Below are 57,671 nucleotides of genomic sequence, written 5' to 3'. Positions count from 1 at the left end.
CCGTGCTCACCGGCAGCGGCGCCGGACTCGTCCGGCGCCTGGAGCTGCGTCCCGGTGACCTGCAGCTTTTCCAGGGAAGGTTCTCACTGCACCGGGTGTCACCGGTGCAGGGCGCGACCCCTCGGCATACGGCGATCTTCGCCTACAGTGACCGTCCCGGTGTCATCGGCACCGTGGAACGTACCCGCCAGCTCTTCGGGCGGGTACTGCCGGATCATCACGCGGCGGCCGACGCCGTCCGTGGTGATCGGCTGCTGGATTGATCAGGGACCCGATCGAGTGGGTACCGCCCTACCGAGAGGAACACAACGTGCCAGTGCCGTTGCACACCACCGGGAAAGCATCCTTCGACGATATCTACTCGAGGCCCGACCCCCGCGACTACTACGCACGCATGTCCGAACTGGGCTATCGGATACCGGAACTGGCGAAACCGTATCTGCGTGAGCAGATAACGGAGTGTCAGGAAGTGGCGGGCACTGCCCCTACGGTGCTGGACATCGGATGTTCCTACGGTGTGAACGCCGCACTGCTCCGTCTGGATCTGAGCCTCGCCGAGCTGGCCGGATCCTACACCGAGTCCGTGCTCGGCACCGGTGATCTGATCGCCCGCGATCGTGACCGGGTCCGCGATGCCACCGCCCTGCCCGGTGTCCGGTTCATCGGAATGGATGCTTCCGCACCGGCCCTGGACTACGCCCGGGCGGCCGGGCTGCTGGACGGCGTCGTGCACGCCGACCTCGAGGCCGCCGACCCCACCGACGAACAACGCGCGATCCTCGCCACGGCCGATCTGGTGGTCTCCACCGGCTGTATCGGCTATGTCACCGAGAAGACACTCGTCCGGATAGCGACCGCCGACCCGGATCGCCGCCCCTGGATGGCACACTTCGTCTTGCGCATGTACGGTTTCGGTCCGATCGAGGCGGAACTGGACGCCCTCGGATATCGCACCCGGCGGATGCCGGGCGAGTTCGCCCAGCGCCGATTCGCCTCCGATACCGAACGCGAGCAGGTACTGGACACGCTCACCACCAACGGCATCGATCCCACCGGCCTGGAGTCCGAAGGTCGGCTGTATGCCAATCTCTATGTGTCCCGGCCGGTTTCGTAGTACACCGAAGCCGTGTGACCCGGGATCAGCCCGACCGTCGAGCAGCACCGAACCGAACCGGAGAGACGACTTGACCGAACGCACCTTTGCCGCCGAAGACCAACTGCCCAGGGTCCCGCTGCCCACCCTGGAGGACAGCTGCGCCCGCTTCGTGCAGTGGTGTACACCCCTGCTGACCGCCGAGGAACTGGCAGCGACCGAGGAAGCCGTCGCCGATCTGCTGCGGCCGGACGGCGCCGGCCGGACCCTGCACGCGGCCCTGTGTGAGTACGACCAGACCCCCGGCGTCGGCAGCTGGCTGGACCGGTTCTGGCCGTCCCGCTACCTGGGGCGGCGCGACCGGATCGCGCTCAACGCCAACTTCTTCTTCCTGTTCCGCGACGATACCGCGCTGGCCGCTTCCACCGCGGCGGGCCAGGCCGACCGCGCCGCGGCCCTGGTCGCGGCGGCTGTCGACTACAAACTGGCCCTGGACCGGGAAGAAATCCCGCCGGTCACCCAGCGCGGGCAGCGGTTGTCGATGTGGCAGAACAAATACCTGTTCTCCGAAACCCGGATCCCCGGCGCCGAACAGGACACCGTGCGCGTGCCCTACACCGCGGAGTGGCCGGGGCCGTCCGACGCCCGCCACATTCTGGTACTGCACCGCGGCAACATGTTCCGGATGGATGTGCTCGGCGCCGACGGTGACCCGTACGCCCACGAGGATCTGCTCGGCGGTCTGTGCGCCATCCTCAAATCCGCGACCGAACCCGCGCCCGCCGGAACCTCGGTGGGACATCTGACCACCGCGGCCCGGGCCGACTGGGCGCGCGCCCGCGCCGAACTGCTCACCGATCCGCACAACGCGGCCGCGCTCGATACGATCGAAACCGCCCTGTTCTGCGTCTGCCTCGAGGATTTCGCGCCCCGCGACGAACTGCACGCCAGTGACACCCTCCTGCACGGTGACAGCGCCAACCGCTGGTTCGACAAATCGGTGTCGTTCATCGTATTCGCCGACGGCCAGGCCGGGATCAATATCGAACACTGCGGGCTGGACGGTACAACGGTGCTGTCCTTCGTCGACGCCCTGCTGGAAACCCCGGTGACCGGGCATACCGAACGGTCCGGGGCGCGGAGCCAAGGGCTGCCGCCGGTCGAACAGATCGAATTCCGGCTGACCGACGAACAGCGCGCCGCGGTGACGGCCGCGGGTGCGGCCTTCGCCCGGTACGCCGCCGATAATGCCACCACCACGGTGTCCTTCGACGATTTCGGTACGACCCGCGCCAAACAGCTCGGCATCTCGCCCGACGCCTTCGCCCAGCTGAGCTACCAGCTCGCCCACCGTCGCAGCAAAGGTCTCACCGGAGCCACCTATGAGTCGATCGCGACCCGGCAGTACCGCAACGGCCGGACCGAGGCCATGCGGGTGATCACCCCGGAGATGATCGACTTCGTCGACACCATGCAGGATCCCGCCGCCGATACCGCCGCGAAACTCGCCGCGGCCCGCGCCGCGGCCGGCGCTCATGTGGCCCGGGCCAAACAGTGCCAGTCCGGTGAAGCACCGGAACAGCATCTGTGGGAACTCGAATGGATCCAACGGCGCAGCGGTGCCGAATTGGGCGTCACCGATCCGATCCCGCTGTACAGCAGCCCCGGCTGGACGATCATGCGCGACGATTACCTCAGCACCAGTTCGGCGCCGTCGGTGAACATCCGGTACTTCGGTTTCGGCTCCACCAGCCCGAAATGCATCGGTATAGCCTACGTCCTGCTGCCGGACCGGTGGAACCTCTACCTGGCCACACCGGCCGCGGTGGCCGGCGAAATGCACGCCTTCGCGGGCCACCTCCGCACCGCGGTCGCCGAACTGGAGGAGTTGCTCGCCGAGCAGTAGAGCGCCCACGCAGACCCCGGACGGTTCCTGCCGTCCGGGGTCTCCAGTCGCTACATCCGCACGTCGGATGCCGGCCGACTCGTCTCGGAGGGCTCCGGGCTCCTCGGCGCCTGCTGGATGCCGGACAGGCCGGTCCAGCACAGGCCCGCCGTCGTGGCGACGGCTTCGTGGCGGGGGAGCGGCTTCCCGGTGAGAACCCAGTGCCGCGCACACGACTGCGCGATCGCGACCACCTCCGCCGTGATCAGCCAGCCGCGTTCGGCCTGCGCCGGCGGATAGGGTGCCAGGGCCTTCAAGAGGGTATCGGTGCAGATCGTCGTGGCCCGGTGGGCCACGCGCTGCGCCGACGGTTCGTCGACCACCGCGGCACCCGCAAGCAAGGTGGCACTGCGTGGATGAGTGTCGGCGAAATCGAATATCGCGGCCACCGTCGCCGACACGATCGAGCGCATGCCCTGGGCCGGTGCGAGGGCCTCTGCGAGCGTTTCACCCAGCACCTGCAGGGCCTCGTGCAGAACCGCCAGGTAGAGCTCCAATTTGCTGGTGAAGGAGTTGTACAGGACCGGCTTGCTGACCCCCGCCCGGCAGGCGATCTCGTCCATACTCGCCGCTCGGTAGCCGCATGCGGCGAACAATCCGGACGCAGCGGTCACGATCAGGTGCCGGCGCTCTTGCCGGGCCTGTGCCATGTTCTCGTCCACGGTCGGTGACCACCTCCTCGGATCCTCACAGTACCGATGATGCGCATCCGGCCCGGCGGTGGCGGTCCGGTGCGGGTTGCGAGAGCTCCGGAGGCGGGCGGATGAGTGCTACGGCACAGCGGTGCGCGGTCGGGGACAACCGCGCGGGGGTGGTCTGAAACAATGACCTGCCGTGAAGACTTTCGAGGCCCTGTTCGCCGAGCTCCAGGATCGCGCAGCCACCCGTCCCGCCGGGTCGGGCACCGTCGCCGCACTGGACGCGGGCGTCCATACCCAGGGCAAGAAGGTGCTGGAGGAGGCCGGCGAGGTGTGGCTGGCCGCCGAACACGAGGGCGACGAGGCGCTCGCCGAGGAGATATCGCAGCTCCTGTACTGGGTGCAGGTCCTGATGGTGGGCCGCGGGCTGCGGCTGGAGGACGTCTACCGACATCTGTAGACGCCCCGACCGTTCCCCGAAACCGAAAGGACCTGCCATCATGCTGCGCGTCGCAGTACCCAACAAGGGTGCGCTCTCCGAATCCGCCGTCGCCATCCTCACCGAGGCCGGTTACCGCAAACGCACCGATTCGCGTGACCTCACCGTCCTCGACCCCGCCAACCAGGTGGAATTCTTCTTCCTGCGGCCCAAGGACATCGCCATCTACGTCGGATCCGGAGAACTGGATCTCGGCATCACCGGCCGCGATCTCGCCCTGGACTCCGGTGCGCCGGTATCCGAACGTCTCTCGCTCGGATTCGGCGGCTCCACCTTCCGCTATGCCGCCCCGCAGGGACGCGACTGGACGGTGCAGGATCTGCAGGACAAGCGCATCGCCACCTCCTATCCGAACCTGGTGCTGGCCGATCTGGCTCGCCGCGGGATCGAGGCGGAGGTGATCCGGCTCGATGGTGCGGTCGAGATCTCGATCCAGCTCGGCGTCGCCGATGCCATCGCGGATGTGGTGGGTTCCGGGCGGACCCTGCGCCAGCACAATCTGGTGGCATTCGGGGAGTCGCTGTGTGATTCCGAAGCGGTGCTCATCGAGCAGGCCGAAGCCGATCGGGACGACCGGGCGCGTAACCAGTTGATTGCCCGGGTCAAGGGTGTGGTGTTCGCCCAGCAGTATCTGATGCTGGACTACGACTGCCCGAAGGGGCTGCTCGAACGCGCCGCGCAGATCACTCCCGGCCTGGAATCGCCCACCGTGGCGCCCTTGGCCGACGAGGGCTGGGTGGCGGTCCGCGCCCTGGTACCCCGCAAACAGGGCAACGAACTGATGGACCGGCTGGCCGATCTCGGCGCCCGCGCCATCCTCGCCACCGATATCCGGTCCTGCCGCGCCTTCTGAGTTTTCGGCGCCGCCTCCGGCGGCGCGGGGTTTCGGCCCGCTGGGGTCCCTGCTGTCAGCACGAGACACTCGCGCCTGCGGCGCATCGCATCGAGCACTGACAGCAGGGACGGGCCGAAACCTTTTCCGGGCCTCGCTGAACTCGACGGCACCGCTGGGCGCGTAAGGCAGTGATGACGGGTGTGGCCACGCGACGCCGGTGTCGCGACCCGCCAGCGGCAGCCGTCGGCCATGTCGGTGTGGCATGTCTTCGGATGCCTCCCTGAACGCGGTGCCGACCGGCGTGGCGCTCTTCTCGGGACAGGCCGCGGCGGCACCGAAAGGACTCAGTCCGATACCGATTCGGCGAAGGTCTCGGCGGCGGATCCGCCGTCGGCGGACCTGCCGGGATACGGCGGCGGGGTTCCGTCGAAGGCGGGACAGAGTTTTTTGTAAGCGCAGTAATCACACAGCCAACCCGGATTCGGCGGAAAATCTCCGGTCTCGGCGGCCGTGGACACTGCTTCCCACAGGGCCATGAGGGTGCGTTCGAAGCGGAGGAGTTCGGCTTCCTCCGGCGCGTAGGTGAGCAACTGCGCGCCGGCGAGATACACCAGGCGCAACTGCGCCGGGACCACACCACGTAGACGGAGCAACATCAGGCCGTAGAACTTGAGCTGGAACAGGGCCCGTGTCTCCTGATTCGGACCCGGAACCCGGCCGGTCTTGTAATCCACCACCCGCAGCTCCCCGGTGGGCGCCACATCGATCCGGTCGACGAAGCCGCGTAACGGGGCACCGTCGGCGAGCTCGACCTCGAGCCGGGTCTCACAGGATTCGGGTTCGAAGCGACGCGGATCCTCCAGGCGGTAGTAGCCACGCACCAACGCGCGGACCTCGCCGAGGAATGTCTCGAGCTCCCTTTCGCCGGCGACGACCCGCGCCGCTTCCGGCTCCGCCGCGATCACACGCTCCCACGCGGGACCGGCCAGTGCCGCCGCCCGCTCGGGTTCGCGTTCGGCGGCCGGTAGGGCGTACAGATCCTCGAGTACCGCGTGCACCACGGTTCCGCGGACCGCCTGCCGGGTGGGAGGTTCGGGGATCCGGTCGATGGCCCGCAGACGATACTTGAGCGGGCATTGTTTGAAATCGGCTGCGCGCGAGGGCGACAGCGCGGGCCGGGCGGACCGGGGCGGTGCCTCGGGATCGGGACTCGCCGGGGGTGTGCTCGGAGGCGCTGACATACCTGGCAGGCTATCCGTCGGCACCGACACGGTGCCGCGCGCGAAAACGCGGACATCGCGGGAACGGAGATTCATGACGGCCAGACGGACCGGGCCATTCGTCGTCGGCGACCGGGTGCAGCTGACCGATGCCAAGGGCAGGCTGTACACGGTGCTGCTGGAGCCGGGAAAGCAGTTCCACACCCACCGTGGCGCCATCGACCACGACGAACTGATCGGCGCCGAGGAGGGCACGCTCGCGCACTCCAACAACGGCACCCCGTACCTGGCGCTGCGCCCGCTGCTGACCGATTATGTGATGTCCATGCCGCGCGGAGCGGCGGTGATCTACCCGAAGGACGCCGCCCAGATCGTGCACGAGGGCGATATCTTCCCGGGTGCCCGCGTCCTCGAGGCGGGTGCCGGCTCCGGTGCGCTGACCTGCTCGTTGCTGCGTGCGGTGGGGCCCGAGGGGGCTGTGGTGTCCTACGAGATCCGGGACGACCACGCCGAGCATGCCGTCCGGAACGTGGAACGGTTCTTCGGGGAGCGGCCCGCGAACTGGGAGCTGACCGTCGCCGATGTGGCCGACTACGCGGGGGAGCCGGTGGATCGGGTGATCCTGGACATGCTGGCCCCGTGGGACGCCCTACCGGCTGTATCACAGGCCTTGGTACCGGGCGGGGTGCTGATGATCTACGTCGCGACCGTGACGCAGCTGTCCAAGATCGTGGAAGCGCTGCGTGAACAGCAGTGCTGGACCGAACCGCGGTCGTGGGAGTCGATGGTGCGCGGCTGGCACGTGGTGGGTCTGGCGGTACGGCCCGAGCACCGGATGCAGGGGCATACGGCCTTCCTGGTGAGCGCTCGGCGGCTGGCCGAAGGTGTGGTCACTCCGAAGCCGCAGCGGCGCCCGTCCAAGGGCTAGCGGCACCGGGGCGGTGCGGAAACGGACGCGGGCCGCGGTGGAGTTCCACCGCGGCCCGCGTCGTTGCAGGGTTACGCCGGAGCGCAGGGAATCTGTGCGAAGCCGAGCAGCAGACAGGCCCCGGTGTCGGACAGCTTCCAGGCGCCGTCGTCCTCCTCCCAGGTGACCGGCGCCGGCGGCGCACTGCTGCCCCGCGGGCTGGTGATGGTGGTCTGGCCGGTGGCCGTATCGCCGTCCACGGTGATATCGGCGACCGTGTAGCTGAGCCCGCGGTAGTTCTGCAGGGCGGCGTTGAGCTGCTCCAGCTGGCCGCGCCTGTTCTCGCCGTCGACGATGAGGTCCACCTTCTCGTCCACGGTGACGTCCGGATTTGTGATCTGTTCGAGGATGGACTGTAGGCTCTGCGCGGTGGGTGCGTCCGCGGAATCGCCGTGCTCGGTGTCGTCGCCGTGGTCATGCGCCGACGCGCTGGTGGTGACCGCGACGCTGGAGGTTGCAGTGGTGCCGGTGTCGTCATCGGATCCACAAGCGGTCGATCCCAGCGCCAGTGCAACGGCCGCGGCCGTCGCCGCCGCGACGCGGGACAGCCTCGGTGTCCGTGCGGGAAGGTGCATAGCTGGCAACCTTTCGGCTAGTCGGTGGGGAACCCCACCGGTCGAGGGTTAGGGCAGGCTAACATGGTCTGACCAGCATGATGGTCGCGGGCCAGATGTGATCACCACGAAATCATGTCGGACAGCGCAAACGGGTCGCGCCCGGTAGCGTTGATAGACCGGGACTGGGAGGAGCAGCACATGAGCCCCATCGAGAATTCGGATTCGGCGGCCTGGAGAGAACTCGAGGCAGTACGCGCCGAAGCGGCTGCACTCCGGAGGCAACTCGCCGACTCACCGGATCGCTCACGGGAATTGGAAGCCCGTATCGATTCGCTGACCATTCGCAACACCAAACTGATGGATACCCTGAAGGAAGCGCGGCAGCAACTCGTCGCGTTGCGTGAGGAGGTCGACCGGCTCGGTCAGCCGCCCAGCGGTTACGGGATTCTGATCGGTGTCTACGAGGATCAGACCGTCGACGTGTTCACCTCCGGCCGCAAGATGCGCCTGACTTGCTCGCCGAACATCGATACGTCCACCCTCGCCTACGGCCAGACCGTCCGGCTGAACGAGGCGCTGACGGTCGTGGAGGCGGGCACGTTCGACTCCATCGGTGAGATCGGCACCTTGCGCGAAGTCCTCGACGGGGGCCGCCGCGCCCTGGTCGTCGGGCATGCCGACGAGGAGCGGGTGGTGTGGCTGTCCGGTCCGCTGTCCAAGCTCGCCGAGGCCGACGATCTGGAGGATCCGGATTCCCCGATCCGCAAGCTGCGGCCGGGCGATTCCCTGCTGGTCGATACCAAGGCCGGGTTCGCGTTCGAGCGCATCCCCAAGGCCGAGGTCGAAGATCTGGTCCTCGAAGAGGTGCCCGATGTCGGCTACAACGATATCGGCGGCCTGGGGCGGCAGATCGAGCAGATCCGCGATGCCGTGGAGCTGCCGTTCCTGCACAAGGATCTGTTCCGCGAGTACGCGCTGCGCCCGCCCAAGGGTGTCCTGCTCTACGGCCCGCCGGGCTGCGGTAAAACGCTGATCGCCAAGGCCGTGGCCAATTCGCTGGCCAAGAAGATCGCCGAGGCGCGAGGCGAGGATGCCAAGGAGGCGAAGTCCTACTTCCTGAACATCAAGGGCCCCGAACTGCTGAACAAGTTCGTCGGTGAAACCGAGCGCCATATCCGGATCATCTTCCAGCGGGCCCGGGAGAAGGCCTCCGAGGGCACGCCGGTGATCGTGTTCTTCGACGAGATGGACTCGATCTTCCGGACTCGCGGGTCGGGTGTCTCCTCCGATGTGGAGACCACCGTGGTGCCGCAGTTGCTCAGTGAGATCGACGGTGTGGAAGGGCTGGAGAACGTCATCGTCATCGGCGCCTCCAACCGCGAGGATATGATCGACCCCGCGATCCTGCGGCCCGGCCGCTTGGACGTGAAGATCAAGATCGAGCGCCCGGATGCCGAATCCGCACAGGATATCTTCTCGAAGTACCTCACCGAGTTCCTGCCGCTGCACGCCGACGATCTGGCCGAGTTCAACGGCGACAAGGTGGCCTGCATCCGCGCCATGATCGAGCGGGTGGTGGACCGGATGTACGCCGAGAGCGAGGACAACCGCTTCCTCGAGGTCACTTACGCCAACGGTGACAAGGAGGTCTTGTACTTCAAGGACTTCAACTCCGGCGCCATGATCCAGAACATTGTGGACCGGTCCAAGAAGTACGCCATCAAATCGGTTCTGGACACCGGAAATCCGGGTCTGCGGATCCAGCATCTCTACGATTCGATCGTGGACGAGTTCTCCGAGAACGAGGACCTGCCCAACACCACGAATCCCGATGACTGGGCCCGTATCTCGGGTAAGAAGGGCGAGCGGATCGTTTATATCCGCACGCTGGTCACTGGTAAGAACGCCAGCGCCAGCCGGGCGATCGATACCGAATCCAACACCGGCCAGTACCTGTAGAGGCACTGCTGTCAGGGTCGTGCTCCGCTGGGGGCGCGGCCCTGATTCGTTTGCGCCAAGGCCGGTCCGGTACCCCGGCCGATAGCCCTGTGGGTGGATCATAACGTGCCCCCCGATACCCGCCCCCGGTCGTTCCGAAGGTGGACGGCAGGGGCCTCGTGGTATGGATATATTCCGAGGGGCAGGCGCCCACCTCAGGAGAATCCGTGACCACGATCCGCATGGCAGATCCGTCGCCGGAGAGCGAAGCCGCGGCTGCGAGGCAGATCGGGCTCTACGGCGAGTCCGGCTGGCCGGAATTGGCCGGCGGCGTGGTCGCGGCCTATCACCGCGTGAACGTGAGCAGTCCGCCGTGATCACCGGCAGCTATTGGCAGGCGGGTGCGCTCGACCAGCCGGCGGGCGACCGGCTACCGCCCGTCTACAGTCCCGCCCGCGGTTTCGGGTACTTCGGCGCGTCGCCGGACACGGCGAAGACTCTGGTCTGCGTGGGCGGCGATCCCGATCGGCTGCGGGCACAGTTCGCTGTACTGGAGCCGCTGGGCCGGATCGATACGCGACTCGGTTTCCTCGACAACACCAGGGATGTCGTGGTGTGGAAATGCGCTGAGCCGCGGGTTACCTGGTCGCGCGTATGGCCGGAATTGACGCATATGTGAGCACCGGGCGCTGTTGCCGGCCCACGAGGGGTCCAGCAGTGTGCAGGTTGCGTCGTACGCGGCGGTTACGCTCCCGGTATGAGTACTCCGGAAACCGAGATCTGGCACAACCCCCGCTGCACCAAGAGCCGGGCGGCGCTGGCCCATCTGGATGCGACCGGCGCCGGTTATTCGGTCCGCCGGTATCTGGACGATCCGCCCACCACGGCGGAGCTGCGGACCGTCCTGGACCGGCTCGGCGCCGAACCCTGGGAGATCACCCGGACCGGCGAGGACATTGCCAAGGAACTCGGTATGTCCGACTGGGGGCGTACCGCCGCGGACCGGGAGCGCTGGATCGCCGCACTCGCCGAACATCCCCGGCTGATCCAGCGCCCGATCGTGTTCACGGCCGACGGGCGCGCGGTCGTGGCCCGCGACGAGGATGCCCTGCGGTTGCTGGACTGAGCGCTCGCCGATTGCCGAGATGTCACGCTGAATCTGCCGGAGGCCGCCTTCGGGCGGGGACGCTGCGGGACTGGTCCGCGACGGCCACCTCGGAGCCGATCCGTGTATGGGGCCTAAACTATATAAGGAGTAGTCTTCGGATCCGATCGGACCAGCGTGAATCGCGCGACCGCAGGCTCCCCGGGGAGGTAGTCATGTCGATCCTCGGGGAACCTCTCGTCTCCGGGCTCGGCGGCGATACCGCTCGGGCCGGTTCGCTGCTCGGCGTGGGAACGGCCGCGGCTCAGCCGGACACGTTCTGCTCGGCCGAGCCGGTGCCCGGGACCGCCGTTTATTCGCAACGCCGCGGGCCGGTCCGGTATCAGGTCGGGGGGTGCCCGCCGGGCCTGGTGGAACTGGTTCAGCAGCTACGAACGGTGGGTAACACGGCGTTCGTAGCGCAGCAGTCGTGGGATCTGCTGTTCTCCATGCAGCGCCGGGAAGTAATCGTCCACTGAGAGTCCGCTCGGATCCGGCGCAGACCTCGGTAAACGCGGTGCGTGGCCGCTCGGGGCGGTCGCGTACCGGATCTCGGCCGGTGTCGCACCCGGGCGGTACTGTCGGCTCATGAAAGTTGAACTGCGGCACAACCCCTCGTCCACCGTGGCGCGTTGTGTGCTGGCAGGCGGGGAACCGGTACGGGTGGAAAGCGGCGCCATGGTGGCGCATTCGGCCGGAGTGACGCTGGAAGCCAAGGCCGAAGGGGGCATCCTGGCCGGGATCAGACGGTCGGTGCTCTCGGGTGAATCGTTCTTCGTGTCCACCTTCACCGCGCCGGTGAACGGCGGCTGGGTCGATGTGGCGCCCTCGCTGCCCGGCGATATGCTCGCGCTGCCGATCGCTGTGGACCGCCCGTACTTCATCAGCAGGGGCGGCTGGATCGCGCATTCGGCCGGCGTGCGGGTGGAGAGCCAGTGGGGCGGTTTCGCGAACCTCTTCGGTGGCGAAGGGGGTTTCGGGCTCCGTGCCGAGGGACAGGGCGAGGTGGTGGTCGGCGTTTTCGGCGCCATCGACGTTTTCGATCTGGCCCCCGGCGAACAGGTGAGCATCGATACCGGGCATGTGGTGGCCTACGACCTCGCGATGCAGTTCACCATCCGCCGTGCGGTGTCCGGGCGCTCGCTGCAATCGCTGAAATCGGGGGAGGGGCTGGTCTTCGATTTCACCGGGCCCGGCCGGGTACTGCTGCAAACCCGCAACCCGCGGGCCTTCGCATCCTGGACGGCTTCCGTCTCCTCGGGCTAGGCATGTCCGACAATCGGCGCGTCACGTCACGCCATGCCGCATCGGTAGCGGTGCTTTCGACTATCGCCCGAGCGCCGGAGAATGGCCGGCCGTGCCGATCCATCCGCACCGGCAGCACGTCCGCGATCACCGCCCACTGATCATCGGATAACACCCGAGGCCCCGACGTCGGACGACCGTGCTGCAGGCGACAGCCTCCGGTGATTGCTCGTGGCCCCGATGGCTTCAGGGCATCGATGCGTCCATCGGCGGGCGTTGGTGGCCCGGTCGGCCTGCGGGCAGACGACACATCGTCGGACGCGCGCTGGTGCCGGAGCTTCGAGTAGCACGCCGTTGCTGCCCGTGCGACGGGTCCTCGGCCGCCGATCGAGTACAGCCGGTACGTGGGTGGCGAGCGGCTCCGCTGGATGTACCGGGTGGTGCGCTCGCCGTACCGCCGTATGTATACCAGAACCTCGGTCAGTGCTGTTGACGAACTACTTCGTATCGAACACAGGCGAATTCGCCGTTTCCTGCTACCTCGGTCACCCGCAGTTCCCGCTCGCGCGGCAGTAGTGGAGCGCCCGCGCCCAGCGTCACCGGGGCGATGGAGACGATGATCTCGTCCAGCAGGCCGTGGTCGGTGAAGGCGCCCGCGAGTTCGCCGCCGCCGACGACCCAGAGGTTCTTACCGGCCGCGACGGCGGTCATCGCCTTGTGCACCTCGGGGATATCCGCACGGGTGAAACGGATATCGGCGTCGGTGCGGGCCGGGAAGTCGCGATGGGTACACACCCAGCACGGCACCTCGTAGGGCCACGGCTCCGCGCCCTCGTTATCGAGTATCCACTGGTAGGTGTTGGCGCCCATGACGATCGCGCCGACCCCGGCGAGGAACTCGGTGAAATCCATGGGTCCGGCTTCGTCGGATTCGCGGGACAGCAGCCAGTCCAGCGAGTGATCTGTTGTGGCGATATAGCCGTCCAGGCTGGTCGCCGTGTTGTAGATGGTGCGCGGGGAGGTAGACGGGGTGGTCAACTCAGTCTCGCTTTCGTAGCCATTCGATGGGATCGCCCCAGCCGACCGCGTCGTCGGCCGCTGCGTCACCGCGAATCCAGTACCGCACCTGCTGGCGGCGATACGCGGAGTAGGTGAGTACATGGGCGATCACGCTGCCGAGCAGAAAACTCTCCGGGGGGTCGCACAGTGCGTCGATCAGCGTGTCGCCCCAGCCGCCCCGCCGATCGATCTCGCGGACTGTGTCCAGCCAGCGCGGGCCCACCTCGTCGAGCCGGGCCAGCAGCGCGGGGATATCGTCGCCGCCGTGCGCGGGAGTATCGGCGCCGTCGATCGAGGCCAGCCACGATTCCTTGGTCCGGATCAGATGGTCCAGTACCGCGGCGATCGACTCCTCCGGACCGTCCCACGGCAGTACGGTCGTCGCGCCGGCGCGGGAACACCGATACTGTTCCTCGCTCAAACCGGTCGCCGCCTTCAACAGCAGCCGCGTGTCGTCGAGATCGTGGTGTAGCAGCAACGCGGTCGGATCCATATCGGAACGTCCCTTCGGTTCTCCTTCGACCCATAGCGACATGGGGGGATGGAAGTGGATCCCGTTCGCCGCGGGCAGCCAGCGAGGTGCGCGGCCGGCCGGCGGTGGGGTCGCGCTCGGAGGATGGCCGAATGCGCGGGTGAATGCCCGGCTGAACCCCTCCACCGTGTCGTATCCGGCGGCGAAGGCCACCTCGGTCACGGTGGCACCCGTACCGAGCTGCCAGCAGGCCCGTTCCAGAAGTACGCGACGCCGCAGGCTCACCGGTGATTCGCCGGTGCCCCGGCTGAACTGCCGGGCGAAATGGAACGGCGACGAGTAAACTCCTGCGGCCATCCGGCCGAGGGTCGTGTTGTCCTCGTCGAGAACGGCATCCAGTAGTTCGCGCAGTCGGTCACGTCGGGTGGTCACGGATAGAGTCTGTCGGCTCGGCGCACCGATCCGCTTGACCGATATTGCGCAGTGTCGCGCGACGGCAGCTCAGCGCCGTGAAATTCGAGCCGCTCAGCGGCTGCGATATTCGAGCCGCTCAGCGGCTGCGCCGTTCCAGGCCCTTCCGGTCGTAGACGAAAGTGGAAACCGCGCCTAGGACGAGCCCTATCGCGAGGCCGGCCAGACTCATCCAGACTCCGCGCGCAAGTCCGTTGCCGAGGTCGAAGTACAGAATCGCCCGGACGCCGAGATAGATCTGGTGCATCGGCTCGAAGCCCGCCAGCCAGGCCATATATCGAGGGGTCGCCTCCAGTGGGATGGTGGCCCCGGCGGAGGGCAGGCCGAGAACGATGAACAGCACCAGATTGATCAGCAGACCGGCCGAGCCGAACGTCGCCAGGACAGAAAGCGCGGTCACCCCGACGGCCACGATGGCCAGCGTGCTGAACAGGAACAGCGCCGGGCCGTGGGTGATGGGCATATCCAGCAGATATCCGATTCCGAGGAAAACCCCGGACACAACGGGTGCGGTCACCGCGATCACCGCCCACTTCAACAGCAGCGTGCGGAGGCGCGAATGCGGCGCGGTGGGGTGGTGGACGAACCAGGGCCCGTACTCGGTGGGTATGAAACCGAGCGCCGAATCGACCATGGTGTGCACGATCATGGCACCGGTGAACCCGGCCAGGACCACCAGCAGCGTGTAGAAGAACGCGGACAGTCCCTGCCCGGTACCGTCCGGCAGCGGGCGGTAAGGCTCGGTGATCACGTCGATCGGGTCCGCCAGGACGAGGCGGGCGGCACCGCTGAGTTCGGGGCCACCGGCGGGTGCCGAACCCAGTTCGGATTCGACAGTCGCGGTGAGCTGCTTGCCGACCTCGGCGTCGACCTGTGTCAGCGCTCGATCGGTCACGGTGTGCAAGATCTGGGTGGCGTAAGTGCCGGTCCGGGGGTTGGTGATCACGATGATCGCCGGACGGTCGATATCGCCGGGGACCACCGAGCCGGCGCCGAGGATCGACAGTCGCTTCGACAGATCACTGGGCAGCACGATCGCGCCGTAGACCTCGCCGTTGCCGAGCAGCCGCTGGGCCTCCGCGATACCGGTCACCCGCAGGTCGATCTTGTCCGCCGGGACCTGTTCGGTGAGTGCGCCGGTGATCTGGTCACCGATATTGACGGGTGTGCCATCGCGTATTTCACCGTCGTCCTGATTCACCAGCGCGATCGGGAACTCGTGCAGGTTCTTCTCCGGGTCGATCACATAACCCAGGTACATGGTCGACAGCAGGCCCATCAGCGCGGTAATGACCAGAATCGGGCCCAGCCACGCCCGCACGGCGGTTCGGCGCCGGGTCGGTCCGGTCTCCGTCCGTGCCGCGACCGCGGTGCCGCTCTCCGACTCGCCGCTGGTGCCGTTCGGCTGCATCCCGTACTCCCTCCGGATCAGGGCGGCCGTCCGCGGGGCGCGCGCCGGCCGTTATCCGATCAGGATCATCGTGGCAGCCGGGCGGCAAGTACAGCCGGAACGCCGCAGTGTGTCGGACAACTCGACAGCGGGCCGGCGTGCGCGAATTCACCCTCGCGGGCCGGATGCGAGCCCGGCCACGCGGTGGCGGCGGGCCGCGGCCGAGGTAGCCACGACCGCCGTGTGCACCCGGTACGGTGCGCCGGTTGCCCATGATCGGACCGACCTCGTTGCCGATGCCTGTGGCCCGTGCACCCGCCGTCCGACGGGGTCGCTCACGCGCCGATCCCGTCCGGCGGCTCGCTGGGGCATCCGAGTCGCCCGCACCGCCGGCCGGTTGGTTCGCCTCCATACGCAGGAATCAGGCCGGCCGCGGCGTACTCGCCGGGCTGTGTGCGGCCTGCCTGCCGGGTGATCGACCGGGCCCGGCGTCGTCAGACGATATGCGGAGGTGCCGGCCGTGCCGGGCCGAGCCAGCGGTCGAGAGCCGTCTGCAGACCCGAGACGGAACCATCTGTGGCCCAGGCGATATAACCGTCGGGCCGGACGAGCAGGCCCGTCGCATCGGTATCGGAGCTGGTGGCGGTGACGGCCGCGAGATCGTCCCGGTTGCCGGCGGTCGCGGCGATCCCGGCTCCGAGATCCAGCAGCAGCGGGCGGGCATCGTGCAGCAGATCGGCGACGCGCCGCGTACCGTCCGCGGTCTCCAGGACGAGATCGGGGACCAGCCGCCCCGCGAGCGGGTGGCTGTCGCCTACGTCGTAGCGCATATCGGAGCCCGCGAGTAGATGCCCGATATGCCCGGCTACCTGCGGGATTCCGAGCAACTCGGTGAACAGTTCGCGCAGGGCGGTCACCTCCGGGCCGGGCGCCAGCAGCGCGCTCTGCGCGAGGCTGTGCATGATGACACGTTCGGCGACCGGACGTCGTTCGCTCTCGTAGGTGTCGAGTAGCCCGTGCGGTGCCGTTCCGCGGAGGTACGCGGCCAGTTTCCAGCCCAGATTGACGGCATCCTGCAAACCCAGGTTCAGGCCGGGGCCGCCGATGGCCGAATGGACATGGGCCGCATCGCCGAGCAGTAGAACGCGGCCTTTCCGGTAGTGATCGGCCAGGCGGGTGTTCTGGTCGACGATGCGCCGCAACGCATGTGGTCCCGGGCCTGCCGGCGGCCGCATCGGCAGATCCGCGCCGAGGACGCGGCGAACGCTGTCCCGTAGCTCGTCGAAGGTCATCGGGGCATCCGGCGCGACCGGCGCGCCATTGTGCTCATGCACGCTCACCAGCGGTTTACCGGGAATCAGTTCGGCGAATACGAACATCCCCCCGCTTTCGATCCTGTTGTGCCCGAAATGGAAGTGGCCGGCGCCGGGAACCTCGAGCCCGCCGTCGGGTGTGCGGAGTTCGGCGGGGATCTCGGCGTGGCCCAGCCGGCCGATGTGGTTGCCTGCGGTGATCCCGGAGAACATGATCCCGAGCTTCTTGCGGACCGGGCTGCGACCCCCGTCCGCTGCGACCAGGATCCGGGCAGTGGCCCGGTAACCACCACCGCCGGGGCGGGTTATCGTCGCGGTGATCGCGTCGTCGGTTTCGGTGAATTCGCCGAGGCTGTGTCCCCACCGGATATCGGCGCCGAGGTCGCGGGCGCGGTCGGCGAGCAGCCGCACCAGAACCGGCTGCGGGACGGGTAGGCCGTAGAGCGGGTTGTCCGGTACCTCCGTGAGTTCCAGTGACATTCCGGCGAAGATGTAGCGCGAGGCGGGCTCCGGAGTCCCGGGCTCGACGGGGAAGCCGAGACGCGCGAGTTCCGCGGCGAAACCCGGGTACAACCCGCGCATATCGAGGAGCCGTACCACCTGGCCGACGAGCCCGTTGGCCTTGGGTTCGTCGCTCGGTCCGGGTAGCGGATCGAGAACGACCGGGCGGATCCCGCCTAGGGCGAGTTCACAGGCCAGCATCAGCCCGTTCGGTCCGGCGCCGGCAACGATCACGTCGTGCTCGGGTTCGTGGAGTCTGTTCTCGGACATGCGCGGACTTCCTTGTCGGTTCGGGGCTTCGCCGTTCGGGTGACTGAGCCCTGGCGGTACGTTGCCCGTTGCGAGGCGGAGCCCTGTGACATTGGCGCGGCCTCTTGCGGGTTCCGGTCGTGAGGGTGTGCGCAGACCGGAAGGGAATCGGGCCGGGTGCGGCCTCCGCTGGTGCCGGGGCAAAGCGGTGGGTTCGTTCCCGGTGCGGGAGCGCTCGGGACGGTCAGTCGGCCGGTGCCGGGAGACCCTGGGACAGGTGCGCCAGAACCTCGCGCAGGACGGTTGTGACCGGAGCCGGCGGGTCGGAATGGGAGTAGGTGTCGAGTGCGACCAGATAGGCGGCATTGACCGTGGCCGCGACGAGTTTCGGGTACAGATCGGTGGGTTCGGTGCCGCTGCGTTGCGCGACCGCGACGATCAGCTCGTCGCCGAGCGCTTTCGCTGCGGCAGCCTGCATCTCGGGAGCTGCCCGCAGTTTCCGTGTTTCGGCGAGCATCTGGAGTGTCGGCGGACCCCCGGCGCCGTCTTCGCGCAGGGGTTCGACGAGAGCCTCGGTCAGCGCGGTCCACAGCGGTTCGCCCGCCGGGCGGGTGAGTAGGAGGGCGGCGCTGCGGCGCAGGCGTTCTATGTGCCGGTAGGCCAGGGCTTCGAATTTTCCGGCGAAGTAGTTGTTGAAGGTGCGTACGGATACGCCGGCGCGTTCGGCGATGTCCTCCCGGACCACATTGTCGATACCTCGCTCGAACATCAGCTCCAGTGCGGCATCGCTGAGTGCCTTGCGGGTATCGCGTTTCTTTCGCTCTCGCAGGCTCGGGTGTGGTTCGTCGGCCATGCCTCCAGTGTCCCATAAACCTGCCCACTGGGCAATAATTCCCGCTGGGCAATTTCATGCCGGCTACGCCCCGGCGAGCCGCCGGTAACCGGCATGCCACAGCCATTCCACCGGCCCGCGTTCGAACCGGCGCAGCCAGAAGTGCGCGAACAGCGCGATCACCAGGACCACCACCAGATAGGTGGCGACAGTGAACGGGACCCGGGCGTCCGGCGCGAATCGCGCGGCCAGCCCGAAGCCCCAGCCGTAGCAGATGATCGCGGCCACCAGGTTCTGCAGGATGTAGCAGCTGAGCGCGGTGCGGCCGATCTCCGACAACCTCCGGCCGGTGAATCCGGTCGTGGACCGGCGTATGTAGAACTCGGCGACCAGAGCCAGGATCGCCAGCGATACCAGCGGTGCGACGGCATACCGGGTCACCAGCACCCAGTCGCCGCCGCCGAACACACCGAGCAGCAGATCGACCGGCGCGGCGACGCCGAACCCGAGCACCAGCAGCCGGCGGCGCAATCGGGCACCACCGGGCGCGAAGATGCCCGCGTGGAACAGCCGGGCGCCGACGAGGAACAACGCGATGGACAGCGGCAGGATCAGGACCGCCTCGAACCGGAACAGCCCTGCGTTCTCGATCCGGAACAGCACCAGGTCCCAGAAGGACCCGTCGGCGTAGGGATTGGGGGACAGCGGTTCGGCGCCGGAGCCGTCCGTGGCCCCCGCCATGGTGAGACTCAGGGCGTACACCGCGATCAACGTGAGGTGCAGGCACAGCATGCCGATCAGCCACCGCCCCTGGACGCGCGGACTGCGGGCGAGCAGGAACGCGACGATCAGGGCGGTCACCGCATACCCCATCAGCACGTCGAACTCCGCGACCAACAGGAAGTTCAGCAGACCGTCGAGGAACAGCAGTGCAGCCCGCCACGGATACTTACCGGGCCAGCGCCGGCCACCTCGCCGGGCCGAGGCCTGCTGGATGGCCAGGCCGATCCCGAACATGACGGTGAGCAGCCCCAGGAATTTCCCCTGGGCGAGTTGCTGCAGCACCTTTTCTGCCCACATCCAGCCGTCCTCGGGGGCGGTGACAAGCCGGTTCAGGTACCCGACCATGCCCTCCGGGTCGGTGAGAATCCAGATATTGGTGCCGAGGGTGCCGAGGATGGCGATACCGCGCAGCGTATCGAGCGCTATCAGGCGCGTCGGGCGCGGCGGTGCTCCGGTCGGCGCGGAATCGGCTGCGGTACTGGTCATATCCCCAGCATGGCGCAGCGCCACGGTCCGGCATCCGCCATAAGTACGACTCCGGGGATGATTCGCCGGGGCGGGGCCGGGCGCCGATCGCCTGCCGAACGCGAATCGTCGCCTACGCTCGATAGCATGCAGCGCATCATCGGTATCGAGGTCGAGTACGGGATATCCACACCGACCGAACCGTCGGCCAATCCGATCCTCACCTCTACCCAGGCGGTACTGGCATACGCCGCGGCCGAGGGGGTGCCCCGCGCCAAGCGCACCCGGTGGGACTACGAGGTGGAATCACCGCTGCGCGACGCCCGCGGTTTCGATCTGAGCCGGATGAACGGCCCGGCGCCGGTGATCGATGCCGACGAGGTCGGGGCGGCGAATATGATCCTGACCAACGGCGCCCGGCTCTACGTCGACCACGCCCATCCCGAATACTCCGCCCCCGAGGTCACCGATCCCATGGACGCGGTGATCTGGGACAAGGCCGGCGAGCGGGTCATGGAAGCCGCTGCCCGGCACGCCTCCAGTGTGCCCGGTGCGCCCCGGATGCAGTTGTACAAGAACAACGTCGACGGTAAGGGTGCCTCCTACGGTACCCACGAGAATTATCTGATGAGCCGGGATACGCCGTTCAACGCGGTCATTCTCGGGCTCACCCCGTTCTTCGTATCCCGGCAGGTGATCTGCGGCTCGGGTCGCGTCGGCATCGGGCAGTCCGGCGACAACCCCGGGTTCCAGCTCTCGCAGCGATCGGACTACATCGAGGTCGAGGTCGGCCTGGAGACCACGCTGAAACGCGGCATCATCAACACCCGCGACGAACCGCATGCCGATGCCGACAAATACCGCCGGTTGCACGTCATCGTCGGCGACGCCAACCTGGCCGAGATGTCGACGTACCTGAAGGTCGGCACCACCGCACTCGTGCTCGACCTGATCGAATCGGGCGCGGACCTCTCCGATATGCAGCTGGCCCGCCCGGTCACCGCGGTGCACACCATCAGCCACGATCCCACGTTGCAGGCGAAGGTCGCCCTGGCCGACGGCCGGGAACTGACCGGACTGGCGATCCAGCGGCTATACCACGAACGTGTCGCGAAGTTCGTCGAGGAACAGGGCAACGACGACGCGCGCGTCCGCGATATCCTCGACAACTGGTCGATGATCCTGGACAAGCTCGAACGCGATCCGATGGAATGCGCCGACCTGCTCGACTGGCCGGCCAAACTGCGCCTGCTGGAGGGTATGCGCAGCCGGGAGGGGCTGGGCTGGGCCGCCCCCAAACTGCATCTGATGGATCTGCAGTATTCCGATGTCCGCCTCGACAAGGGGCTGTACAACCGGCTGGTAGCCCGTGGCTCGATGAAACGGCTGGTTACCGAACAGCAGGTACTGGACGCCATGACCAAGCCGCCCACCGATACCCGGGCTTATTTCCGCGGTGAATGCCTGCGCCGTTTCGGCGCCGATATCGCGGCCGCCAGCTGGGACTCGGTGATCTTCGATCTGGGCGGCGATTCACTCGTGCGAATCCCCACTCTCGAACCCCGGCGTGGGACCAAAGCTCATGTGGGCGATCTGCTCGCCAGTGTCGATACCGCCGCTGACCTGGTGCAGAAGCTTACCGCCTGACCATCGGGCCCGGCCGGCGCGTGGGTTTCCCGCTTCGAGGTGGGGCGTAATCCGACTACGTGTCGGCCCGGCTGGGTAGTGTTGAATTACGAGCACACCAGGCTGCTCACGATTCGTCCGGTGCGAACGAGCGCCGGTCGGTGGAAAACAGAGGAGGTCGGCTGCGATGGCACAAGAGCAGACCAAACGCGCCGGGGGCGGCGACGATGACGAAGGCGTCGACGGCGTAGACGCCGCCGGTCAGGAGCGGCGCGAGAAGCTGGCGGAGGACACCGACGACCTGCTCGACGAGATCGACGATGTGCTCGAAGAGAACGCCGAAGACTTCGTTCGCGCCTACGTGCAGAAAGGTGGCCAGTGACCGCAGGTGACCCCTTGCGTCTCCATCTGGGGTACGCCCTGTCATCCTTTTCCGAACATTTGCGCCAGCACGCGCCGGATCTGCTGCCCAGCAACAGATTCGACACGCTGGGTCAGCCCGCCGCCGCCGGGAATCCCGGCGGCGGTGCCGCGGGAGATATCGCACCGCACGGTACGACCGTGGTCGCGGTGTCCTACCGCGGCGGTGTGCTGATCGCCGGCGACCGGCGCTCCACCCAGGGCAACCTGCTGGCCGGTCGTGATGTGGAGAAGGTCCACATCACCGATACCTTCTCGGCGACCGGTATCGCCGGAACCGTGGGTATGGCCATCGAACTGGTGCGGTTGTTCGCGGTGGAACTCGAACACTACGAGAAGATCGAAGGCGTGTCGCTCACCTTCGACGGCAAGGCCAACAAGCTGTCGAAGATGGTGCGCGACAACCTCCCGGCCGCCATGCAGGGCCTGGCCGTGGTACCGCTGCTGGTCGGTTTCGACCCGCAGGCCACGGATCCGGACCGGGCCGGGCGCATCGTCTCCTACGACGTGGTCGGCGGGCGCAGCGAGGAGCGGTTCGGTTTCACCGCCGTCGGCTCCGGTTCGATGTTCGCCAGGACATCGTTGAAGAAGCTGTACGCCAAGGGAATAGACGCCGATCGAGCCCTTCGGATCGCGGTCGAATCTCTTGTCGACGCCTCGGACGACGATACCGCCACCGGCGGGCCCGATCTGCTGCGCGGTATCTACCCGACGGCGATCCTCATCGACGAGGAGGGGGCGGTCGAGGTGGCCGAATCCCGGCTCGAGGAGATCGCCCGCGGTATCGCCGCGGACCGCCAGGCCGTCGAAGAAGGGAGCGCACGGGCATGACCATGCCGCTGTATGCGTCCGCCGAGCAGATCATGCGCGACAAGACCGAGCTCGCGCGTAAAGGGATCGGCCGGGGCCGCAGTGTCGTCGTGCTCTCCTACGCCGAAGGTGTGGTGTTCGTGGCGGAGAACCCGTCGGCCACCCTGCACAAGGTGAGTGAACTCTACGACCGCACCGGGTTCGCGGCGGTCGGCAAGTACAACGAATTCGAAAGCCTGCGCCGCGGCGGCATCCTGCAGGCAGATCTGCGGGGTTACCAATACGACCGGCGCGATGTCACCGGCCGGGCCCTGGCCAATGCCTACGCGCAAACGCTCGGGTCGATCTTCACCGACCAGCTCAAACCCTTCGAGGTGGAGATCTGCGTCGCCGAGGTGAGCTACCCCGGGCAGGAACCGGAATCGGTGCTCTACCGCATCACCTTCGACGGTTCGATCGTCGACGAACGCGATTATGTGGTGATGGGTGGTACGACCGAACCCATCGTCACCGCCCTGAAGGAGTCCTACCGGCCCGGGCTGGATCTGTCGGACGCGATCCGGGTCGCGGTCGAGGCACTGCAGGTGACCGAGGGGCCGGACAAGGAGAAGCGCACACTCGGCTTCGACTCCCTCGAGGTGGCCACCCTCGAACACGCCCGGCCGCGGCGAGCGTTCCGCAGGATCGGCAATGCCGCGCTCGAACGGCTGCTCGCCTCATCGGGAGACGGGGAGCAGGAGAGCGGCGAAGAATAGCCGGATAGGCCACGCCACCGAGACGTATCAGGCCGGATGCGGCCCTGGTGACGTGGCCTGTGCGGTGCCCGACCCGGCCCCGTGCATTTTCGGTGGCGCAGTGTGCAGTTTCAGCCCCGCATTCGGGCAGGAAATGGCCGTTTCGGCGCTGCATGCACTCGCCGGGCAGCCTCACCTTCCGGCGTGGCGGTCCCGGCCTTCCGCCTGGCCCATGCGCCCACGCTGGTGCCGATAAGCTCATCAGAACACCCGGAGATGGTCACCGCACCGAACCCTTCCCCAGTGGACAGGCCAGTTCAGCGAGCCCTGACAACGCCCACACGCCCTCCCGACGCAACCAGCGGCGGTGCCGAGTTCAGCGAGGCCCTGAGAGGTTTCGGCCCGTCCCTGCTTTCCGTGCTCGATGCGATGCGGCGCAGCCGCGAGTGTCGAGTGCGGAAAGCAGGGACCAAGGGGGGCCGAAACCCGCGGCGCCGAAGGCGCCGCAAAATAAACACAGCCAAAATCATTACGTTTTTCGCACTCACCCGCAGGAATCATTCCGCGCTGTAACCTCGATAGTGTGCAGCGACGAATCTTGGGGGTCGAGACCGAATTCGGTGTGACGTGCACCTTCCACGGGCACCGCAGGCTCAGCCCCGACGAGGTGGCCCGGTATCTGTTCCGCCGGGTGGTGTCATGGGGGCGTAGTTCCAATGTGTTCCTCCGGAACGGCGCCCGGCTCTACCTCGACGTCGGTTCGCATCCGGAGTACGCGACCGCCGAATGCGACAGCCTGGTCCAGTTGGTCACCCATGACCGGGCCGGGGAGCGGGTGCTGGAGGAACTGCTCATCGACGCCGAGCAGCGTCTCGCGGAGGAGGGTATCGGCGGGGATATCTACCTGTTCAAGAACAACACCGATTCGGCCGGAAATTCCTACGGTTGTCACGAGAACTTCCTGGTCGTGCGGGCCGGTGAGTTCTCCCGCATCTCCGATGTGCTGCTGCCGTTCCTGGTGACCCGGCAGTTGATCTGCGGCGCCGGGAAGGTGTTGCAGACGCCGAAGGCGGCCACGTACTGCCTGTCACAGCGGGCCGAGCACATCTGGGAGGGGGTCTCCTCGGCGACCACGCGGTCGCGGCCGATCATCAACACCCGCGACGAGCCGCATGCCGATGCCGAGAAGTACCGGCGCCTGCATGTGATCGTCGGCGATTCGAATATGGCCGAGACCACCACCATGCTGAAGGTCGGTACGGCCGCCCTGGTGCTGGAGATGATCGAGGCCGGTGTGTCGTTCCGCGATTTCGCGCTCGACAACCCGATCCGCGCTATCCGCGAGGTCAGCCACGATCTGACCGGCCGTCGTCCGGTGCGGCTGGCCGGCGGGCGCCAGGCCAGCGCCCTCGATATTCAGCGCGAGTACTACGCCCGCGCCGTGGAGCATCTGCGCAACCGTGAGCGGGATCCGCAGGTCGACCAGGTCGTGGATCTGTGGGGCCGGACCTTGGACGCCGTGGAATCCCAGGATTTCGCCAAGGTCGACACCGAGATCGACTGGGTGATCAAACGGAAACTGTTCCAGCGCTACCAGGAGCGGTACGGGATGGAGTTGTCCGACCCGAAGATCGCCCAGCTGGACCTCGCCTACCACGACATCAAGCGCGGCCGCGGTGTATTCGATCTGCTGCAGCGCAAGGGGCTGGCGAAGCGGATCACCGAGGACGACGCGGTGGATGCGGCCGTGGATACGCCCCCGCAGACGACGCGTGCCAAACTCCGCGGCGATTTCATCACCGCGGCGCAGGCCGCCGGCCGCGATTTCACCGTCGACTGGGTACACCTCAAGTTGAACGATCAAGCTCAGCGCACCGTGTTGTGCAAGGATCCGTTCCGTTCGGTCGACGAACGCGTGGACCGCCTCATCGCCTCGATGTAGTTCCGTAGTTTCGCGGCGTCGCAGGCGCCGCGTACACGGCCTGCACTACGCTGTGTCGGGTGGCGATATCCAAGGTCGAGCGCCTGATGAATCTGGTCATCGCGCTACTGTCGACCCGGCAGTTCCTGACTGCGGAGCGGATCCGGGAGAGTGTCGCGGGGTACGAGGAGTGCGCCAGCGACGAGGCGTTCAGCCGGATGTTCGAGCGGGACAAGAACGAGCTCCGTGATCTGGGCATTCCGCTGGAGGTGGGCGCCTCGGGCCGGTTCTCTACGGTGGAGGGGTACCGGATCAACCGGGATGCCTATGAGCTGCCCGATATCGATCTGAGCAGCGAGGAGTCGGCAGCGGTGGCGGTGGCGCTGCAGATGTGGGAGTCCCCCGAGCTGGCCTCCGCGGCGGCCGGTGCGTTGCTGAAGTTGCGGGCCGCCGGAATCCATGTGGAGACCGATACCGCGTTCGCGGCCATTCCCGCGGTACCGGCGCGGACGCGGGGGTCCGAACCGGTGCTGGGCAAGTTGCTGGCGGCCATCGACGCCGGTCAGGCCGTGCGGTTCGAGCATCGGGGGGCCAGTAACGCGCCCTATCTGATGCGTGATGTCGAACCGTGGGGTGTGGTCACGCTGCGGGGCCGCTGGTATCTGGTGGGGCACGACCGGGACCGGGACGCCGTGCGAACCTTCCGGTTGTCCCGTATCGGCGAAGAAATCACCCCCTACGGGCCGCGTAACGCGGTGAAGGCGCCCACCGGAACCGATCTGCGGGGGATCGTCGCGCAGGTCACCGGGACCGCTCCGGTCACCGGTTCCGCGACGATCTGGGTGGCGCAGGGGCGTGGCCGGGATCTGCGCCGGATCGGTGAGATCGTCGGCAGCCGCAGTTTCGGTGGGCGGCCGGGCAGTGTGCTGGAGGTACCGATCCGGTCGCAGCATTGGCTGGCCCGCCTGATCACCGGCTTGGGTCCGGACGCGCTGGTGCTCGAACCCGCGGATCTGCGTGCGGATGTGGTGGCGCGATTGCGTTCGGTATTCGATCGGACCGAGGTGCCGCTGTGAGTACGCGGTTGTCGGCGCGGTTGTCGCGCCTGTTGAACATGGTGCCGTATTTCGTGGCCAACCCCGGGATCAGTGCCGCGGAGGCGGCCGCGGACCTCGGGGTCACCACCAAGCAGCTCATGGCGGATCTGAACCAGCTGTGGATGTGTGGTCTGCCGGGCTATGGGCCCGGCGATCTGATCGATCTGTCGTTCTCGGAGGAGAGCGTGCAGGTCACCTTCACCGCCGGTATCGAGCGTCCGCTGCGCCTGACATCTATCGAGGCGACCGCGGTGCTGGTGGCGTTGCGGTCGATCGTCGACCTGCCCGGCATGGTGGATCCGACCGCGGCCCATGCGGCGATCGCGAAACTCGAGGCGGCGATTTCCGGGGGCTCGCCGGCCGCGACCTCGGTCGGGCCTCCCGAGGAGGCTCCGGCGGTCACCACCGTTCGTTCCGCGGTGGCGGCGGGCCGGGCGCTGCGACTGGAGTACTACTCGGCCAGCCGGGACGTGGTGTCGACGCGGGTGGTGGATCCCATCCGTATCGTCGCGGTGGACGACAACAGCTATCTGCAGGGCTGGTGCCGGGAAGCCGAGGGCGTGCGGCTGTTCCGGTTCGACCGGATCGAATCGGCCGAGGAACTCGCCGAACCGTCGCAGCCGCCGCAGGAGGCGCGGGCGACCGACGCGGGCCTGGATCTGTTCCAGGACGATCCCGCCGTACCGCTGGCCCGGCTGTTGATCGCTCCCGATTACGGCTGGGTGCTCGACCAGTATCCGATACACCGGATAGCGGTACACCCGGACGGCAGCCTGGAGGCGACGATGCGGTTCGCCACGCTGGACTGGATGGCGCGTCTCGTCCTCGGGTTCGGCTCCGGGGTGACAGTACTGAGTCCGCCGGAACTGGTGGCGGCGGTCCGGGACCGCTCCGAGGCCGCGCTGGCGGCGTATCACAGCGCCGGACTGGACGAATCGGCCTGAACCGGACTGCTCCGCGCCGGCCGCGAGAGTGCCGCGCAAGCGGCGCGGCGGTAAACGGCGGTCGACAACGGCTGGGACATGCCTGTGAGTGCCCCCGCTCCCGTTCGGTATCGGCATTACGGCAGGTAGCATCAGAGAGACCACAGTCTTGGGAGGTTTCCACAATGGGCTCTATGAGCATCTGGCACTGGGTGATCGTTGCGGCGGTGTTCTTGGTGTTCTTCGGCGCGAAGCGGATGCCCGAGGCGGCTCGCGGGCTCGGCCGGTCGCTGCGGATCTTCAAGAGCGAGGTGAGCGAGATGCACAACGACAGCAAGTCCGCGAGTACCGGTGTTGCCGCGCCCGCTCCGGAACTGCCGTCGGGCCGGGAGGCGAACGCATCGCCCACCGAGCACCGGAGCGAGTCGAAAACGCTCTGAGACCCGTCCGGCGTGGGCCAGGGTTCGCCCGGCCCGCTGCGATGGCTGTCCACCCGGCGCTGCCGACCGGGCACCGTTCCCCACCCCGTGCAGGTGAGCCTCGGGGTGGGTACAGTGCCGCAGGCCGAGCGGAGCGAGGCACGCTGATACGAGGGCATACACACCTATGCGAATTCCGTTCGACCCCCGGCGCAGCAAACGGCGCACGAATCCCGACGGCACGATGTCGCTGGTCGAGCATCTCCGCGAGTTGCGTACCCGGCTGCTGATCTCCCTCGCGGCCATTTTCGTCACCACAGTCCTGGGATTCCTCTGGTACGCGAATTCGTTCCTCTGGATGGACAGCCTCGGCGAGGTCCTTCGCGGTCCCTACTGTGATCTGCCCGATTCGGCTCGGGCCGCCCTGTCCCCGGACGGGGAGTGCCGGCTGCTGGCGACCGGGCCGTTCGAGCAGTTCATGCTGCGATTGAAGGTCGGTATGACGGCCGGTGTGGTGATGGCATGCCCGGTCTGGCTGTATCAACTGTGGGCGTTCATCACACCCGGCCTGTACCCGAAGGAACGTAGGTACGGAATCGGCTTCGTGTCCTCGGGATCGGTACTGTTCGTGGTCGGCGCGATCCTGGCCTACTGGGTTATCGCGCACGCTCTGAGCTTCCTGCTCAGCATCGGTGACAATGTGCAGATCACCGCGCTGAGCGGTTCCCAGTACTTCAGCTTCATCATTCAGTTGCTGATCATCTTCGGTGTCAGTTTCGAAACGCCCCTGCTCATCATCGGCCTCAACCTGATCGGGATCCTCACCTACGAACGATTGAAGGCGTGGCGCCGCGGCATCGTTTTCGGGCTGTTCGTTTTCGCGGCCATCGTCACCCCGCAGGACCCGTTCTCGATGCTGGCCCTGGCCTTGGCACTGACCGTCCTGTTCGAGGTGGCGGTGCAGTTCGCCCGGATCAACGACCGGCGGCGCGCCAGACGCGCCGAACAGGAGCTGGGGGCTCTCGACGATGAGCAGGCCTCGCGGATCGCAGCGCCCTCCCCGGTCGACCCGGCAGCCCCGGTCACCGCGACGGAACCGGTGCCCGCACCCGGCCAGGCGAAGGGGCAGGCACCGGACTATTCGGACACGCTCTGAGCCTCGCTGCCCAGCCGGGAACGACGGGGAGATTTTATCGGCGCGACCGGTGTCGTAATCCTCCATTAGTCTCGGACACGTGACACCGAACGCGTCGCTGACCGCCGAACTGTCCCGGTTCGCCGCCGAGCTGACATTCGAGCTGGACCCGTTTCAGCGCCAAGCCTGTACCGCCCTGGAAAACGGCCACGGGGTGCTGGTGTGCGCGCCGACCGGCGCCGGGAAGACCGTGGTCGGGGAATTCGCGGTGCATCTGGCGCTGGCCTCCGGCGGAAAATGTTTCTACACCACGCCCATCAAGGCATTGTCGAACCAGAAATTCGCCGATCTGACCGAACGGTACGGCCGGGGCCGGGTGGGGCTGCTCACCGGCGATCAGTCCATCAATCCGGACGCGCAGGTGGTGGTGATGACCACCGAGGTACTGCGCAATATGATCTACGCGTCGTCGGACACTCTGCGGGCGCTGTCGTATGTGGTGATGGACGAGGTGCACTACCTGGCCGACCGGTTCCGCGGCGCGGTCTGGGAAGAAGTGATCCTGCACCTGCCGGCCGAGGTGCGGTTGGTGAGCCTGTCCGCGACGGTGTCCAATGCCGAGGAGTTCGGCGCCTGGATGGAAACCGTGCGCGGCGATACCGCGGTGGTGGTGGACGAGACCCGCCCCGTGCCGCTGTGGCAGCACGTGATGGTCGGCCGCCGGATGTTCGATCTGTTCGACAGCGAATCCTCCGATCAACGCGTTCTCGTCGATTCCGATCTGGTCCGCTACATCAAACAGCGGGAGGCCGCCGACCGGATGGAAGGCTGGGGTGGACCTCGCGGCCGGGGCGGCCCGCGCCGGTTCTTCCGCCCGATGCCCCGGCCCGAGGTCCTGGCCCGGCTCGACGAGGAAGGGTTGCTCCCCGCCATCACCTTCATCTTCAGCCGAGCCGGATGCGACGGTGCGCTGGCCCAGTGCCTGCGGTCGGGGCTGAATCTGAGCGGTACGGCCGACCCGGAGGTCGTGGACGCCATCATCGACAAACACACCGGCGAGCTGCCGCGCGCGGATCTGGAAGTGCTCGGTTACTGGGAGTGGCGCGAGGCGCTGCACCGAGGGCTGGCCTCGCACCATGCCGGGATGTTGCCCGCGTTCCGGCACACGGTGGAGGAATTGTTCGTCAAAGGGTTGGTCCGGGCCGTTTTTGCCACGGAAACCCTGGCTCTGGGGATCAATATGCCCGCCCGCACCGTCGTACTGGAGCGGCTGGTGAAATTCAACGGTGAAACGCATGCCGAGCTCACACCGGGGGAGTACACGCAGCTGACCGGCCGTGCGGGCCGCCGCGGTATCGATGTCGAGGGGCACGCGGTGGTGCTCTGGCAACCGGAGGTCGATACCAGCGCGGTCGCCGGCCTGGCCTCCACCCGCACCTATCCGCTGCGCAGCTCGTTCAAACCCGGTTACAACATGTCGATCAACCTGATCGACCGGCTGGGGTCCGATGAGGCGCGGATGCTGCTGGAGCGGTCGTTCGCGCAGTTCCAGGCCGATCGTTCGGTGGTGGGTCTGGTGCGTGGTATCGAGCGCAACGAGGGGCAGTTGCGTAAACTCGCCGCGCAGCTCGGCGGCGAGGAAGGCGATTTCCTCGAATACTACGGCCTGCGGGAACGGATCAAACAGCGAGAACGTCAGCTGAACAATCAGACCCGCAGCGACCGGCGTACCGCCGGGGTCGCGGCGCTGACCGAATTGCGGCGCGGTGATGTGGTCGCCATCGGCGCGGGCCGCCGGGCCGGTCTGGCGGTGATCCTGGAACCCGATGCGACACCGGGCGATCCGCGTCCACTGGTGCTCACCGAGGACAAATGGGCGGGCCGGGTGTCGGTGGCCGATTTCCCGGTGCCCGCCGAACCGCTGGGCCGGATGCGGCTACCGCGCCGGGTCGACCATCGCACTGCCCGCATCCGCCGCGATCTGGCGTCGGCGTTGCGCAGTACCGGGATCACCGCACCCAGCCGTGGCCGCCGCGATAAACGCGCCCGTGGTGCCGAGGATCCGGAGCTTGCGACATTGCGGCGCACCTTACGTTCCCATCCCGCGCATTCCCGGCCCGATCGCGAACAACTGGCGCGAGTGGGGGAGCGCTACAACCGGGTGCGCCGGGAAACCGAGGCCATGCGGCAGAAGGTCGCGTCGACCACGAATTCGCTGGCCCGCACCTTCGACCGGATCGTCGGCCTGCTGGAGGAGCGCGGATTCGTACACGACGGCGAGGTCACCGCGGATGGGCGGCGGTTGGCCAGGATCTATGCCGAAAGCGATCTGCTGGTGGCCGAATGTCTGCGCCAGGGGTTGTGGCGAGGTCTCGGTGCGGCCGAATTGGCGGCCGTTGTCTCCATATTGGTCTTCGAATCCCGGAGTGAGGGCGGGTATCTCGGGGCCACAGGGCCGACGGCACCGATCCGCCGGGCGGTGGCCGATACCATCGCCCAGTGGTCCCGGCTGCGGACCGACGAATCCGAGCACAGGCTCGCGCCGACCCGGGAACCCGATCTCGGTTTCGTCGACGGAATCTACAAATGGGCCCGCGGCGATGCCCTCGTGGACGCCATGCTGGCCGGTGGGGATCAAGGCACGCCGTTGTCGGCCGGCGACTTCGTGCGCTGGTGCCGCCAGGTCATCGATCTGCTCGACCAGATCCACAGCACCGCAGACGATACCGAGGTCGCGGCCACTGCGGCCAAGGCCGTACGGGCGATTCGGCGCGGTGTCGTCGCCGTGGACGCGGCATGAGAGAGTCAGGCCCGGAGGCGGTGGTGCGATACCTCCGCCTTCGCTGCGGCCTCCGCGTCCGTATGCGAGAAGCGATCGTCGGCCTCGCTCATGCCGCAGTAGGCACAGCGTGAGACCATCGATTGTGATTTGATTTCAACCGCACGCGGGGGGCTACCGTGTGTTTGACGATGCGAGTGGAGGCAACCAGATGAGTGGGCCGTACGGACCGAACGACGCCCCGGGACCCGGGGAGGGACGTAACGATCCCACCCAGGTCTGGGGCGGGCAGCAGCCGCCCGGCGCAGCGCCGCAGTGGGGGAACCAGCCACCCGCACAGCCCCCGAACGATCCACAGCAGGCGCAGGCTACCCAGCAATGGGGCAGTGGTGACCAGAGCGGTCAGCAGTGGCAGCCGCAGCCGCAGCAGTGGAGCCAGCCGCAGCCCCAACCGCAGCAGCCCCAGCCGCAGCAGTGGAGCGACCCGACCCAGCAGCAGTGGGGTCAGCAGCCGCCGCCGCAGCAGTGGGGTGACCCGAATCAGCCCCAGCAGCCGCAGCAGGCGCAGCAGTGGGGCGACCCGAATCAGCCGCAGCAGCAATGGGGTGACCCGAACCAGCAACAACAGCAGTGGGGGCAGCAGCCGCAGCCGCAGGCACAATCCGGGCAGTGGGGGCAGCCGGCCCAGCAGCAATGGGGTGCGCAGCAGCCCACCGGCGGGGGCGGTAAGAAAACCGGCATGATCATCGGGCTCGTGCTGCTCGGTGTGGTGGTCGTGGCCGGTGTGGTGGTCGCGATCCTGATGCTGACCGCCAAGGACCAACTCGATCAGGCCGCGGTGCAGACCGGGGTGGCCAAGGTGCTCGAGGAGTCCTACGGGATCGAGGACGTCAAGGATGTCCGGTGCCCAGCGGGACAGGAGGTTGCGGTGGACGCGACGTTCACCTGTGATCTGAAGGTCGGCGGCGAAGACAAGACCGTTAATATCAAGATCACCAAGGACGACGGGACCTACGAGGTCGGCCGGCCGAGCTGAGTTGTCTTCGGTTGCGGTGCAGCCGTTTCGGCCCGTTCCTGCTGTTGGTATCAGCCCCTTGCGGCGTCGCTGCATCGTGTCGAGCGCCGGGAGCGGGACGGGCCGAGCCGTTTCCGGACTCGGGGCTCGGACCTGCCGAATCACCCGTAATGCGGCGGTGTGCTGTGCTCGGGCGAGGGTCGGCGCGGGTGGCGGTGAGTTCGTCGATGAGGCGTCTGCGTTGTTCGTCTTCCGGCAGAGGGCTGGGCCGCCCGCAGGAAAATAATTCCCATATGACGATATGCGCATCTGAATGGTTGCGACCGGGCGGACGGGCGACCGACCAGAAGCGGCAGCCGTAGCGATTCGGGGGTATTGCGGACGAGTTGCCACCTGTAGCGGTTGCCGCTGACCATGACCACCATGATTCTGGAGGAGTCGGCCGGAATTGGCGCCGGCGGGGCGGCCGGCCGCCGGAATACAGCACCGGCGAGCCCTGCCTTCCGTCGAGTCGCGGTGGTCGCCGCCCGCGCTGTGGTTCCACGGTGCGTTCGGATCGGTACGCGGCCCTCGTAGACGCATATCCGGCCGAGTTCGGTTTCCGCAGCGAGTTCGGCGGATGACTCTGGCCGGACTGACTCCGGCCCCTTTTCCGGGTGGCCTTCAGCGGACCGTTCAGGCGCAGGTGGCGAGGGCCGCGATCAAACGTTTGACGGGGCTTTCGGTGTTGTAGATGGTGGCAAGCTCCTGCAGCGCCTCCGCGTCGGCGGGGATGGAGTGGAGGTTATCGGGGCGGGACAGGATCACATCCGCGTCGCGGACCACGCGCACCACCGGGGCCGCGGCATCGAGATAGTCGGCGGCGGCGCGGAGTTTGGCGCGGACCCCCTGGGCGAGCTCGGCGCCGGGATCGTCCACGGCGGCGCGTAACGCCTCGAGCGAACCGAACCGGCTGATCAGGGTCGCGGCGGTTTTCTCGCCGATTCCCGGCGCACCGGGCAGCCCATCGGACGAGTCACCACGCAATGTGGCCATATCGGCGTAGGCGGGGCCCGCGTTCTCCGGCGGTACGCCGTATTTGGCCGCTATCTCGGCGGGGCCGAAAAGTTCGGCCTTGGCCAGCCCGCGACCGGCATAGAGCACCCGGACCGGCGGTGCGGGTGTATCGCGCACGAGTTGCAGCAGATCGCGGTCGCCGCTGACCACGACCACCGGATCGGTGCGTTCGGTGGAGGCCAGGGTGCCGAGCACATCGTCGGCCTCGAGGCCGGCCGCGCCGCCGGTGGCGATACCGGCGGCGGCCAGCACCTCCAGAATCATTTCGACCTGCGGTGTCAACCGGTCCGGCACCACTTCGGCACCCGGTTCGGCGTCTGCGGAGGTATCCAGGCGGTGCGTTTTGTAGGTCGGTACCAGATCCACCCGGAACTGCGGGCGCCAATCCAGATCCAGACAGACCACGAGGCGGGTGGGGCGATGCCGGGTGATGAGGGCGGCGACCATATCGATGAATCCGCGCAGCGCGTTCACCGATCTGCCGTCCGGTGCGGTGATCTTGTCCGGGATGGCGTGGAAGGCCCGGAACCACAGACTCGCTCCGTCCAGCAGCAGCAGTGGACGCGGTGTGGATTCGGTCGTAGTCACCCGCCGGAATCTACCGGGCCCTACCGACGGATCCGGTGTACCGCCCCCGGACACCGGGTAAGTTCGAGATCATGAGCGCGCACACGGAGTCACGGTTCGCGGCGGGAATCTACGAGCAGCGACTGGAGCGGGCGGTACAGCTGATCCGCGAAGCGCATCTGGACGCGCTGCTCATCACTCCCGGCCCCGACCTGCGGTATCTCATCGGATCGTCCGCGCAATCGTTCGAGCGGCTCACCTGCCTGGTGATCACCTCCGATAAGGCCACCCCCTCGGTGGTCGTGCCGAAACTGGAGGTGGCCGGGCTGCGGGAATCCGCGGTGGACGAGCTGGGACTGCGCGTCCTGGACTGGGTGGACGGCGTGAACCCCTACGACCTGGTGCAGTCGGCACTGCATATCGGGTCGCGGGTGGCGGTTGCCGATACCATGCCCGCGCTGCATCTTCTGCCGCTCGCGCACAGTTTCAGCGGACTGCCGGTTTCGGCGACCCCGGTGCTGCGGGAACTGCGCATGATCAAGGGCGACGCCGAGATCGAGGCGCTGCGCCGGGCGGGTGCCGCCATCGACCGCGTTCATGCCCGGATGGGCGAATTCCTGCAAGTGGGACGCACCGAGGCCGAGGTCGGGAAGGATATCACCGACGCGATCGTCGCCGAGGAGCATACCGGCGCCGAGTTCGTGATCGTCGGCAGCGGGCCCAACGGTGCCATCCCGCACCACGAGGTGTCGGACCGGCGCATCGAGGCCGGTGATGTAGTGGTCATCGATATCGGCGGCCCGGTGGAACCCGGCTACTACTCCGATTCCACTCGCACCTACGTCCTCGGCGAACCCGATCCGGAGATCGCCGCCCGCTGTGCCGAACTGGAACGGGCGCAGGCCGCCGCCGTCGCCGCCGTACGCCCGGGTGTACCGGCCGCCGCGGTGGATGCGGCGGCCCGTGAACCGCTCGAGGCCGCCGGGCTCGGTGCGGCATTCGTCCACCGCACCGGGCACGGGATCGGCCTGTCGGTGCATGAGGAGCCCTATATCGTCGCGGGCAACGATCTGGAACTGCGCCCCGGCATGGCCTTCAGTATCGAACCCGGGATCTATTTTCCCGGTGAATGGGGCGCCCGGATCGAGGACATCGTGGTCGTCACCGAAGACGGTTGCGTTTCGATGAACCAGCAGCCGCACGGCCTCACCGTCCTGCCCGCCTGACAATCTGCCCGAGCGGAGGCTACCGTCCGGCACACGGCGGCCGCCGCGAACAAGCCGGCTGTCAAGGACTGTCCTTCCGGGCTACGGGCAGCGCGCCTGCGCACGTCCGGCGTCACGGGGGAAGGTGGGTTCTTCCCACTCACCGGCCGCGGCTCAGCAGTGTTTTCTCGATGTCCTTGTCGACCTGTCCGGGCACGAGCACCGTGACCGGGGGTTACCTACTGCCGATGCGCCGTGGCCGTACGCCCGAGCGCTCGGATGAGGAATCGGCAGGCAGCGCGGCACGGTCCGGGATCCCGGGTGAACCCGCCGGCGGGCTCGTCGCCGTTGAAATCCGGGCAGTCAGGCGGTCCGCAAGGCGAGCCCGCACAGTACCCGGTGGACTTCGATCGCGAGTACCACGCGGGTCGGGTTCTCCCGCGGGGTGCGGTATCGCTCGGCGTAGCGGCGTTCGGCCTCCCGGACCTGCACCGGTTCGTCCAGCACCGTGGCGGGGCCCTCGAGGGTGAGCCAGCGCCGACCATCGACCTGCCCCACGGAGGCGTACCCCGACCGGCGTACGTTGCGGGCCTTGACCGAGGCGCCGTCGGTGATCACGCGGACCAGCCCGGTGGCGCCGTCCCAGGTGAAGCCCACCGGCACCACGTGCGGGGTGCCGTCCGCGCGCAGGGTGGTGAGGGTGGCCAGATGCCGTTCGGTGAGGAACTCGACGGCGGCGGCCGACAATTCGACGGTGTGGGTTGCCATATGAGGACCGTAGCCGGTGACCTGTACCGGACTCGGGTCTCCCGGTGCGGGTCGTCACCGGTCCCGGATGACAGACTGAGCGCATGGTTGTGCGTCGTAGACGAGGGATCGACCCGGGCACGGTGCTGGTGCTGGGCGGACGCAGCGAAATCGGTCTGCAGGTGGCGCTGCGGCTGGCACCCGGCCGGGCCGTGGTCCTGGCCGCGCGGCGGTGCGAGGAATTGCACACCGAAACCGCGGCGCTCACCGCGGCCGGGGCAACGGCCGTCCATCCGGTCGAATTCGATGCCGCCGACACCGCGAGCCATCCGGCGCTGCTGGCCAAGATCGTCGCCGACTACGGCCCCGTCGGTGTCGCGGTCCTGGCGTTCGGTGTTCTCGGTGATCAGGCTCTGGCCGAGGCGGACCCCGCCCACGCGCTGGCCGTGGTGCACACCGATTACACCGCCCAGCTCAGCGTCCTCACGGTACTGGCCAACGAGTTCCGTGCCCAGCGAGGCGGACATCTCGTCGTTTTCAGTTCGGTGGCGGGAGTGCGGGTCCGGCGGGCGAACTACGTGTACGGGTCGGCCAAGGCCGGGCTGGACGGTTTCGCCAGCGGTCTGGCCGATGCGCTGCACGGTAGCGGGGTGCATCTGCTGCTCGCCCGCCCGGGTTTCGTGATCGGCCGGATGACCGAGGGGATGAGTCCGGCGCCGTTCTCCAGCACACCCGACCAGGTCGCCGATGCGGTCGTGGGTGCGCTGGGCCGGCGCGCCGCCCGGATCTGGATACCTGGGATTCTGCGCCCGTTGTTTTTCGGAATGCGACTGCTGCCCCAGGCCGTCTGGCGGCGGCTGCCGCGGTGAGTACGTGCACCGGCCGGTGCCGGAATGATCCGGTCGGCGCCGGAGCGGGGCTGCGCCGCGTCGTCCGCCGGGAGCGATCGATATCGGTCCGGCAACACTGTGATCCCCCCGGACCGACCCCGGGGTGCGCGGTATGAGTGCGGACTCGGCGATGTGGTCGGCCGGGCCTCGTATTCCCGTGGTCGGTATCGGCGCCGACGGCTGGGCAGGGCTGTCGGAGACCTCGCGCCAGGCGTTGCGGGAATGCACGGTGCTGCTGGGGTCGGATCGGCAGCTCGGCCTGCTACCTCCCGAGATCGCTGCCGACCGGCAGCCCTGGCCGTCACCGCTGGTACCCGCGCTCCCCGGTCTGCTGGCGGATCTGCGCGGTGCCCGGCTCGGGATACTCGCCAGCGGCGACCCGATGTTCTACGGCATCGGTACGACTCTCGCCCGGTTGCTGGGCCCCGAATCGCTGCGGGTGCTGCCCCAGCCGTCGTCGGCCTCGCTGGCCTGCGCCCGGCTCGGCTGGCCGCTTCCCGAGGTCGGCATCGTGAGCGCGGTCGGCCGGCCGGTCCGGCGGGTACTGCCGGAACTGATCGACGGCCGGCGAGTACTCGTCCTCAGCGCGGATGCCGATACTCCCGCCGAGATCGTAGAACTACTGCGCTCCTACGGTTTCGGGCCCTCCCGTGTGACATTGCTGGAGCAATTGGGTGGCCCGGCTGAGCGGATCGTCTCGGGCCTCGCCGCGGACTGGCGGGAAGTACCCGGTGATCCGCTCAATATTGTCGCGATAGCGGTGGCCGGTGAACCCGGGCATCCGCGCCGCACCCGGCAACCCGGGCTGCCCGATTCCGCGTATACCGGCGACGGTCAACTCACCAAATCGGAGATCCGGGCGCTGACCCTCGCCGCGCTGGCACCGGGACCGGGCGAGATCCTGTGGGATATCGGCGGCGGTTCGGGCAGTATCGCCATCGAATGGTGCCGCACGCATCCATCCTGCCGGGCGGTGACATTCGAAATCCTGGACCGGCGCCGAGAGCAGATTGCCGGAAACGCACGCGCGCTGGGCGTCCCCGATATCGAGATGCGGGGTGAGGCGGTTGCCGAACTCGCCGGTGAGGCCGTACCGGGCGCGCCCGACGCGATCTTCCTCGGAGGCGGCCTCACCACACCGCAACTGTTCGATCTGTGCTGGTCGCGGCTGCCCGCGGGCGGGCGGCTCGTGGCCAATGCCGTCACCGCAGAATCGGAAACACTGCTGATTTCGTGGGCCGGGGAGCACGGCGGGGACTTGCGCCGGTTCCAGATCTACCGAGGGGAGCCGCTGGGGCGTTTCACGACCTGGCGTCCGCAGTTACCGGTGACGCAATGGTCGGTCGTGAAGGGCCGATCGCCCGCTGCTACTGCGTGACTGTGCCATTCGAATGGACGAACCGGACAGCGGGAGTATTCTCGGTGTGCGTTCCGAGCGTGGGTCACCGGGCTCGCGCGCAACGTCGGAGAACACGAGTGAAATACAAGAGATTCGCCGCCACCGCGATCATGGCGGCCGCGGCCACCGGAATCGCCGCCGGCACCGGCTACGCCGCTCCCGCCCCCGCAGCACCGGCCGTCGAACAGCAGGCGAACGCGGTACCGGAGGTCACCGGCCACGACGGCGGCGTCGATTACACGCTGGCCCTCGCCGAGGCCGGTAAATCACTGGTCACCACGGTTTCCGGGGGTGTGTTCAGCCTGGATGCCGCCAACGACGCCGTGGTGCTGACCAATGCCGCCGGGGAACGCCTCACCAGTATTCCACTGAGCCGGCAGGCGGACGGCCAGGTCGTCGCCGTCGCCGCCACCATCGACGAGGACAGCAGCAGGCTGACCCTCACCCCGCAGGCCACCCCCGTGGCGGGTGCGCCGGCGCAGGCCCAATTCATCGGTGCCCAGCAGTGGTTCATGAACGAACTGCAGGACGCCTCGCTGGGGGCGGCCGTCGGTGCGGCCATCGGCGCGGGTATCGGATTCCTGTTCCTCGGAATCGGCCTGCTCCCGGGGGCCATCATCGGTGCCGGAATCGGGCTCGCCGTGGCCGGTGGGCCGCCACTGCTGGATTCGGCCATGGCCTACTTCAGCGGGCAGCCCTGAGAATTCTGCTGCTGGGCGGCACCGGGGAGGCCCGGGAACTGGCCCATGCACTGGCCGGCGCGCGAGGGCTTGAGATCGTGTCCTCGCTTGCCGGTCGCGTATCGGATCCGGTCCGTCCCGGTGGGATCGTTCGGGTGGGCGGCTTCGGCGGTGCCGAGGGATTACGGAATTGGTTGACAGGTAACGCCATAGAGCTGATCGTGGATGCCACCCATCCGTTCGCGGCGACCATGACCGCACATGCCGCGCGGGCGAGCGCGGAGCTGGGCTTGCCCATGATCCGGCTGAACCGGCCGGGCTGGACCCCCGTCCCGGGCGATCACTGGCTGCGGGTCCCGGATATGGCCGCGGCCGCCCGGGTCTCCGCGGAGACCGGCGACCGGATCCTGCTCACCATCGGCCGGCAGGGGGTCGGTGCATTCGCCGGATACACCCGCCCGTGGTACCTGATCCGCACCATAGATCCACCCGACGCCGCGTTGCCGCCGCGCCACGAGGTCCTGCTCGCCCGCGGGCCATTCACAGTGGAGTCGGAAAGCGCGTTACTGGCGCAACAACGTATCGAGGTGCTCGTCACCAAGGACAGCGGGGGTGCGGCTACCTCCGCCAAACTCGCCGCGGCCCGGGAAGCGGGCATTCCCGTGGTGATGGTCGACCGGCCCCCGGCACCGCCCGGGCTCGTCGAGGTCACGTCCCTCGGCGCCGCGCGGGAATGGGTTATCGATTATGCTGCCGCGCACCGTGGTCGGACCCCGGAGCGCAGGTAGGGCTGGTTCGTGCGGTGACCTGGCCGAGGCAGGACGGGCGTCCGGAATCGGCTGGGCCACCACCCACCTCTGCGCCGCCCGCGGTGACACCGTGACCCCGGCCGCGGCTCGGCGAGGAACCGGGCCCGGTTCAGTGTTCGGCACGGCGGAGCCGCGGTGCGGCCGGGCAAGGCAATCGCTGTCGAACCCATCGTGTGGCCCCGTGTCGGTGCGCACGCCGAGACCGGAGACGAATAGTAGACAGGCATTGCGGGTGCGGGCCAGGACGACCCACGATCGGTCACCGAGGCTCCTCGCAAGCTCGGAGCGCCTCAACCACCGGCCGGCCTATTGATTCATTCTTGCTGCGTCGGTGGGAAAGAACGTAGCCGGGCGCACGGGCCCGATTCGTACCGGAGGTGGAAGGCCGGTCCGGGAGGAAAGTGAGGGGACTAGATCTCAGGGGCCAGGATTTCCGGTAACCGGTCGAACCACTCCAGAACGGCACGCTCGTAACCGATCCCGAACTCCAGAGTGGCGCGCGCGTACGGTGGCATGGTCCGGGCCGACTCGGCCTGGTAACGGTCCAGCCGCTCCTGGTGTACCTTTCGGCTGTTCTCGATGATGGCGGCCAGATGGGTGCGGTCCACGTGGCCACCGAAATGCAGGGTGAGCAGCAGCGGGAATCGAATGGTCTCCGCGCCGGGATCGCGGGCGATCCATTCGGCGAACTCCGCGCGCCCGGCCTCGGTGATCCGGTACGGGGTGCGCTCCCGGGCGCCGGTTTCCCCTTTCACCACCAGGCCTGCGGTATCCATGGTGGCAAGCTCCCGATAGACCTGGCTCTGGGTGATGGTCCAGAAATCGCCGATCCGGTCCTGCGCGAGGGTCACCAGATCCCACCCGGACATCGGTCCCTCGTGCAGGAAACCCAGCAACGAGGCGGCCGTGGAGTTCAATGGCCGCTTCCGATTGCCGTTCACCACATAACCCCTTTCCCCGACGTTATTCCATAGTGGAATGCTATCGGATCGGGGTTTCAGCCGTGATATCGCCGTGCGGTGAAAACTCGTGGCGCGTCGTCTCCACCGACCAGAGCGGTAGTGGAGGCGCCGATGATCAGCAGGGTGCGCATATCCACCTCGGCAGGTTCGAGCTCGCCGAGCGGCACCACCCGTACCGATTCCTGTGGACCCCCGACATCGCGGCCGAGAACGACCGGAGTTTCCGGCGCGCGATGCTCGAGCAGGACGTCCTTCATCGCCCCGACCTGCCATCTGCGTTTACTGGACGCCGGGTTGTAGATCGCGATCGCCATATCGGCGGCAGCGACCGCCGCCAGTCGTTGCGCCACGACTTCCCACGGTTTCAGGCGGTCCGACAGCGAGATGGTCGCGTAATCGTGCCCCAGTGGTGCGCCCACCCGGCTGGCTACGGCGTTCGCCGCCGTCACCCCCGGAAATACCCGTACCGGCACCCCGGCCCACTGCGGGTCGGCGGATTCCTCGAGCACCGCGGCCGCCATGGCGAACACCCCGGGGTCGCCGGAGGACACCACGACGACCTGCCCACCGCGCGCGGCGAGATCCAGTGCCATGGCGGCGCGTTCGGATTCCACTCGGTTGTCGCTGGCATGGCGGCGCTGCCCGGTGCGCATCGGAACCCGGTCGATATAGGTGGTGTAGCCGACGAGATCGGTCGCGGCGGCGAGCGCCGCGGTGACCTCCGGAGTGGTCCACGCGGTATCGCCCGGGCCGAGTCCGACGACGACGACTTCGCCCGTGCCCGTCCCGGATTGCGTCGGCGTTCCGGCAGGACCGGGTTCGCGGTGTGCGTCGCGGGCTCCGGATGCCGGGCTCGCGACGATATCGCGCGCCGCGGCAGCACGGCCTCGGTCCCGATCCGGTAGGTCGCCGGTGGTGCCGTGGTTCGTGGCCGCGACCGGTACGGTCGTCGGTTCCGGTCCGGGCACGATGGTGATCGCGAAATACGGGACCTGTGATTCGTCCACATCACCGGCGGCCAGGACGCGTTCGCGGCCGGTGCTGGCCCGTTCCACATAGTAGGCGCGGTCGAGCCGGCCGGAGTCGGCGAGCGCCTTGCGGACGGCCGGATAGGTGCGGCCGAGTTTCATGATCGCGGCCGCATCGCTGCCGGCGAGCCGGCGGGTGAGTTCCTCGGGCGCCATGGTGCCGGGGAGCACGGTCAGTACCTGTTCGCCCTCGACGAGCGGCATACCCAGGGCCGCTGTCGCCGCGCTCACCGAGGTGACACCGGGAATGATCTCCGCTTCGAACCGGTCGGCCAGCCGCCGGTGCATATGCATATACGAGCTGTAGAACAGCGGATCCCCGGCGGCCAGCAACGCCACCGACCGGCCCGCAGCGAGGTGCGCGGCCAGCCGCTCGGCGGCCGCGGCGTAGAACTCGTCGATGGCGCCCTGATAGCCGCCCGGATGGTCGGTGGTCTCGGTGGTCACCGGATAGACCAGATGCTCCTCGAGCTGCCCCGGCCGCATATACGGTTCCGCGATCCCGCGCGAGATACTGCGGCCGTGGCGGGCGCTGTGGAACGCGATCACATCGGCTTCGGCGATGATCCGCGCCGCCTTCACCGTCACCAGTTCTGGGTCTCCGGGACCCAGTCCGACACCCCAGAGTTTTCCGGTCCGCACGGTCATTCCTCTTCGCTCGCGATCGCGTTCAGGGCCGAGGCGGTGATCGCGCTACCGCCGCGCCGTCCACGGACGGTCAGATATTCCAGCCCCGAACTCTCGGTGAGGGCTTCCTTGGACTCGGCGGCGCCGACGAAGCCCACCGGGATACCCAGTACCGCAGCGGGTACGGGGCCACCGGCCGCGACCATGTCCAACAGGTGGAACAGCGCGGTCGGCGCGTTTCCGACGGCCACCACGGCCCCCTCGAGACGGTCGCGCCACAGTTCGAGCGCGGCTGCCGAGCGGGTGGTCCCGAGCCGGGCCGCGAGATCGGGGACCCGCGGGTCGCGCAGCAGGCACAGCACCTCGTTGTCGGCGGGTAACCGGGTACGGGTGACGCCCGACGCCACCATGTTGGCATCACACAGGATGGGCGCGCCGCCCCGCAGAGCACCCCGCGCCGCCGCCACCACACCGGGCGTGAACGCGATATCGCCCGCCAGATCGACCTGCCCGCAACCGTGGATCATCCGCACCACCACCTGTGCGATATCCGCCGGAAACCGATCCAGCTCGGCTTCGGAGCGGATGATCGAGAACGATCGGCGATAGATCTCGCCCGCGTCGGTGAGATAGCCGGTGCATGTGTCGGACATGGGCATACCTTATGCGGGGCCGCGCCGGGCGGGCAGGTGTGGGTCCGGCCGCCCGTACCGGCGCCCGTGCCTGCGCGGCGCCGGTCCTGCGTCGTTCGCGCGGTGGTTCCCGCCGGGAAATACACGGTATGACTCCGCTCGGTCCTGAACTCACCGAGGTCACGAACGCACCACGGCCGGACGTCCGGCCGATCGCGGGTTCGCGAGCCGGTTCGGCACGTTGCCGACCCTGCTCCGTAGAGTCGGCACGGCCGGCCCGTGCTCGAGGCGCCGACGTCGGTGCGAAAAGGGAGGAAGCATCGGCCGCGCCCGATCCGATGCAATGGCATCCGTCCACGCGTCCGGACCTGACGAACGTGGTGTTCCTGGGGAATCAGGTCGACTCCCCGTTCATCGAGGTGGGTGCATTCACCCACTTCGACGACGAGGGCAGTGGTGTGCCGTTCCAGGACGGCAATGTCCTCTACAACTACGGCCCGCAACGGCTGGTGATCGGCCGGTTCACCGCGATCGCTCCGCGGGCGGCGTTCCTGATGCCCGGAGGCAACCATCCCATGGCCGGCCCGTCCACCTATCCGTTCACCATGTTCGGCGGTACGTGGGCGGAGAACACCCTGGAGGTCTTCAGCGCGATCGATCCACTGCCCGATACGGTGATCGGCAACGACGTGTGGATAGGCCGGTCGGCCACGATCATGCCCGGGGTCCGGATCGGTGACGGCGCCGTGGTCGCCGCGCATTCGGTGGTGACCAAGGATGTCGAACCGTATGCGATCGTGGCGGGTAATCCGGCACGTACCGTCCGCACCCGTTTCGCCCCCGACGAGATCGAGACGCTGCTGCGGGTCCGGTGGTGGGACTGGCCGACCGAGGTGATCACCGAGCACACCGCCCTCATCATGGGCGGCACTCCGGACGATCTGCCGGCCGTGGCGCAGACGCACGGAACAGTGTGAACCGCCTGATGCCGGTGGTCGTTCACGCGCCGACGGATACATAGCCCCAGACTTCGGTTTCTCGACTTCGTCGATACCGCGGCGGTGACGGCGCGGTATCGACGGGAACTGGCCGGAATCCGGCGATTCGACGGCCGACGCAGTGATCGGCACGCTCCTTGCGGCCCGCGAACGGTTTCCCCGGCTCCGGGCCGTCCTCCTCGGTGATATCACCTTTCACCGCAGCTCATGGCTCCATAGGATGGGTCCATCCGCCGATTCACGAGGAGCCACCGTGACCACGTATCGCGCAGTTCATCGCATTCTCGGCTTCATCTCCGCACTCGCCGCCGCGGTCGCGCTCATCGCCGCCTCCGCCGCCGCGCAGCCACCACCCGCGGGTCCGGCGCCCGTACCCGCTCTGGACCTGGACCGCTATCTGGGTACCTGGAATCAACTCGCGGCCGTCCCACAGCCCTTCAATCTGGAATGTGCCCGCGATACCCGCGCCGAGTACACGCCGGACCCGCAGGGCAATATCGCGGTGTACAACAGGTGCACGACCTGGTCGGGGGGTAGCAACGAGATCAGGGGTACCGCGAAGGTCACCGATCCCTTCTCTCGCGCGCAACTGCACGTCGGTTTCCCGGGGGTGCCCGGTCAGGACTCGATCGACGGGCCGCCCAACTACATCGTCACCGCACTCGCTCCCGACTACTCGTGGGCCGTGGTCACCGACCCGAGCAGGCTTTCCGGTTTCGTCCTGGCGCGGGGCGTGGCGCTGGACGCCGCGGCCTGGCGGCAGGTGCGTACCGCGATCGAAGCGGCGGGGCAGAGCCCGTGCATCTACCTCACGTCACCGGCTACCGGTGGTATCGCGGATATCGCTCCGCTGTGCTTGCGCTGAGATACCCGACCCGCCACGGAGGAGGTCGTGGACCGGACCGGCCGGGACTCCGCTCCGGCATCCTCACGTTTCGTGACAGCGGCGATCGTCTGCCGGTTTTCAGCGCCGGCAGTCCAGCCGCAACATCGATTTCCGGCCCCACTGCCTGCCCCGCCGTGGCGGCGGAAACGGCCCAGTAGGAGCGTGAGTACGAAGGCCCGGAACTTGTTGCCGTACTCGGCTGTCAGCGCCCGCTTCGCTGTGCGCACCTGATCGGCGGGCAATATCCGGGCGGTTCCGGGGCGCAGGCCGGGAGATCCACGCCACACGTCTGTGGCGCCGGGCGTGGCGGGGTGGCCGACGGCATAATCCCCGGTATGGCTGACAACTGGAACACGCAGATCATCGAGGAATTCCGGGAAAACGAGGGTCGCGTCGGTGGGCCTTTCGAGGGTGCGCCGATACTGCTGGTGCATCACCGCGGCCGCAGAAGTGGGCGCGAATCCGTGGCCCCGACGATGTATCTGCCCGACGAGCAGAATCCCGCCGACCTCGTCTACGTATTCGCCAGTAAGGCCGGTGCGCCCACCAACCCGGACTGGTATTACAACCTCACCACGGCCGGGCAGGCGACGGTGGAGCGCGGTACCGAGACCTATCCGGTTACCGTCACCGAGGTATCGGGTGCCGAACGGGACCGGATCTATGCCGAACAGGCCCGCCGCTACCCGGGATTCGCCGAGTACGAGGAGAAGGCCCGCGGGATCCGCACGATTCCGGTGCTCGCCCTGCGGCGCGCGTAACGCCTGGCGAGCACCGCGCTCACCGGTCGGCGTCGGTATAGCGGATGATGCCGCGGATATTGCGTCCGGCGAGCATGTCCTGATAGCCCTCGTTGATGTCCTCGAGCCGGTACTGCCGGGTGACCATATCGTCGAGATTGAGTTTGCCCACCTGGTACATCGACAGCAGGTGCGGGATATCGTAGTGCGGGTTGCCGCCGCCGAAGATGGTGCCCTGCAGGTTCTTCTGCAGCAGCGACAGCATCGACAGGTTCAGGGTGGCCTGGTTCTCGGTGAGGCTGCCCATGGCGGTGAGTACGCAGGTACCCGCCTTGGCGGTGATTCCCATCCAGCTGTCGACATCCTCACCGTGCACTTCGCCGACGGTGACGATCACCTTCTTGGCCATACCGCCCCAGGTGATCTCCGCGCATGCGGCGGTCGCCTCTTCGATGGTGGCGTAGGCGTGGGTGGCGCCGAATTTCAGTGCCTGTTCGCGCTTCCACGGCACCGGGTCGACCGTGAAGATGTATCGGGCGCCGGCGTGAACGGCGCCCTGTAGCGCCGAGATACCCACTCCGCCCAGGCCGATGATCGCGACATCGTCGCCGGGCCGGATGTCGGCGGTGCGCACCGCCGATCCGTAGCCGGTGGTGACACCGCAGCCCACCAGGCAGGCGACCTCGAACGGGATCGACGGATCGATCTTCACCACCGAACTCTCGTGCACCACCATGTACGGAGAGAAGGTGCCCAGCAGGGCCATCGGGTAGACGTCCTGGCCGCGGGCCTGGATCCGGAACGACCCGTCGGTCACCGAGGTGCCCGCGAGCAGTAACGCACCCAGGTCGCAGAGGTTGCGCAATCCGGCCTGACACGACGGGCATTTCCCGCAGGACGGGATGAAGGACAGCACCACGTGATCGCCCACCGCGAGGTCCTCGACCGCCTCGCCGACTTCGATGATCTTGCCTGCGCCCTCGTGACCGCCGAGGACCGGGAAGCCCATCATCGGGATACCGCCGGTGACCAGATGGTGGTCGGAATGGCACATCCCCGCGGCTTCGAGCTCGACTTTGACCTCGTGTTTACGAGGGTCGCCGATTTCGATCTCCTCGATCTGCCATGGCTGGTTGAATTCCCAGATGAGAGCGCCTTTGGTCTTCATCGTGTACTCGCTTTCTCAGCGCCCCGGGCCCGCCGCGCCGCCGGGCAATGGGCTCCGAACTCACATGAACATCTGTATGGACAAGAGTCCGGACAACGATACGACATAGTGGCTCCGAGGGGGCCGCTATTCGCCGAGCGCGGTGTTCTTCGGGCACCCGGAAAGACGAGAGAGTGAGATGGTGAACTAACATCCGTCTCATAGCTTCGCCTCGGAGAGAGAAGGAGATCGGACCATGGGTGCTCCGAACACCGCCGTTCCGCTTGCCCCGGCCGGCGCGCCGATCGGCCCGGGTTCGCTGACCTGGAAGTACGCCGGCGATCTGCGGAACATGTTGTTCCTCGGGCGCACCGGCATCCTGCAGAACATGCATCCGGCGGTAGGCGCCGCGCTCCAGGACCATTCGAACTTCTTCGCCGACCCCTGGGATCGCCTGATCCGTTCCCTGCCGCAGATCCAGGGCATGATCTACGACGCCGATGCCGAGGAGCAGGCCGCCCGCGTCCGCGACTACCACCGCCCGCTGAAGGGCACCGACTCCCGGGGCGAGCGCTACCACGCGCTGAACCCGGATGTGTACTGGTGGACCCACGCCACGTTCGTCGAACTCACCCTGGCCCTCAACGAGCATTTCGGCACACCGCTGACCGCCGCGGAGAAGGATCAGCTGATCGCCGAAGGGGTCACCTGGTGGCGGATGTACGGACTGTCCGACCGGGTGCTGGTCACGAATTACGCCGAGTTCGAGGAGTATTGGAACCGCACCATCGACGAGGTGCTGGAATCGAATGCGACCACCGATTTCGCGCTCCGCCTCGGCAGCGTCCGGATCCCCGCCATGCCCGGTATCCCGGAGCCGATGTGGTCGGTGATCTGGCGCCCGGTCATGGCGTTCAATGTCTGGCTGGCCAATGCGCTCATGCCCGAACGAGCCCGCGAAATTCTGGATCTGCGCTGGCGTCCGCTCGATCAGAAACTCTTCGGCCTCTTCGCGGCAACGGTGCGAACCGTCTGGCCGCTGCTTCCGGAGCGCCTGCGCTACGCGCCGCGCGCGTACGCCGGAATCGAGCGGGTTCGCAAGGCCTGAGAGGATAGCCCGAGGGGCGCATATCGGCGCCGCAACTGTCGAGGGCGTGTGTGGTGAGGGCACCTGCGTTACCAACCGGTCGGCGTCGTGCCGAGTGCCCGGCCGTTCAGGCGACAGCCAGTGGTGCTGCCACCGTTCGGCCGAAAGAGCTGGGAGGGATGAGCTGGGCCCGCCGGGCACTCAGCGTGGTTCGACCGCATTCGCCCCACGGCGGAGCGCGGTTCGCCCGGCCGTTTCCGGAGTTTGCTGCCCGATGCGGGAGGGGGGTCCGGTCGGTCGCACCGGTCATCACGGTGATGTCGCTGCTCACCGGGGCCGGTGGGCTCCGGCCGGTAGTCGCCGCCGTGACGACCGGCCGCGCGGTGCGAGCTCGAACTCCGCTGGGTGGGGGGTCAGTCGATCGGGGAAACGACCCGGTAGCCCGCCGGTGTAGCGGTGACCTCGGTGACCGGCCCGGCCGGTCGCCCGCAGTGCCGGTCGCAACCGGACCAGTGTTGCCGGCCGGCCGTGACGATCGCCGCGGCGGAGACCGCGTCGGCTTCCGCAGTTGCTGCTGCGGTGGTGCGGCCCGTTTCCACGGCGGTCGCGGCATCGGCGCGGATATCGGTATGCGATTTCGCGCAACCCGGCCGGCCCGCGCAGGCGGTGATCCGCAACCACGGTGAGTCGGCGTCGAAGAGCAGTCCCATCGGCGCCAGCACTCGGACCACCTGCTCGGCCGCTGCTTCACCGAGATCGGCGACAATCAGGCTGCGCCACGGGGTGAGCAGGATCGGGCGTTCGATCGCGGCCAGGAATTCGGCCGTGCGGGCGGGCAGGGAACCCAAGCGCACACCGGCGCCGAGTGCGACGAGCCCGTCGTCCTGTGGGAGCCAGCCGATCGGCGGACCGGCCGGGTCGGTGAATTCCAGACGTTCGGTGCCGGGGGAGCGGCCCAGCCGGGCAGTGAGGCGTTCGGTGCCGCCGTCGATCTCCTGGAGACGCCAGTGGCCGCTCCCGATTTCCAGGAAGCCGTGCGCGGCTGCCAGCACGGTATCGACCACCTCGGTGGCCGATACCCGGACTCCGCTGTCCCGGCCGGCCAGCAGCAGGGCGAAACGGTCGTCGCCGAGGCCGTGTATGCCGATATCGGGATGCAGGGCGCTCGTATCGCCGCGGCCGTCGTCCAGCGTGAACAACACACGGCCGGGGAGGCCGGCCAGTTGCGGGGAGCCGAGCAGGCCGGTATCGAGTGCGGTCACCAGCGGCCGGATATCGGGGTGCGGGCCGATACGCCCGGACAGTGGGGAGGCGATGATATTGCGGACCCGCTCATGGGTCCGGCTCGGCAGGAGCCCGGCGTCGCCCAAGAGGTCCGCGAGTGCGCCGGTGTCGCGTACCCGCCGGAGTTGCACATTGCCGCGAGAGGTCAGTTCGATATTTCCGTCGCCCAGCCGGTGCGCGGCCTCCGCGAGTGCCTGGATCTGCGTGGGTGTCAGTTGTCCGCCGGGGACGCGGATTCGCGCCAGCGGTCCGTCGGCGGCCTGGTGTAGCCGGAGGATGCCGGGGCAGGAATCGGCGGTGGTGCGTGACATAACCCGACCAGGATACGAGGTCGGTACCGGGTGTCCGGCGGTCGCCGCCACTGCCGGGCCGCGTTCCCCGCGGTGAGGCGCCGGTCGGCCCGGCTCCCGTGAAACTGCGGCGCTCTGGACGCCGGGCGTAGCTAATATTTGGCAACCATTTGATTGTGGTATCTGTCGTAGTGTCCCGGACACTCGGCGGGAACCGGCGGCCGCGGCCGGTGGGTGTGTGTGCTGCCTTCTGTCGGGGGCTGTGCCGGGGTCGTGTGGGGCGGGTAGCGGCGGGCCCACGAGCGGGGTGATCCGGTGCTGTCCGGTCCCGGTCGCGGGATCGGAAAGTGGGTTCGCGGGGGAATTCCCCATCCGCCGGGCGGGGGAGTGTTGCCCCCGTTTCTCCGTTCTGAAATTTTACTGCTCCAAAATATTTCTGTTCCCGCTCGATCCCGGGCAGAATCGCGATAGTGTCGATCGGTCTGCCTGCTTTCCGTGGGCATTCTTTTCATCACGAAATCGGTCCGTAGGAACAGGTATGAGCGCAGGAATGGATAGCGCGGTCGGCGAGACCACGGCGGAAATCGCAGCGATGACGGAACAGTTGGCCCCGCGCGATGCCGTGTTCTACTACGACGAAACCGACCGGCACCCTTCGACCATCGTTGCGGTCTACGTATTCGATTGCCGCGGCGCGGAACCGCTCGATACTGCCGCGGCAGTGCGCTGGGCGCAGGAGCGGGCAGGGTTCGCGCCGCTGTTCCGGCGCAGGCTGCGCCGCGTGCCGTTCGATCTGGACCTGCCCTACTGGGTTCCGGATCCCGCCTTCGATATCGCCGGCCATGTGCTGGTCGAACCGGCCGGCGCAGACTGGGATACGGTCCGGCGCCGGCTGGGTGAGATAACAGTGGCACGAGTGGATCTCGGCCGTCCGCCGTGGATGTTCCATTTCTTCGATCGAGTCCACGGGGTACCGGGCACCCCTGGGCCGACGACGATATTGGCGTTGAAGTTCCACCACAGCGCCGTTGACGGGGTGGCGACTCGGGAGCTGGAAGCGCAACTGTTCAGCGGTCGAACGGCCTCGGCCGCGCCGGGCGGTGTGCCCTGGCGGGCCCCGGTCATGGGCATACGTGCCGCACTGGTGTTCCCCTACCGGCTGGCGTGTTTCGTGGCCAGCCTGCGTCGTGCCGGCGCGGCCCGCACGGAGGTGCGTGAGCGGGCCGCGGCCGGATTACTGGACGAGCCGCTGCCCACTCGGCCCGCCACCCGGTTCAATCGTGCGGCCGGCCCCGGCCGGGCGGTCGATCAGGTGACGCTGGCGTTGTCTCAGGTCAAAGCGGTGTGTGCCCGCTGCGCGGAGCGTACGACGGTCAACGATGTGATGCTGACCGTCGTATCCGGGGCGCTGGCCGCCTACCTCGGCGAGAAGCAGGAGACACCGCCGGATTCGCTGGCCGCCATGGTGCCGATATCGATGCGGGGTATTGCGGAATGGCATTCGGCGAACCGACTCGGTCAGATGGCCGTCGACCTGCACACCGATATCACCGAGCCCTCGGCACGACTGGCGGCGATCCGGGAATCGGTTCGCCGGGAACGCCGCCGCAACACCGATCCGGCGGTTCTGCGGTATGCCGCCCGGGTGGAGACCTCGCCGGCCTGGCTCCTGCGGTTGGCCGGCTGGGCCCGCGCCCAGCGGACTTACGCCGGAGCCGGGTCGATTCCGCTGAGCAACACCACGATCAGCAATGTTCCGCCGACCGGTGACGGTATGACCTTCCGCGGTGCACCGCTACTCCGCGCGTTCGGTGTCCTGCCGGTACTCGACGGCGACGGACTGCGGCATCTCATCTCCTCTCAGGGCGACGAACTGGTGATCACCTTCCACGTGGATTCGGCGATGATGCCCGACCCCGAGCGCTACCGGGAACTGCTGGTGCAGTCGTTCCGCGACCTGGTGGACGCCCTGGGATGAGTGGCGGGCCGTTCCGGATACCGCGCCGTGGGTATCCGGAATCAAGCACCCAGCGCCGCGGCCAGCAGTGGCCAGGAACGGTGCAGGTCGTCCTCCCAGTACCCCCAGGAATGAGTGCCGGACGGTCGGAGATCGAAGACGATATCGGTGCGGCCCAGCTCTCGGGTGCGTTGCTGCAATGCGCGGGTGCAGTAGTCGGCTGCGGCCTCGATCCCCCCGCCGACCAGCAGCTGATTCCACAGCATCTTCTCGTCTCCGTGGAGCCGGGGGCTGGTCGCGGTGTCGTGGCGGCCGGGTAGTCCGCTGCCGCTGGAGATGTACATCGGGATATCGGGGAGCCGGCCCGCCTGCAGGTAGGGGTCGTGCTCCCGCCAGCCCGGACCACCGACCGGGCCCCACATGTTCTCGGAGTCACCGCCGCCGAGGCTGACGACCAAGGTGACGAAAGCCTGTCCCAACGGGTCGCTGGTCATCGCGCAACCGCTGTAAGCGGCCGCGGCGCGATACAGCTCGGGGGCACGGATGGTGAGGTCGAGAACCGAGGTCGCGGCCATCGAGATACCGGCTATCGCGTTGGCGCCGGTGGTGTCGAAGGCGGCGTCGACCAATGGTGGTAGCTCCTCGGTGAGGAAGGTGGCCCACATATTGCGACCGTTGTTCCCGAGGTTTTCTGCCAGCCCGGGATCGGCCTGCTGCCAGTCGGTGTAGTAGCTGAAGGCGCCTTCCAGAGGGATCACGATATTCACGTGTTTGTCCGCGAAGAAACCGGCCACATCGGTTTGCGCCGACCAGCTCGCGGCGTCCTCGCCGCCGCCTGCCCCGTTGAGCAGGTAGAGGGTGGGGGCGGGGGTCCGGGTATCGGCCGGGCGCAGCACCTGCAGGGCGATATCGCGCTGCATGGAGGGGGAGTGCACCGTGATCTCGAGCGAACGTCCGGTGCCGGGTGTGCGGGACACGATGGACGCGTCGGGTTCGGCGGTCGTGGTCGCCGCGGTACCGAGTGTCAGGAGGGTAGCCGACGCGAGCAGAACAAGCGCCCGCCGAGGGCCCCGCAGGAGTGAATTCATATACGCCTCAGGGGATGTTGTCCGGCGTAGGCCCGGCGCTGGACGCGCCTGCCGGCACAGAATTGCAGGGGTACACCATGGCTCATGGCGGAGGGGTCCATCCGTCGTATCGGATGGACCCCTCGTCTGGTCCCGGATCTACTTGCCGGGGGCGGGCGTGCCACCGCTCAGGGTGACCAGGGCGTTCACCAGGTTGGTGCCGAGCCCGCCGGCGCTGGCGGTGCCCATGCCCAGAATTTCCATGAGGGATCCCATGTGTTTCTCCTTGTATCACTGGAGTGCGGAATTCCGGACGGAATTCCGCTGTATGAATGGATTGCTCAGTCGCGAATTATGCGATGATGGCTTCGAGTGAACCCAGGAACACATCGAAGAGACCGTCGCCCGCCACGGCCGATCCGAGAGCCGGAATCAGTGCCATGAGCAGATCGCTCAACGAACCCATGGTGAATCTCCTTCGGAGGTTGAAGCGCCCTCTCCGTCGTGGACTGCGCGTCGTGAGGGCGGTCACGGCCGGTGCGGCCGATGGTGACCCAGGCAACATAGCAAGCGTCCAATTTTCCCGCAACGAATTCCTCTAAATTCGCCGCGCCCTCGTTCGGCAAATATATGGCAACATTTGCGGCCTGCTGTCTGGGCTGACGAATACCGAGGACCTGTCGGCGATACCCGGGGCACCCGCGGGCTCGGCTGCCCGGTGTGCCGACGGGCCCGGCCGGCCGTCGCGATACCATGCGAGCGCTCGACGGGTGACGAGGAAACCGGTGGAACTCCGGTGCGGTCGCGCCACTGACACAGCCAGACCCTCTCCGGCGAGCACACCGAACCCCGACGGGCGCGTCACCCAGGAAGGTCACCCTTGTGATTCTGCTGCTGTCCACCTCCGACACCGATCTGCTCAGCGCACGTGCCAGCGGCGCCGACTACCGGTGGGGAAATCCGGCCCGCCTGCTGGTGGACGATCTGCCCGGCCTGCTCGACGGCGTGGAACTGGTGATCGTGCGCATCCTCGGCGGTAAACGCGCCTGGGAGGACGGACTGGCCGCGGTGCGCGACAGCGGACTTCCCGTGGTGGCCGTCGGCGGGGAGATGGCACCCGACGCCGAACTCATGGAATGCTCCACCGTCCCGGTAGGGGTGGCGTCGGACGCCCACAACTATCTGGCGGCCGGCGGACCGCAGAATCTACGGCAGTTGCACAACTTCCTGTCCGATACCGTTCTGCTCACCGGGCACGGATTCGAACCACCGGTACAGCTGCCCAGCTGGGGCCGGCTCGAACGCGATGCGCGAGATCCGGAGCCGGTGGCCGGGAAACCCACGGTCGGCGTCGTCTACTACCGGGCCCAGCATCTGGCGGGGAACACCGGCTATATCGACGCGCTGTGCGCTGCCGTCGAGGACGCCGGCGCGGTACCGCTGCCGATCTACTGTGCCTCGCTGCGCACCGCGGAGCCGGAACTTCTCGGCACCCTCCGGCAGGCCGACGCGCTGGTGGTCACCGTGCTGGCGGCCGGCGGGACCAAACCCGCCACGGCCTCCGCGGGTGGCGACGACGAAGCCTGGGATATCGGCGCGCTCGCCGAACTGGATGTACCGATCCTGCAGGGCCTTTGTCTGACCGGCGGCCGCGCCCAATGGGAAGGCAACGACGACGGTCTGTCCCCGCTCGATGTCGCGACGCAGGTCGCGGTGCCGGAGTTCGACGGGCGCATCATCACCGTGCCGTTCTCCTTCAAAGAGTTCGACGCCGACGGGTTGTCCACCTACGTCCCCGACCCCGAACGCGCCGCACGGGTCGCGGGGATCGCCGTCCGGCACGCCCGGCTGCGGTACATTCCCGCCGAGCGGAAACGGCTGGCACTCATGCTTTCTGCCTATCCGACCAAACACGCCCGGATCGGGAACGCCGTCGGCCTGGACACTCCGGCCAGCGCAATCGCCCTGCTCGGTGAGCTCCGCGCGGCCGGATACGACCTCGGCGCGGCAGGCGAGGTGCCCGGCCTGGAGGAAGGCGACGGCGACGCGCTCATGCACGCCCTGATCGCCGCCGGCGGCCAGGACCCCGACTGGCTCACCGCCGAACAACTGGAGGGCAACCCCATCCGGATCGGCGCGCAGGTGTACACCGCGTGGTTCGACACCTTGCCCGCCGAACTGCGCGAGGCCGTGGTCGAGGCGTGGGGTCCGCCGCCGGGTGAACTCTATGTGGACACCTCCGCCGATCCCCGCGGCGAAATCGTCATCGCGGCCCTGCGTTTCGGCAATATCGTGCTGATGGTGCAGCCGCCGCGCGGGTTCGGCGAGAACCCGGTGGCCATCTACCACGACCCCGACCTCCCGCCCAGCCATCACTACCTCGCCGCCTACCGCTGGCTGTCCACCGATATCGAATCGGGCGGTTTCGGTGCCGACGCGATGGTGCATATCGGTAAACACGGCAACCTGGAATGGCTGCCGGGTAAAACGCTGGGGATGTCGGCCGCCTGCGGCACCGATGCGGCGCTGGGTGACCTGCCGCTGATCTACCCGTTCCTGGTGAACGATCCGGGGGAGGGCACGCAGGCCAAACGGCGCGCGCACGCCACCCTGGTGGATCACCTGATTCCGCCGATGGCGCGGGCGGAGAGCTACGGCGATATCTCCCGGCTCGAACAACTACTCGACGAGCATGCCAACATCTCCGCGCTCGACCCGGCGAAACTGCCCGCCATCCGGCAGCAGATCTGGACCCTGATGCGGGCCGCGAAAATGGACCACGATCTGGGGCTGGCCGAACGCCCGGACGAAGAGGTCTTCGACGATATGCTGCTGCACGTCGACGGCTGGTTGTGTGAGATCAAGGATGTGCAGATCCGGGACGGACTGCATATCCTGGGCCGCGCGCCGGCCGGGGCGAGCGAGGTCGATCTGGTACTCGCCATGTTGCGCGCCCGGCAGCTGTGGGGCGGCGAGAGGTCGGTGCCGGGTCTGCGGGAAGCGCTGGGGCTCAGTGAATCCGGCGACGAAGCCCGGGAACGGGTCGACGCCGTGGAATCGCGGGCCCGGGAACTCCTGGTGGCCCTGCAGGCCGCGGAATGGTCACCCGGGGCTGTGCACCAACTCGTCGAACGGTTCTCCGGGGACCTTTTCGGTGACGCCGGTGGTGATCGGGAGGCCGTGGCTGCCGTGCTGCGGTTCGCCGCGACGGAAGTCGTTCCGCGGCTGCGCGGGACCGAAGTCGAGATCGACCGTGTCCTGCACGCGCTCAACGGTGGATTCATTCCCGCCGGGCCCAGCGGGTCGCCGCTGCGCGGACTGATCAATGTCCTGCCCACCGGCCGCAATTTCTATTCGGTGGATCCGAAGGCGGTGCCGTCGCGACTGGCCTGGGAAACGGGGCGGGCCATGGCCGATTCGCTGCTGGAACGCTACCTGGCCGATCACGGCGAATACCCGCGGTCGGTTGGTCTTTCGGTCTGGGGTACGTCCGCGATGCGTACCTCCGGCGACGATATCGCCGAGGTGCTGGCACTGCTCGGTGTGCGCCCGGTGTGGGACGAGGCGAGCCGCCGCGTCACCTCGCTCGAGGTCGTCGACCTCGCGGAACTGGGGCGGCCGCGGATCGACGTCACCGTCCGGATCAGCGGTTTCTTCCGTGATGCCTTCCCGCATGTGCTGGCCCTGCTCGACGATGCCGTCCGCCTGGTCGCCGCCCTCGACGAACCCGCGGAGTCGAACTACGTTCGCGTCCATACGCTTTCGGATCTGGCCGAGCACGGCGACGAACGCCGCGCCACCACCCGTATCTTCGGTTCGAAACCGGGCACCTACGGCGCGGGCCTGCTACAGCTCATCGATTCCAAGAGCTGGCGTACCGACGACGATCTCGCGCAGGTCTACACCGCCTGGGGCGGTTACGCCTACGGTCGCGACCTCGACGGTGCCCCCGCGGCCGACGATATGCGCACCGCGTACCGCCGGATCACGGTGGCCGCGAAGAACACCGATACCCGCGAACACGATATCGCCGATTCCGACGACTATTTCCAGTACCACGGCGGAATGGTCGCCACGGTGCGGGCGCTGACGGGGAAGAACCCGGAGGCCTATATCGGTGACAGCACCCGCCCGGATTCGGTGCGCACCCGCACCCTGTCGGAGGAGACGACCCGGGTGTTCCGCGCCCGCGTGGTGAACCCCCGCTGGCTCGAGGCCATGCGCCGCCACGGTTACAAGGGCGCATTCGAAATGGCCGCGACGGTCGACTACCTGTTCGGCTACGACGCCACCACCGATGTGGTCGCCGACTGGATGTACGAGAAGCTCGCCGAAAGCTATGTTTTCGACGAGACGAACCGCAAGTTCATGGAGCAGTCCAATCCGTGGGCGCTGCACGGTATCGCCGAACGCCTGCTCGAGGCCGCCGAACGGAAGATGTGGGCCGAACCGGAACAGGAAACTCTCGACCGGCTGCGCCAGGTCTATCTCGAAGCGGAGGGGGAACTGGAGTAGCAACTCCGGTCCTGGAAGCTCGCGGGATCGCCGAAGCATCCCGCGAGCCGGATACCGAAACCTCGGACCGGTTGCGTCAGATCTACCCGGAGGCCGAGGGCGAACTGGAGTGGCCGCCGGTCCGTCGAATCCGACTACCGCAGTCTGCGGCAAGCGGGCCCGATATCGCCGGCACCGGTTCCGTCATGATCGTCCTGAATGCCGTGTAACCGGATCCGGTGCGCTGGATCCGGGGCAAGACTGCACCTGATCGTCTGCGCAGCAGACGCGTCATCCTGGCGAGGGTGTGGTCAGGGCCCAGGCTTACGCAGCCCAGGTGCCCTGGATGTAGCCGTTACTGGTTGCGAAGACTACCGCGACGGGTTCCTGGCCGTGAGGCAGTTCGAACGCGACCAGTCCGCGTCGTACTTCGCCGGGATCCAGCAGCCCGAACTGCAATCCCCCGGGGATATCGGCGAGCGCGCCGAGGTTCTCGCCGCCGGTGGTGGCCAGGTTCAGGTCGTACGGGCCGATACCTGCCGTTTCGCCCTGGGCTTCGACCTCGACCTCGTACACGATCACGCTCGCGTCGTTCATCCGTGGCGGCATGGTCTGATCGGTTGC

The 57,671-nt window shown here is 67.6% G+C and carries 52 protein-coding genes (2 of these 52 only partly in view); 34 read left to right on the top strand and 18 right to left on the bottom strand.

The genetic code is table 11. From position 1 onward, the window contains the following. From NFL01S_RS23805 to NFL01S_RS23795, 3 genes are all read left to right on the top strand, one after another. Positions 1-263, top strand: the 3' end of a protein-coding gene (locus NFL01S_RS23805; RefSeq protein ID WP_084493180.1) for a HalD/BesD family halogenase. It extends 598 nt beyond the left edge of the window; 263 of the gene's 861 nt are visible here — the last part of the coding sequence; its start codon lies beyond the left edge, outside the window; it ends in the stop codon at positions 261-263. A gap of 47 nt (positions 264-310) precedes the next feature. Continuing rightward, complete coding sequence (locus tag NFL01S_RS23800; RefSeq protein ID WP_062978551.1) at positions 311-1,114, top strand: class I SAM-dependent methyltransferase; 804 nt, start codon at positions 311-313, stop codon at positions 1,112-1,114. Positions 1,115-1,184: 70 nt separating this feature from the next. After that, positions 1,185-2,999 carry a choline/carnitine O-acyltransferase gene (locus tag NFL01S_RS23795; RefSeq protein WP_062978489.1) on the top strand — a complete coding sequence of 605 codons (1,815 nt, stop codon included), beginning with the start codon at positions 1,185-1,187 and terminating at the stop codon, positions 2,997-2,999. A gap of 50 nt (positions 3,000-3,049) precedes the next feature. Here the strand turns inward: NFL01S_RS23795 and NFL01S_RS23790 are convergent, their stop codons facing one another. Beyond that, positions 3,050-3,700 (bottom strand): TetR/AcrR family transcriptional regulator, encoded by a 651-nt coding sequence (locus NFL01S_RS23790; protein WP_062978488.1) that lies wholly within the window; start codon positions 3,698-3,700, stop codon positions 3,050-3,052. Between the two features lie 172 nt (positions 3,701-3,872). On the opposite strand from NFL01S_RS23790, the gene NFL01S_RS23785 reads away from it, so the two are divergent. Both NFL01S_RS23785 and hisG read left to right on the top strand, forming a co-directional pair. After that, entirely contained in the window at positions 3,873-4,136 is a 264-nt protein-coding gene (locus NFL01S_RS23785; RefSeq protein ID WP_030521337.1) for a phosphoribosyl-ATP diphosphatase, read from the top strand. Positions 4,137-4,176: 40 nt separating this feature from the next. Then, positions 4,177-5,028: an ATP phosphoribosyltransferase gene (gene hisG, locus NFL01S_RS23780; protein ID WP_062978487.1), complete on the top strand. Its 852-nt coding sequence runs from the start codon at positions 4,177-4,179 to the stop codon at positions 5,026-5,028. A 326-nt stretch (positions 5,029-5,354) separates the two neighbouring features. On the opposite strand, the gene NFL01S_RS23775 is transcribed toward hisG, so the two are convergent. Then, positions 5,355-6,251, bottom strand: coding sequence for a RecB family exonuclease (locus tag NFL01S_RS23775; protein WP_084493194.1), 897 nt, complete (start codon positions 6,249-6,251; stop codon positions 5,355-5,357). 73 nt (positions 6,252-6,324) lie between these two features. Between NFL01S_RS23775 and NFL01S_RS23770 the strand changes: the two genes are divergently transcribed. Then, positions 6,325-7,158 (top strand): tRNA (adenine-N1)-methyltransferase, encoded by an 834-nt coding sequence (locus tag NFL01S_RS23770; protein WP_062978486.1) that lies wholly within the window; start codon positions 6,325-6,327, stop codon positions 7,156-7,158. Positions 7,159-7,229: 71 nt separating this feature from the next. On the opposite strand, the gene NFL01S_RS23765 is transcribed toward NFL01S_RS23770, so the two are convergent. Continuing rightward, positions 7,230-7,772, bottom strand: coding sequence for a WKL family lipoprotein (locus NFL01S_RS23765; protein ID WP_062978485.1), 543 nt, complete (start codon positions 7,770-7,772; stop codon positions 7,230-7,232). A 180-nt stretch (positions 7,773-7,952) separates the two neighbouring features. Between NFL01S_RS23765 and arc the strand changes: the two genes are divergently transcribed. The 6 genes from arc (at position 7,953) to NFL01S_RS23735 (ending at position 12,102) form a co-directional block, all read left to right on the top strand. Next, positions 7,953-9,713, top strand: coding sequence for a proteasome ATPase (gene arc / locus NFL01S_RS23760; RefSeq protein WP_062978484.1), 1,761 nt, complete (start codon positions 7,953-7,955; stop codon positions 9,711-9,713). Positions 9,714-9,919: 206 nt separating this feature from the next. After that, positions 9,920-10,069, top strand: coding sequence for a hypothetical protein (locus NFL01S_RS23755; protein WP_157116847.1), 150 nt, complete (start codon positions 9,920-9,922; stop codon positions 10,067-10,069). Further along, entirely contained in the window at positions 10,066-10,371 is a 306-nt protein-coding gene (locus tag NFL01S_RS23750; protein WP_062978482.1) for a hypothetical protein, read from the top strand. The genes NFL01S_RS23755 and NFL01S_RS23750 overlap by 4 nt, the downstream gene beginning before the upstream one ends. Before the next feature lie 78 nt (positions 10,372-10,449). After that, positions 10,450-10,818: an arsenate reductase family protein gene (locus NFL01S_RS23745; RefSeq protein ID WP_062978481.1), complete on the top strand. Its 369-nt coding sequence runs from the start codon at positions 10,450-10,452 to the stop codon at positions 10,816-10,818. A gap of 194 nt (positions 10,819-11,012) precedes the next feature. Next, a complete protein-coding gene (locus NFL01S_RS23740) occupies positions 11,013-11,315 on the top strand; it encodes a hypothetical protein (protein ID WP_062978480.1) in 303 nt (100 codons plus the stop codon). A 109-nt stretch (positions 11,316-11,424) separates the two neighbouring features. Beyond that, a complete protein-coding gene (locus tag NFL01S_RS23735) occupies positions 11,425-12,102 on the top strand; it encodes a TIGR00266 family protein (protein WP_062978479.1) in 678 nt (225 codons plus the stop codon). A gap of 459 nt (positions 12,103-12,561) precedes the next feature. Here the strand turns inward: NFL01S_RS23735 and NFL01S_RS23730 are convergent, their stop codons facing one another. The 6 genes from NFL01S_RS23730 to NFL01S_RS23705 all read right to left on the bottom strand — a co-directional run bounded on the left by NFL01S_RS23730 (position 12,562) and on the right by NFL01S_RS23705 (position 19,637). Continuing rightward, positions 12,562-13,119: a dihydrofolate reductase family protein gene (locus tag NFL01S_RS23730; protein WP_062978478.1), complete on the bottom strand. Its 558-nt coding sequence runs from the start codon at positions 13,117-13,119 to the stop codon at positions 12,562-12,564. 1 nt (position 13,120) lies between these two features. Next, positions 13,121-14,044: a helix-turn-helix domain-containing protein gene (locus tag NFL01S_RS23725; protein WP_062978477.1), complete on the bottom strand. Its 924-nt coding sequence runs from the start codon at positions 14,042-14,044 to the stop codon at positions 13,121-13,123. A gap of 118 nt (positions 14,045-14,162) precedes the next feature. Then, positions 14,163-15,494, bottom strand: coding sequence for a YhgE/Pip domain-containing protein (locus tag NFL01S_RS23720; protein ID WP_084493179.1), 1,332 nt, complete (start codon positions 15,492-15,494; stop codon positions 14,163-14,165). A gap of 473 nt (positions 15,495-15,967) precedes the next feature. Then, positions 15,968-17,557, bottom strand: a complete 1,590-nt coding sequence (locus NFL01S_RS23715; protein ID WP_062978476.1) for an FAD-dependent monooxygenase — start codon at positions 17,555-17,557, stop codon at positions 15,968-15,970. Positions 17,558-17,780: 223 nt separating this feature from the next. Then, complete coding sequence (locus NFL01S_RS23710) at positions 17,781-18,389, bottom strand: TetR/AcrR family transcriptional regulator (RefSeq protein ID WP_062978475.1); 609 nt, start codon at positions 18,387-18,389, stop codon at positions 17,781-17,783. Positions 18,390-18,452: 63 nt separating this feature from the next. Continuing rightward, entirely contained in the window at positions 18,453-19,637 is a 1,185-nt protein-coding gene (locus tag NFL01S_RS23705) for a DUF418 domain-containing protein (RefSeq protein ID WP_062978474.1), read from the bottom strand. Between the two features lie 126 nt (positions 19,638-19,763). On the opposite strand from NFL01S_RS23705, the gene dop reads away from it, so the two are divergent. From dop to NFL01S_RS34700, 11 genes are all read left to right on the top strand, one after another. Further along, positions 19,764-21,263: a depupylase/deamidase Dop gene (dop, locus tag NFL01S_RS23700; RefSeq protein ID WP_062978473.1), complete on the top strand. Its 1,500-nt coding sequence runs from the start codon at positions 19,764-19,766 to the stop codon at positions 21,261-21,263. A gap of 166 nt (positions 21,264-21,429) precedes the next feature. Then, positions 21,430-21,624: a ubiquitin-like protein Pup gene (locus tag NFL01S_RS23695; RefSeq protein WP_030521323.1), complete on the top strand. Its 195-nt coding sequence runs from the start codon at positions 21,430-21,432 to the stop codon at positions 21,622-21,624. After that, positions 21,621-22,493 (top strand): proteasome subunit beta, encoded by an 873-nt coding sequence (gene prcB / locus NFL01S_RS23690; RefSeq protein ID WP_062978472.1) that lies wholly within the window; start codon positions 21,621-21,623, stop codon positions 22,491-22,493. The genes NFL01S_RS23695 and prcB overlap by 4 nt, the downstream gene beginning before the upstream one ends. Further along, positions 22,490-23,227, top strand: a complete 738-nt coding sequence (gene prcA / locus NFL01S_RS23685) for a proteasome subunit alpha (protein ID WP_062978471.1) — start codon at positions 22,490-22,492, stop codon at positions 23,225-23,227. Before prcB ends, prcA begins: the two co-directional genes overlap by 4 nt. 562 nt (positions 23,228-23,789) lie before the next feature. After that, positions 23,790-25,148, top strand: coding sequence for a Pup--protein ligase (gene pafA, locus NFL01S_RS23680; RefSeq protein ID WP_062978470.1), 1,359 nt, complete (start codon positions 23,790-23,792; stop codon positions 25,146-25,148). Positions 25,149-25,207: 59 nt separating this feature from the next. Beyond that, complete coding sequence (locus NFL01S_RS23675; protein ID WP_157116843.1) at positions 25,208-26,203, top strand: helix-turn-helix transcriptional regulator; 996 nt, start codon at positions 25,208-25,210, stop codon at positions 26,201-26,203. Beyond that, positions 26,200-27,168, top strand: coding sequence for a helix-turn-helix transcriptional regulator (locus NFL01S_RS23670; RefSeq protein ID WP_062978469.1), 969 nt, complete (start codon positions 26,200-26,202; stop codon positions 27,166-27,168). Before NFL01S_RS23675 ends, NFL01S_RS23670 begins: the two co-directional genes overlap by 4 nt. A 164-nt stretch (positions 27,169-27,332) precedes the next feature. Further along, positions 27,333-27,587 (top strand): Sec-independent protein translocase subunit TatA, encoded by a 255-nt coding sequence (tatA, locus tag NFL01S_RS23665; protein WP_062978468.1) that lies wholly within the window; start codon positions 27,333-27,335, stop codon positions 27,585-27,587. 166 nt (positions 27,588-27,753) lie between these two features. Continuing rightward, complete coding sequence (gene tatC / locus NFL01S_RS23660) at positions 27,754-28,722, top strand: twin-arginine translocase subunit TatC (protein WP_062978467.1); 969 nt, start codon at positions 27,754-27,756, stop codon at positions 28,720-28,722. 79 nt (positions 28,723-28,801) lie between these two features. Continuing rightward, positions 28,802-31,501 (top strand): DEAD/DEAH box helicase, encoded by a 2,700-nt coding sequence (locus NFL01S_RS23655; protein WP_062978466.1) that lies wholly within the window; start codon positions 28,802-28,804, stop codon positions 31,499-31,501. A gap of 190 nt (positions 31,502-31,691) precedes the next feature. After that, positions 31,692-32,516 (top strand): DUF4333 domain-containing protein, encoded by an 825-nt coding sequence (locus NFL01S_RS34700; RefSeq protein WP_062978465.1) that lies wholly within the window; start codon positions 31,692-31,694, stop codon positions 32,514-32,516. A 654-nt stretch (positions 32,517-33,170) separates the two neighbouring features. Here the strand turns inward: NFL01S_RS34700 and NFL01S_RS23645 are convergent. After that, positions 33,171-34,139, bottom strand: a complete 969-nt coding sequence (locus NFL01S_RS23645) for a 5'-3' exonuclease (RefSeq protein ID WP_062978464.1) — start codon at positions 34,137-34,139, stop codon at positions 33,171-33,173. A gap of 71 nt (positions 34,140-34,210) precedes the next feature. On the opposite strand from NFL01S_RS23645, the gene NFL01S_RS23640 reads away from it, so the two are divergent. After that, positions 34,211-35,344, top strand: a complete 1,134-nt coding sequence (locus NFL01S_RS23640) for a M24 family metallopeptidase (protein WP_062978547.1) — start codon at positions 34,211-34,213, stop codon at positions 35,342-35,344. Between the two features lie 342 nt (positions 35,345-35,686). Here the strand turns inward: NFL01S_RS23640 and NFL01S_RS23635 are convergent, their stop codons facing one another. After that, positions 35,687-36,091, bottom strand: a complete 405-nt coding sequence (locus tag NFL01S_RS23635) for a PPOX class F420-dependent oxidoreductase (protein WP_062978463.1) — start codon at positions 36,089-36,091, stop codon at positions 35,687-35,689. A gap of 83 nt (positions 36,092-36,174) precedes the next feature. Here NFL01S_RS23635 and dprE2 point away from each other — a divergent pair, with 83 nt between their 5' ends. The 4 genes from dprE2 to NFL01S_RS23615 all read left to right on the top strand — a co-directional run bounded on the left by dprE2 (position 36,175) and on the right by NFL01S_RS23615 (position 39,827). Then, positions 36,175-36,939, top strand: a complete 765-nt coding sequence (gene dprE2 / locus NFL01S_RS23630; RefSeq protein WP_062978462.1) for a decaprenylphospho-beta-D-erythro-pentofuranosid-2-ulose 2-reductase — start codon at positions 36,175-36,177, stop codon at positions 36,937-36,939. Between the two features lie 133 nt (positions 36,940-37,072). Continuing rightward, on the top strand, positions 37,073-38,338 hold the full coding sequence (locus NFL01S_RS23625; protein ID WP_062978461.1) for a bifunctional cobalt-precorrin-7 (C(5))-methyltransferase/cobalt-precorrin-6B (C(15))-methyltransferase: 1,266 nt from the start codon (positions 37,073-37,075) through the stop codon (positions 38,336-38,338). Between the two features lie 98 nt (positions 38,339-38,436). After that, positions 38,437-39,060 carry a DUF8020 domain-containing protein gene (locus NFL01S_RS23620; RefSeq protein ID WP_062978460.1) on the top strand — a complete coding sequence of 208 codons (624 nt, stop codon included), beginning with the start codon at positions 38,437-38,439 and terminating at the stop codon, positions 39,058-39,060. Continuing rightward, a complete protein-coding gene (locus tag NFL01S_RS23615; RefSeq protein WP_062978546.1) occupies positions 39,057-39,827 on the top strand; it encodes a cobalt-precorrin-6A reductase in 771 nt (256 codons plus the stop codon). Before NFL01S_RS23620 ends, NFL01S_RS23615 begins: the two co-directional genes overlap by 4 nt. A 431-nt stretch (positions 39,828-40,258) precedes the next feature. Here NFL01S_RS23615 and NFL01S_RS23610 read toward each other — a convergent pair whose 3' ends face one another. The 3 genes from NFL01S_RS23610 to NFL01S_RS23600 all read right to left on the bottom strand — a co-directional run bounded on the left by NFL01S_RS23610 (position 40,259) and on the right by NFL01S_RS23600 (position 43,118). Further along, the gene (locus NFL01S_RS23610; protein WP_084493191.1) at positions 40,259-40,717 is read right to left on the bottom strand and encodes a PadR family transcriptional regulator; all 459 of its coding nucleotides are present in this window, start codon (positions 40,715-40,717) and stop codon (positions 40,259-40,261) included. A 128-nt stretch (positions 40,718-40,845) separates the two neighbouring features. Further along, on the bottom strand, positions 40,846-42,486 hold the full coding sequence (locus NFL01S_RS23605; protein WP_062978458.1) for a precorrin-2 C(20)-methyltransferase: 1,641 nt from the start codon (positions 42,484-42,486) through the stop codon (positions 40,846-40,848). Beyond that, a complete protein-coding gene (locus tag NFL01S_RS23600) occupies positions 42,483-43,118 on the bottom strand; it encodes a precorrin-8X methylmutase (protein ID WP_062978457.1) in 636 nt (211 codons plus the stop codon). The genes NFL01S_RS23605 and NFL01S_RS23600 overlap by 4 nt, the downstream gene beginning before the upstream one ends. Before the next feature lie 317 nt (positions 43,119-43,435). Between NFL01S_RS23600 and NFL01S_RS37360 the strand changes: the two genes are divergently transcribed. The 3 genes from NFL01S_RS37360 to NFL01S_RS23580 all read left to right on the top strand — a co-directional run bounded on the left by NFL01S_RS37360 (position 43,436) and on the right by NFL01S_RS23580 (position 45,742). Continuing rightward, the gene (locus NFL01S_RS37360; RefSeq protein WP_062978545.1) at positions 43,436-44,074 is read left to right on the top strand and encodes a CatB-related O-acetyltransferase; all 639 of its coding nucleotides are present in this window, start codon (positions 43,436-43,438) and stop codon (positions 44,072-44,074) included. A 274-nt stretch (positions 44,075-44,348) separates the two neighbouring features. Continuing rightward, entirely contained in the window at positions 44,349-44,960 is a 612-nt protein-coding gene (locus NFL01S_RS23585) for a lipocalin family protein (RefSeq protein ID WP_245670843.1), read from the top strand. Positions 44,961-45,316: 356 nt separating this feature from the next. Beyond that, positions 45,317-45,742 (top strand): nitroreductase family deazaflavin-dependent oxidoreductase, encoded by a 426-nt coding sequence (locus NFL01S_RS23580; RefSeq protein WP_062978454.1) that lies wholly within the window; start codon positions 45,317-45,319, stop codon positions 45,740-45,742. A gap of 19 nt (positions 45,743-45,761) precedes the next feature. Here the strand turns inward: NFL01S_RS23580 and NFL01S_RS23575 are convergent, their stop codons facing one another. Next, positions 45,762-46,889, bottom strand: coding sequence for an NDMA-dependent alcohol dehydrogenase (locus tag NFL01S_RS23575; RefSeq protein WP_062978453.1), 1,128 nt, complete (start codon positions 46,887-46,889; stop codon positions 45,762-45,764). Between the two features lie 235 nt (positions 46,890-47,124). Here NFL01S_RS23575 and NFL01S_RS23570 point away from each other — a divergent pair, with 235 nt between their 5' ends. Further along, positions 47,125-47,976, top strand: a complete 852-nt coding sequence (locus NFL01S_RS23570; RefSeq protein WP_062978452.1) for an oxygenase MpaB family protein — start codon at positions 47,125-47,127, stop codon at positions 47,974-47,976. Between the two features lie 392 nt (positions 47,977-48,368). On the opposite strand, the gene cobG is transcribed toward NFL01S_RS23570, so the two are convergent. Next, positions 48,369-49,550 carry a precorrin-3B synthase gene (gene cobG / locus NFL01S_RS23565; RefSeq protein WP_062978451.1) on the bottom strand — a complete coding sequence of 394 codons (1,182 nt, stop codon included), beginning with the start codon at positions 49,548-49,550 and terminating at the stop codon, positions 48,369-48,371. Between the two features lie 517 nt (positions 49,551-50,067). Between cobG and NFL01S_RS23560 the strand changes: the two genes are divergently transcribed. Further along, positions 50,068-51,507: a wax ester/triacylglycerol synthase family O-acyltransferase gene (locus tag NFL01S_RS23560; RefSeq protein WP_245670842.1), complete on the top strand. Its 1,440-nt coding sequence runs from the start codon at positions 50,068-50,070 to the stop codon at positions 51,505-51,507. 41 nt (positions 51,508-51,548) lie between these two features. Here NFL01S_RS23560 and NFL01S_RS23555 read toward each other — a convergent pair whose 3' ends face one another. Beyond that, positions 51,549-52,574, bottom strand: coding sequence for an alpha/beta hydrolase (locus NFL01S_RS23555; RefSeq protein WP_062978449.1), 1,026 nt, complete (start codon positions 52,572-52,574; stop codon positions 51,549-51,551). A gap of 861 nt (positions 52,575-53,435) precedes the next feature. Here NFL01S_RS23555 and cobN point away from each other — a divergent pair. After that, complete coding sequence (gene cobN / locus NFL01S_RS23550; RefSeq protein WP_062978448.1) at positions 53,436-57,068, top strand: cobaltochelatase subunit CobN; 3,633 nt, start codon at positions 53,436-53,438, stop codon at positions 57,066-57,068. 303 nt (positions 57,069-57,371) lie between these two features. Here cobN and NFL01S_RS23545 read toward each other — a convergent pair whose 3' ends face one another. Beyond that, positions 57,372-57,671, bottom strand: partial view of a hypothetical protein gene (locus tag NFL01S_RS23545; RefSeq protein WP_062978447.1) — the 3' portion only. Its footprint extends 192 nt past the window's final position; only the last 300 of its 492 coding nucleotides appear in the window; the start codon falls outside the window, past its right edge; its stop codon occupies positions 57,372-57,374.

The sequence above is a fragment of the Nocardia flavorosea NBRC 108225 genome (assembly GCF_001613385.1).
GTDB lineage: Bacteria > Actinomycetota > Actinomycetes > Mycobacteriales > Mycobacteriaceae > Nocardia > Nocardia flavorosea.
Note: the sequence above shows the minus strand (reverse complement) of the source record. Positions and strands in the feature narration are given on the sequence as shown.

What these genes read in the sequence shown, in the direction of transcription:
- hisG (WP_062978487.1), top strand. Translation starts at nt 4,177, where the DNA reads ATGCTGCGCGTCGCAGTACCCAACAAGGGTGCGCTCTCCGAATCCGCC.
- NFL01S_RS23775 (WP_084493194.1), bottom strand. Translation starts at nt 6,251, where the DNA reads ATGTCAGCGCCTCCGAGCACACCCCCGGCGAGTCCCGATCCCGAGGCA.
- NFL01S_RS23770 (WP_062978486.1), top strand. Translation starts at nt 6,325, where the DNA reads ATGACGGCCAGACGGACCGGGCCATTCGTCGTCGGCGACCGGGTGCAG.
- NFL01S_RS23765 (WP_062978485.1), bottom strand. Translation starts at nt 7,772, where the DNA reads ATGCACCTTCCCGCACGGACACCGAGGCTGTCCCGCGTCGCGGCGGCG.
- arc (WP_062978484.1), top strand. Translation starts at nt 7,953, where the DNA reads ATGAGCCCCATCGAGAATTCGGATTCGGCGGCCTGGAGAGAACTCGAG.
- NFL01S_RS23745 (WP_062978481.1), top strand. Translation starts at nt 10,450, where the DNA reads ATGAGTACTCCGGAAACCGAGATCTGGCACAACCCCCGCTGCACCAAG.
- NFL01S_RS23740 (WP_062978480.1), top strand. Translation starts at nt 11,013, where the DNA reads ATGTCGATCCTCGGGGAACCTCTCGTCTCCGGGCTCGGCGGCGATACC.
- NFL01S_RS23735 (WP_062978479.1), top strand. Translation starts at nt 11,425, where the DNA reads ATGAAAGTTGAACTGCGGCACAACCCCTCGTCCACCGTGGCGCGTTGT.
- NFL01S_RS23720 (WP_084493179.1), bottom strand. Translation starts at nt 15,494, where the DNA reads ATGCAGCCGAACGGCACCAGCGGCGAGTCGGAGAGCGGCACCGCGGTC.
- NFL01S_RS23715 (WP_062978476.1), bottom strand. Translation starts at nt 17,557, where the DNA reads ATGTCCGAGAACAGACTCCACGAACCCGAGCACGACGTGATCGTTGCC.
- NFL01S_RS23710 (WP_062978475.1), bottom strand. Translation starts at nt 18,389, where the DNA reads ATGGCCGACGAACCACACCCGAGCCTGCGAGAGCGAAAGAAACGCGAT.
- NFL01S_RS23705 (WP_062978474.1), bottom strand. Translation starts at nt 19,637, where the DNA reads ATGACCAGTACCGCAGCCGATTCCGCGCCGACCGGAGCACCGCCGCGC.
- dop (WP_062978473.1), top strand. Translation starts at nt 19,764, where the DNA reads ATGCAGCGCATCATCGGTATCGAGGTCGAGTACGGGATATCCACACCG.
- NFL01S_RS23695 (WP_030521323.1), top strand. Translation starts at nt 21,430, where the DNA reads ATGGCACAAGAGCAGACCAAACGCGCCGGGGGCGGCGACGATGACGAA.
- prcA (WP_062978471.1), top strand. Translation starts at nt 22,490, where the DNA reads ATGACCATGCCGCTGTATGCGTCCGCCGAGCAGATCATGCGCGACAAG.
- tatA (WP_062978468.1), top strand. Translation starts at nt 27,333, where the DNA reads ATGGGCTCTATGAGCATCTGGCACTGGGTGATCGTTGCGGCGGTGTTC.
- tatC (WP_062978467.1), top strand. Translation starts at nt 27,754, where the DNA reads ATGCGAATTCCGTTCGACCCCCGGCGCAGCAAACGGCGCACGAATCCC.
- NFL01S_RS34700 (WP_062978465.1), top strand. Translation starts at nt 31,692, where the DNA reads ATGAGTGGGCCGTACGGACCGAACGACGCCCCGGGACCCGGGGAGGGA.
- NFL01S_RS23640 (WP_062978547.1), top strand. Translation starts at nt 34,211, where the DNA reads ATGAGCGCGCACACGGAGTCACGGTTCGCGGCGGGAATCTACGAGCAG.
- NFL01S_RS23635 (WP_062978463.1), bottom strand. Translation starts at nt 36,091, where the DNA reads ATGGCAACCCACACCGTCGAATTGTCGGCCGCCGCCGTCGAGTTCCTC.
- dprE2 (WP_062978462.1), top strand. Translation starts at nt 36,175, where the DNA reads ATGGTTGTGCGTCGTAGACGAGGGATCGACCCGGGCACGGTGCTGGTG.
- NFL01S_RS23625 (WP_062978461.1), top strand. Translation starts at nt 37,073, where the DNA reads ATGAGTGCGGACTCGGCGATGTGGTCGGCCGGGCCTCGTATTCCCGTG.
- NFL01S_RS23610 (WP_084493191.1), bottom strand. Translation starts at nt 40,717, where the DNA reads ATGTCCGGGTGGGATCTGGTGACCCTCGCGCAGGACCGGATCGGCGAT.
- NFL01S_RS23605 (WP_062978458.1), bottom strand. Translation starts at nt 42,486, where the DNA reads ATGACCGTGCGGACCGGAAAACTCTGGGGTGTCGGACTGGGTCCCGGA.
- NFL01S_RS23600 (WP_062978457.1), bottom strand. Translation starts at nt 43,118, where the DNA reads ATGTCCGACACATGCACCGGCTATCTCACCGACGCGGGCGAGATCTAT.
- NFL01S_RS37360 (WP_062978545.1), top strand. Translation starts at nt 43,436, where the DNA reads ATGCAATGGCATCCGTCCACGCGTCCGGACCTGACGAACGTGGTGTTC.
- NFL01S_RS23580 (WP_062978454.1), top strand. Translation starts at nt 45,317, where the DNA reads ATGGCTGACAACTGGAACACGCAGATCATCGAGGAATTCCGGGAAAAC.
- NFL01S_RS23575 (WP_062978453.1), bottom strand. Translation starts at nt 46,889, where the DNA reads ATGAAGACCAAAGGCGCTCTCATCTGGGAATTCAACCAGCCATGGCAG.
- NFL01S_RS23570 (WP_062978452.1), top strand. Translation starts at nt 47,125, where the DNA reads ATGGGTGCTCCGAACACCGCCGTTCCGCTTGCCCCGGCCGGCGCGCCG.
- cobG (WP_062978451.1), bottom strand. Translation starts at nt 49,550, where the DNA reads ATGTCACGCACCACCGCCGATTCCTGCCCCGGCATCCTCCGGCTACAC.
- NFL01S_RS23560 (WP_245670842.1), top strand. Translation starts at nt 50,068, where the DNA reads ATGAGCGCAGGAATGGATAGCGCGGTCGGCGAGACCACGGCGGAAATC.
- NFL01S_RS23555 (WP_062978449.1), bottom strand. Translation starts at nt 52,574, where the DNA reads ATGAATTCACTCCTGCGGGGCCCTCGGCGGGCGCTTGTTCTGCTCGCG.